This is a genomic window from Arthrobacter sp. P1_H7 (genome assembly GCF_056405215.1).
Map to the genome: position 1 here is coordinate 222,323 of NZ_JBFUCO010000006.1, position 55,785 is coordinate 278,107.

The window sequence follows — 55,785 nt, forward strand, 5'->3', positions numbered from 1 at the left end:
GCGCACCTGGTACTTGAGCGAGGACGAGCCGGAGTTGATGACGAGCACGAGCATGGGGCCTCCTAAGCCTTGGCTTCGACGCTACCCTGGGGTGCGCCGTAACTGGCATCACGCCGGAGCCTGGCCGAGCGCTCCGTGGGATCCACTATAAATTGCCGGACGGAATTGCCGGACCAAATTGCCGGAACGCCAGGGCGGCAATCCGTTGCGAAAGCCGGGCCGGGCGCCTAGAGTCGGCGGACCATCTGGACAACTCACGAAGGGGATTTCCATGACTGACGACGCGACCCAGCCGGACAGCACCGGACCGGACAGCACCGGACCGGACAGCACCCAGCCGGAGGGCACCGGACCGGCCAGCGGTTCCGGTAAACCGGATCCCACCGGCGTCGTAGGCGCGAACCCGGCCCTGGACGACACAGGAAAGCTCAAGGCCGCCGAGGTCGGGGAAGCACCCGAGGCCCCCGAGAATCTGGAGGACCTGGATCTCACGCCGGCGGGCCTGGCCGATGAGCCTGCCAAGGAGGAAGACCCCGACAGTCCGGCTGAGCCGGAAAACAGCTGAGCCGGAAAACAGCCGACCGGGAAACAGCTGGCTATGCGCTGGCAGCCGCGGGTGCCGGCTCGGCAGCGGGCTCCACGGACTGGGCCTGGATGGCCGTGATGGCCACGGTGTTGACGATGTCCTCCACCGTGCAGCCGCGCGAGAGGTCGTTGACCGGCTTGCGCAGGCCCTGCAGGACCGGCCCGACGGCGACCGCACCCGAGGACTGCTGCACAGCCTTGTAGGTGTTGTTGCCGGTGTTCAGGTCCGGGAAGATGAACACGGTTGCCTGCCCGGCCACGGACGAGCCCGGCATCTTGGACGCAGCGATGGCGGCGTCCACGGCGGCGTCGTACTGGATGGGCCCCTCCACCGCGAGGTCCGGGCGCCGGCGGCGCACCAGTTCGGTGGCCTCCCGGACCAGGTCCACGGCCCCGCCCGAGCCGGAGCCGCCCGTGGAATAGGAGAGCATCGCGACCCGCGGCTCGACGCCGAACTGCACCGCCGTTTCCGCTGACGCCAGCGCAATGTCCGCGAGCTGCTCCACGTTGGGTTCAGGATTCACGGCACAGTCGCCGTAAACCAGGACCCGGTCCGGCATGAGCATGAGGAACACGGAGGAGATGATCTTGACGCCGGGCCGGGTCTTCACGAATTCCAGTGCCGGGCGGATGGTGTGCGCCGTGGTGTGGGCGGCTCCGGAGACCATCCCGTCCACCACGCCGAGCTGGACCATCATGGTGCCGAAGTAGCTTTCGTCCTGCATGACCTCCAGGGCCTTGGCCAAGTCCACGCCCTTGTGCGCGCGCAGTTCCGCGTACTTGCGGGCGAAATCGCCCCGGAGTTCGGACGAGGCCGGATCCACGATGTTGATGCCGGTGAGATCGACGCCATGGGTGGCTGCGACCTCGCGGACGTCGGCCTCGCGTCCGAGCACGGTGAGTTCGCAGACGTCGCGGCGGTGCAGGATCTCGGCGGCGCGCAGGATCCGCAGTTCCTTGCCCTCCGGCAGGACGATGTGGCGGCGCTGGGATCGGGCCCGCCCGATGAGCTCATGCAGGAACCGCAGCGGGGTCATCCGTTCCGGCCGGGGCAGGTGCAGGCGCTCCAGGAGCTCGGTCTCGTCCACCCGCCGGGCCCAGAGCCCCAGGGCGGAGGCGATCTTGCGGCGGTGCCCGGACCAGATTTCGCTCCGGACCTCGGAGACGCGTTTGGCGGTGACATAGGTGTCGTCGGGAGCAGCGAAGATCGGGAAGGGCGCCTGCGCCAGGAGTGAGTAGATGGTCGGGTCCGGGGCCAGGCCGCCGGTGAGGATCAGGGCCGACGGCACAGGGAACTCCGGCGAGAACGAGGACGCCAGGCAGGCCACGAGCACGTCCGCCCGGTCGCCGGGGACGATCACCAGCGCGCCGTCGTTGAGCACGTGCAGGAAGTTGGCGACGTTCATCGCCGCGACCTTGATCGAACGGACATCGCGTTCCAGGTCCGGAAGGCCGGCCACCTGGCCGAGGCCCAGGGCCGAGGCGACCTCTCCGGTGGTGGGCCGGGCGATGTCATCCAATTCCGGGAAGACGTAGACAGGCCGGCCGGACGCGCCAGGCCTCACGGCGGCGGCAATCGCTTCGAGGTCTTCCGGGTCGGCACGGTTGACCATGATAGCCAGGAGCTCGCAGCGTTCCGCGAGGAGTTCCTTGCGCGCCACCTCGACGGCGTCCGCGGCCTCCGGTGCGGTGAGGCCGCGTGCGCCCACCACCGCCACCACGGGGGCGGCGAGGTTGTTGGCCAGCCGGGCGTTGAGGTCGAACTCGACGGCGGCGTCCTGGCCGGTCAGGTCGGTTCCCTCGACGATCACGACGTCGCAGTGCTGGGACAAGTCGGCGAAGATTTCGACGCACCGGGAGTTGATTTCCTCGCGCTTTCCTTCGGCCAGGAGGCTGCGGACCTCGGCGAAGGTCAGGCCGCCGCGGCAGCGGTCGTCGTCCAGGCCGAAGCGGGACTTCATGACGGCCACCATGGGGTCCGAGGCGGCGTCGGGGCCGTTGACCACGGGCTTGAAGAAGCCGATCCGGTCCGCGTGCCGGTGGAGGGTGTCCGCCAGGCCCAGCGCTACGAGGGACTTGCCGGAGCCCGGGGTGGTCGCGCTGACATAGATTCCTTTGGCCATGCGTCCCAGCATACTTACACCCCTTGACAGCGGGCACCCACATGGGATTACCTAATGAACATTCGGTAAATAAAGCTGGAGGCAACGAAGCATGGCTGAACTGACGATTTCCGGTGACACCCACCCAATCCTGAAGGACGACTATGCCTCCGAATGGATGGGCATCGAAGTTCTCGCACTGGACGACGGACATGCCACGATCCGGATGAGGCTCCGGCAGGAAATGCTCAATGGCTTCGGCATGGCCCACGGCGGAATGATCTTCGCCTTCGGCGATACAGCCTTTGCGCTGGCCTGCAACCCGGCCAGCGCGAAACCCGGCGAAGCCGGGATCGACAGCGGCACCATCACCGTGGCCTCCGGCGTCGACATCAACTTCCTCAAGCCGGCCTTCCGCGGCCAGGTCCTGACCGCCGTCGCCAACCGCCGCGCCAGCACCGGGCGCAGCGGCCTCTACGACGTCCAGATCTACGCCGCCGATCCCGGCGCCGGCGCGGGCACTCCGCAGCAGGCACCCGCCGGATCGGTTCCCACCGCCACGGTCCCGGGCGAACTCCCCGCGGACCCCGCCACCCCTGCGGGCGAACTCATCGCCGAGTTCCGCGGCCGCAGCCGCACCATCTCCAAGAAATAGAAACAGGGACCCACAGATGACCCAAGAAACTGCCGCCGCCACAACTGACGCTGTCCTGGACCGCGAGGAGACCATCTCCCGTGACGAGCTCGAGACGCTTCAGCTCAGCCGCCTGCAGCACACGGTGGCCTACGCCTATGACCGCGTCCCCCTGTACAAGCGCAAGTTCGACGAGGCCGGTGTCCACCCAACGGACTTGCGTGAGCTCTCCGACCTCGCCAAGTTCCCCTTCACCACCAAGGAGGACCTCCGCCTCGAGTACCCCTTCGGCATGTTCGCCGTGCCGCAGCACGAGGTCGCGCGGATCCACGCCAGCTCCGGCACCACGGGCCGCGCCACCGTGGTGGGCTACACAAAGAAGGACCTCGCCGACTGGGCCAAGCTTGTGGCCCGCTCGCTGCGCGCCTCCGGCGTCCGGCCCGGCATGAAGGTCCATAACGCCTACGGTTACGGCCTGTTCACCGGCGGCATGGGCGCCCACGCCGGCGCCGAGGCCCTCGGCTGCACCGTCATCCCGATCTCCGGCGGCCAGACCGAGCGCCAGATCACCCTCATCCAGGATTTCAAGCCCGACGCCATCCTGGCCACCCCCACGTACCTGCTGACGATTGCCGACGCCATGATCAAGCAGGGCATCGACCCGGCCTCCACCTCCCTGAAGTACGCGGTCCTGGGCGCCGAGCCGTGGACCGAGGAAATGCGGCACGAGCTCGAGGTGACCATGAACCTCAAGGCCTGCGACATCTACGGCCTCTCCGAGGTCATGGGCCCGGGCGTCGCCGGCGAAGCCGTGGAAACGCAGGACGGCAGCCACATCTGGGAGGACCACTTCCGGCCCGAGATCATCGACGCCTTCGACCCCACGGTAGTGCTGGGCGACGGCGAGCCGGGCGAGCTCGTTTTCACCTCGCTCACCAAGGAAGCGCTGCCGATCATCCGGTACCGCACCAAGGACCTCACCCGGCTGCTGCCGGGCACCGCTCGTCCGGCACACCGCCGCATGGGCCGCATCACCGGCCGCAGCGACGACATGATCATCCTGCGCGGGGTGAACCTGTTCCCGTCCCAGATCGAGGAGATCGCCCTGCGCATCCCCGAGCTCAGCCCGCACTTCCAGCTGGAGCTGACCCGGCCCGAGGGACAGCGCATGGACCAGCTGACCGTGAAGATCGAGCGCCGCGACGCCGTCACGGTTAAGGGCGCCACGGACGCCGCCAAGGTCCTGCAGCAGCAGATCAAGATCCACGTCGGCTCCTCCTGCACAGTCGACGTCGTCGAGCCCGGCTCCTTGGAGCGGTCCAACGGCAAGCTGCGGCGGATCTACGACATGCGCCCCAAGGGCTGAATGAGCACCCGATCGTGAGAAACTAGCCACTATGCCCAGCACAGCAACCACCACCAAGCGCGGCCGCCCCGGCTATGACCAGCAGTCCGTGCTGGTCATCGCCGTCGACGTCTTCAACCGCCACGGCTACGATGCCACCTCGATGGGTATCCTCGCCGAGAACCTGGGCATTTCCAAGTCCGCGATCTATCACCACGTACCGTCCAAGGGCGACCTGCTGAAGCTCGCCCTGGACCACGCCCTGGGCGGGCTCGAGGCGATCCTGGACCAGCCCGGGGCAACTTCCGGGTCGGCAGATGCCCGGCTGGAGTTCGTGGTCCGCCAGACCATCTCGGTGCTGGTGGAGCGGCTGCCCTTCGTGACGCTGCTGCTGCGCCTGCGCGGGAACACGGAGATCGAGCGGGATGCGCTGGAACGGCGCCGCACCTTCGACCACAAGGTCGCCGCACTGATTTCCGAGGCCCGGGATGAGGGCTCGCTCCGCCAGGACATTGACCCCCGTACCGTCACCCGGCTGCTGTTCGGCACTATCAACTCGATCGTCGAGTGGTACAAGCCGGGCGGCTCGCTGTCCCCGGAGAAGCTGGCCGACGACGTCATCACCATGGCGTTCCACGGCCTTCACGTCCCCCGCTGACCGCCCGCCGGCCGGCAGGTGGCCGGGCCAGTCGTTGACGGCAGGATAACGGACGCCCACCCTGTAGTCATGGCCACGAAGATCTCTGATGTCCTCTTCAGCACGTTCCCTGATTTGCGTTATCAGCCCACCGCAAAAAGGGTCCGTGCCATGTCGGGCGGGCGGGCCGTCGTCGACACCCTGGGCGCGCTCCTGGTGTGGGAGCCGAAACGCGTCACCCCCATCTACGCCGTTTCCGAAGGTGACCTCCGGGCCTTACTCGCGCCGCCGGGGCGGCAGGCGGGCGACGTCCCGGAACACGGCTTCAGGATGGGCCGGGAGGGGCCGCCGGCACTGGATCCGCGCACGGCGTTCGGCAGGCACACGGCGGCCGGTGAGGAGCTCGACGTCGTCACCTCCCATGCGAGGCTGCCGCGCGCTGCCTTCCGGCCGGCGGACCCCGACCTCGCCGGCTATGTGGTGCTGGATTTCACCGCTTTCGACTGGCTCGAGGACGACGAGGAGATCATCGGCCATCCACGTGATCCGTTCCACCGCGTGGACATCCGGGCGTCCTCGCTCACCGTTGAGGTTGGGATCGACGGCGTAACGCTCGCCACGACGAACGGCGCGCAGCTGCTCTACGAAACCATGCTGCCGGCGCGCTACTACATTCCGCCGTCGGATGTGCGGCTGGATCTGATGGAGGAGAGCCCCAAGCGGACCGTCTGCCCGTACAAAGGCCAGGCGAGCTACTGGAGCTACCCGGGTTCCGCGCGGGGCAGGAACGTCGCGTGGAGCTACGACCGGCGGTTCCTCGACGCCGCCCAGATCCACGGACTTGTCAGTTTCTTCAATGAAAGAGTGGACATCACGGTGGACGGCGTCCGGCAGGAGCGCCCCGTCACGCCATGGTCCCGCCCGGACGGACCCGGGGCACCGGCGGTGTGAACCGCAGCGCTTTTGTTCTCTTTCACCCGCATTGGGTGACGACTGCCCCCGGCTGGAAGCGCTAGCTTGGAGAACATCTGAAGGACCACCTCTATCGCTTGTGAGACCTCACTAAAGGCTCCCCGCCGTCTGGCGGAAGGAGGAGGGATGATGTTCTGCCCGTTGATCACCGGTGACCCGCGGTGTTGCCGGCCGGGCACGCCGCCCCGAGCTGGAAGAAGGACATTCGGGGTCACCCGAATCGTCACAGTCGCGCCGGGTTGCCGAAAATGAGCGAGCCTGCAGCATCGCCGCCCAGTTTCGATCCGGCCGTCGTAATTCGTTCCAGGGCGTACATCTCTGCGCTCGTGCTGGCAGCGGTCCTGGGCGTTCCCATCTCGGTCATTGCGTACGGCTTTCTCGCTTTGGTCGCGGCGGTCCAGCAGTACATCTTCGTCGGGTTGCCGGAACAAGTCCTCGGGGGTCCCGCTCCTGCCTGGTGGCCTGTTCCGTGGTTGGTGCTGTGTGGGCTGTTGACGGCGTTGACCATCCGGTATCTGCCGGGAACCGGGGGCCACTCACCGGCTTTCGGCTTCAAGACGGGCGGCGGTCCGCCCAGCGGCCGGGAGCTCGTGGGCATCATTCTCGCGGCGCTGACCACGCTCAGCCTCGGTGCAGTGCTCGGGCCGGAGGGGCCGCTGATCGCGATCGGTGGCGGCCTCGGGGCGCTGGCGGTGCACCTGGCGAAGAAGGACGCCCCGCCGATGGCCCTGACGATCATGGCGTCGGCCGGCAGCTTCGCAGCGATCAGTACCCTCCTCGGATCCCCCGTGCTCGGTGCATTCCTGATCATGGAGGCCGCCGGAATCGGGGGAATGACGCTGAGCCTGATGGCCCTGCCCGGACTGCTCGCATCCGGCGTCGGGGCGCTGGTATTCGTCGGCCTGGACGGCTGGACCGGGCTGGGCAGCTTCTCGCTGGCGCTGCCCGTCGTGCCGCCTGCGGTGCCGCCAACCCTGGCGACGCTGGGCTGGGCAGTCGTCATGGGCGCGGTCGGCGCGCTGTTGGGATGGTTGATCCGCTGGGTCGGGCTCTCGCTTCGTCCGCTCGTGCACCTGAACCGGGTGTTGGTGACCTCTGGGCTCGGCCTGCTGATCGGTCTTGCCGCGATGGCCTACCAGTTGATCTCTGGGAACAGCTTCACGCAGGTCTTGTTCTCGGGGCAGGACGCCCTTCCGGATCTGGTCGAACACGCCACGGACTACTCGCTTGCTGTGCTCCTGCTGCTGATTGCTTGTAAGGCCTTGGCCTACGGGATCTCGCTGAGCGCCTTTCGTGGTGGGCCGGTGTTCCCGTCGATGTTCATCGGTGCTGCGCTCGGTATTGCCGCGAGTGGGTTGCCCGGAATGAATCTCGCGGCAGGACTCGGCATGGGCATGGGAGCCATGTGCGCAGCCATGCTGCGGCTGCCGTTGACGTCGACGCTGCTGGCCACGCTGCTGCTGGGAGTGGACGGTGTGGCGGTAACACCGCAGGTGGTGGTGGCTGTGGCGGTGGCCTTCGTGATCACCAACGTGCTCCCGGTCCCGGGCCCGAAAGCACCCGTGGCGCCTGGCGACGCCGGCAGGGTCCACCATCGGGCTCCCTCAAGGGCCGACCATGACTGAGATCTCGAGCGCGGTCCGTTCGACCGTACGGGACCGCTGGATCGCCTGGTTGTTCATCATCGGTTCGAGCCTGTTCGCCCTGGGGGCGGTGCCGTCATACGCCGAGGCCGTGGGATTGCGCTTGTGTGCGCTCACCTTCTTCGTCGGTTCGCTGTTCTTCACCTCTGCGTCGTTCCTGCAGTACCGCGAAGCCGTTGACGCGCTCCCGGCCCTGGGGGCCACGCGGCGCCATTCGTTTTGGGTATGGGCGCCGCGGAATCTCGGCTGGCTCGCCTGCGCGGTTCAACTTGCCGGCACGCTGTGGTTCAACTGGAGTACGGGAAACGCAGTGCGGGACAATCTCAGCGCGGCGCTGACCGAGCAGCGGGTGTGGCGACCCGATGCCCTGGGGTCAGTCGCCTTCCTCGTTGCCAGCGGTGTGGCATTGCGGGATGCCGGTCGCGGCGTCATTGCCGGCCGGCCCCGGCCTCGGGGGTGGAAGATCGGTGTGATCAACCTGGCCGGCTCTGTTGCGTTCGGCATCTCGGCCGTCGCGGCCTTCGTCATACCGTCGAGCGGCGATGTCTGGAACGCCGAGCTGTCCAATCTCGGCACCCTCGTGGGAGCCCTGTGCTTCCTCACCGGCGCGATTCTGATGCTGAGTCCGGAATCCACCGACGCCTCGTCTCCTGCAAGCCGTGGAGCTCATCCGTAACCCCCTTTCAACAGTCTCTTTAGGAGAAGTGATGTCAATAAATTCCCAGCCGGCGGACGCCGACGTGGCACTGTTCGGCAACCGATTTGTCACCCAGGAGGTTCCGAGCCGGGAGTTCCCGGAGACCGGCATTCCTGCTGAGGACGCTTTGCGGCTGGTGTCGGAGGACCTGGCGCTGGAGGGTGATCCGGCCCGCAACCTGGCGACCTTCGTAACGACATGGATGGAGCCGCAGGCCCAGCAGATCATCGCAGCGAACCTGCACCGCAATTTCATCGACCACGCCGAATATCCCCGCACGGCCGAAATCGAGCAGCGCTGCATTCGGATGCTCGCAGACCTTTTCCACGCTCCCGGCGAGACGACGGGCGCCCGGACCCAGGGATCGTCCGAGGCGATCATGCTCGGCGGCCTGTCCCTGAAGTGGAACTGGCGCAAACGCCGCGAGGCCGCCGGCGCATCGACCTCGAGCCCTAACCTGGTGTTCGGCGGCGACGTGCATGTTGTGTGGGAGAAGTTCTGCCGCTACTTCGACGTCGAGCCGCGGATCGTGCCCCTGCAGCCGGGGAAGTACACGATCGGCCCGGAGGACGTGCAGGCCCATATCGATGAGAACACCATCGGCGTCGCAGCCGTGCTGGGCACGACGTTCACCGGGCACAAAGACGACATCGTCGGCATCAACGACCTGCTGGTCCGGCTCAAGGGTGAGCGGGGCCTTGATGTGCCGCTGCACGTGGACGGGGCCAGTGGGGGGTTTGTCTGGCCCTTCCTGTACCCGGACTCCGAGTGGGACTTCCGGCTCGAGCAGGTCCGCTCGATCAATGTCTCCGGGCACAAGTTCGGACTGGTCTATCCCGGCATCGGCTGGCTGATCTTCCGGGAGAAGGCCGACCTGGCCAAGGACCTTGTTTTTGAGGAGAACTACCTCGGCAAGACCGACTCGACGTTCACCCTGAACTTCTCCACCGGCTCGTCGATGGTTCTCGCCCAGTACTACAACTTCGTGCGCTATGGCCGCGCCGGCTACACCTACATCATGCAGAACATGCAGACCAACGCCCGCGCCCTCGCCGAGAAGTTGGAGGCCATGGGCCGGTTCGAGATCATCGGCCCCGACGAGGAGCAGCTTCCCCTGGTTGCGTTCCGGCTCGCCGGCGACCCCGGTTACGACGAGTTCGACATTGCCTGGCAGCTCTCGGCCGAACGCGGCTGGATGGTGCCGGCCTACACCCTGCCGCCGAACGCCCAGGACGTGACGATCATGCGTGCGCTTGTCAAGGAAACGATGAGCCGCGAGCACGTCGACACGCTCGCCCGGGATATCGAGGAGGCGTGCTCAACACTGGCAAAGAAGGGCGGAGCGCACGAATCCGAACGCAAGAAGATCGTCACCGGACCCGGGCATTGACCGGGTGGCGCCAACAATGAGCACGGTGGAGGAACGGCCGGTCATTTCTTCTCCCTGACTGCGGCCGCTGCCGTTTCGCGCTGGGTGGCGGCCCAGCTGGCGAGGACTTTCAGGGCGTCCTCGGAGGGTGTCCCGGGATCTGCCGTGTAGACGTTGATGCGCAGTCCTGGGTCCGCGGGCAGTTCCAGTGCTTCGAAGCTCAGGTCCAGGTCCCCCACGATCGGGTGGTGGAGCCGTTTGCGGCCGGTGCGGTGGTACTTCACGTCGTGCCTCGCCCACCGGGTGCGGAACTCCTCGCTGCGGGTCGAAAGCTCTCCGATCAGGTCCGTGAGGTCCCTGTCGTAGGGGTTTTTCCCGGCGGTGGACCTCAGGACCGCGACGATGTCGTCCGCGCTGCGTTCCCAATCGGCGAAGAACTCCCGCGCTTTCGGGTTCAGGAAGGTGAACCGTGCACTGTTCGGCGGAGTCACCTGCTCAGCCATCATGTCCAGGTAGAGCGCACGGCCGAGTTCGTTGGCGGCAAGGACATCCCCGCGGTCGTTGCGGACCCAGGCCGGCGCCGTCGTGATCGCATCAATGACGCGTTGCACGCTCGGCCGCACCGTCTGTGGGCTGCGCTTTCGCCGCACCCGGGGAGCGGCCGTGGCCGCGCGGGCCAGGTCAAAAAGGTGGGCCGTCTCGGCGTCGTCAAGCTTCAGTGCACGGCAGAGGGCTTCAAGGACGCTGTCCGAGGCGCCGGAGAGGTTTCCGCGCTCAAGGCGTATGTAGTAATCGATGCTCATCCCGGCGAGCATCGCGACTTCCTCGCGGCGCAGCCCGGTAACGCGGCGGTTTCCGCCGTAGACAGGGAGGCCGGCCTCCTCCGGCGTGATCCTGGCACGGCGGGAGGTCAGGAACTTCCGCACGTCGTCGCTGTGTGTCATGGCCCCCACGCTACCCGCGGCCAATGCGACGAGGGAGGCACTGGCATTACCCGGAACGACCGTGACTCCCCGCCATTGGGAAATCACGGTTCCATGGAAAACATGAATCCTGCACCCGCAACTACTGCCCACCCGGCGGCGATCCTGGCGATCATCCTCGCCAGCTACTTCATGATCCTGCTGGACAACTCGGTCATCTTCACGGCCCTGCCGAGCCTGCAGGCCGATCTCCAGCTGGGCACCGGGGAGCTTTCCTGGGTCCAGGACGCGTACACGCTGGTCTTCGGCGGCCTGCTGCTTCTCGGCGCCCGGGCCGGCGACCTCCTGGCCGAGGCCGCCCGCTGACCTGTCTACATCCGAAAAGGGGGTACTCACGTGCCCTCCCACAATCCCGCACACCTGAATACCGTGAAAGGCATGCACATGGAACTTACTCTCAATAACGGCGTCACGATGCCCGCCCTCGGACTGGGCGTCTTCCAAAGCGCGCCGGAGCAAACGACGGCGGCCGTCGAAGCGGCGCTGGCGGCCGGCTACCGGCACATCGACACTGCCGCGGCGTACGGCAACGAGCGGGAGGTCGGTGAGGGCATCCGCAACTCGGGCCTGGACCGTTCCGACGTGTTCATCGAGACCAAAGTCTGGGTCAGCGACTACGGCTACGACCAGACGTTGCACGCCTGGGAAAAGGCGACAGGCAAGCTCGGCGTCGACTACCTGGACCTGTTCATCCTGCATCAGCCCGCCCCCGACCGCTTCGAAAGAACCGTCGGCGCGTACAAGGCCCTGGAGACCCTGCTTGCTGACGGGCGCGTCCGGGCGATCGGTGTCAGCAACTTCATGCCGCACCACCTGGAGCTGCTGCTGGCGGCCACAGACGTCGTCCCGGCGGTGAACCAGATTGAGCTGCACCCGCACTTCGCCCAGCCGGCCGTCCAGGCAACGGACACCGAACACGGCATCCTTACCCAGGCGTGGTCACCGATCGGCGGCATCACTTTTTACCCCGGATGGGGCGAGAAGCGCAGGAACGTGATGGAAGACCCGACGATCGCCGGCATCGGACAAACACACGGAAAGAGCCCCGCCCAGGTCATGATCCGCTGGCACCTGCAGCAGGGCCGCTCAGCCATCCCGAAGTCGACCAACCCTGCACGCATCGCCGAGAACTTCGACGTCTTCGACTTCGAACTCGGCGCCGACGAACTCGCCGCCATCGACGCCCTCGACACCGGCGTTCGCAACGGACCGGACCCCGACGAGGCCCGCGAAGAGCGTTTCGCCATGGTCATCCCCGAAGCCTGAGACAGAGAGAAGCCACCCATGAAATATCGCCCCCTTGGCCGCACAGGCGTGCAGGTCAGTCCCCTATGCCTCGGCGCGATGATGTTCGGCCCCTGGGGCAACAACGACACCGCGGACTCCATTCGAATCATCCACCGCGCCCTCGACGCGGGCATTAACTTCATCGACACCGCCGATGTCTACTCCGGCGGGGCATCCGAGGAAATCGTCGGGCAGGCACTGGAGGGCCGGCGTGAGGACGTGTTCCTCGCCACGAAGTTCTTCATGCCCATGAGCGAAGACGATCCCAACCAGCGGGGTGGATCCCGCCGCTGGATCATGCGGGCGGTGCAAGACTCCCTACGCCGCTTGAACACCGACTACATCGACCTCTACCAGGTGCACCGGCCCAGCCCGGATACCGACGTCGAGGAGACTCTCGGCGCCCTCACTGATCTGGTCCGCCAGGGGAAGGTGCGGTACATCGGCTCCTCGTCGTATTCCGGGTCGCAGATCGTGGAAGCCCAGTGGGCATCCCGGGAACGCAACCTGGAGCGGTTTGTCACCGAGCAGCCGCCGTACTCGATCCTGGTCCGCGGCATCGAGGAGGACATCCTTCCCACGGTGCAACGCCACGGCATGGGAACCCTCACCTACAGCCCGCTCAGCGGCGGCTGGCTCTCCGGGCGCTGGCGTAAAAATGCAGCCTCCGCGCCCACCTCAACCGCGCGCCCGAACGCCCGGTTCGACATGACGAGCCCGGCCAACCAGAGCAAGCTCGACATCGTCGAAGAACTCGCCCGCCTCGCTGAACAAGCCGGGCTGACGCTCATCGAACTGGCCATCGGGTTCGTGATCAACCACCCCGCCGTCACGGCCGCCATCGTGGGACCGCGCACCATGGAACAGCTCGAGTCCTACCTGCCAGCCGCCGACATCACTCTGTCTGCCGACGTGCTGGACCGCATCGACCAGCTCGTCGCACCCGGCGTTACCGTCAACCCCGAGGACAACAGCTACGGAGCCCACGCACTCACGGCGCAGTCACGGCGTCGGACGACCCCGTGACCGCCGCGGCAGTAGAGGCCCTGCATGAAGCCCTGTGCGATGCGATGGTCGCCGGGGACCTGGCGGAGCTGGACAGCATCCTCGCCGACGACTTCACGCTGACGCACATGACCGGATATGTGCAGTCGAAGGCGGAATGGTTGGACGCCCTCGAATCCGGCCAGATGCAGTACCACCGGATGGAAACAGTCGAGGCCACCCTCAACGCGGAGGGGACCACTCCCGGTTTGACTGCCCGCACACTCTCCGACGCCACGATCTGGGGATCCCGGTCCACGTGGCGCCTGACGCTGCGTTCCTGGTTCGAGCCCCGCGGCGACGGCTGGGTCATAGCACGCACGGTCGCATCAACCTGGTAACTGCTGGACACCGCCAGCCCGTCCTACGGGCGGGTGCATCAGAAAACAAACATCGAGCAGATCGAGCTTCCACTGAAAGAAGGAACATTATGACTGACCAACCCAAGCAGGTCGGCGGAGGCCGGAACATGTTCGGAGACTTCGCCCCGAAGCTCGCCGGGCTCACCGACGACGTCCTCTTCGCGGACGTCTGGAACCGCCCGGAGCTTCCTGCCCGGGACCGCAGCCTTATCACCGTCGCCGTACTCACGGCCGGCGGCAACACCCAACAGCTCGGCTTCCACCTTGGCCGCGCCGTCGAGAACGCCGTCACCCGGGAAGAACTCATCGAAGCCATCACCCACGTCACGCTCTACGCAGGCTGGCCCAAGGGCATGGCCGCCATGGGCGTCGCCAAGCAACTCTTCACCGAGAGCAAGTAAGGATCACCATGAACATCGAACCTACTGTCCCCACGTCGAAGAACCCGCCGGCCCGGTTCGCCGGTGACGTCTGGCTCGATCCGATCGCGCTCCCGCACGAGCCGGATCAGACGATGGTGGTCGCGACCGTCCGATTCGCGCCCGGAGCCCGCACCGCCTGGCACTCCCACGAACACGGCCAGTACCTCCGCGTCACCCAGGGCGTGGGCCGCTTCGGCACCCGGGACGGCAAGATCATCGAGGTCCACCCCGGCCAGACGCTCTACACGCCGCCCGGCGAGGAGCACTGGCACTCGGCTGCCCCTGGCTGCTTCATGGAACATATCGCCATGCTCCAGAACGGCGAGGACCCCGCGGCGACCACCACCTGGGGCGAGCACATCACCGACGACGAGTACAACGGAAGCTGACCAGCCCGCAGGCCACTGGCGACGCACCCTGGATGACCACAGGCAACAGAAAGGGCGCCCCGCTGAGCCGGAGCGCCCGAAAACTCGCCGTTGCCCGCCGTTTAGAGCTGGTAATCAGCTGCCGTGGTGATGTTCTCGTGGACGCACAGAATATTGTGCTCGGAGTCCATGAACCAGGCGCACTTCTCTGAATCTGTTGTACAAATGTGGTTCTCGGTCTTGAGATCCGGGCGATCGTAGTCCTGGAACATGACGCCCTTGGCTTCCATTTCCTGGACGGTGCGTTCGATCTCGCTAACTTCGAAGCTCAGGGTGGTGTGCTCTGAGTGCTTTCCATCCTTGACTGGCATCAGCTGCAGCATTGGGCCGCCTTCTGAGCCGAACAATTCGCTTCCGTCATCTGCCACGCCACGGTGCGGGAGCCCCAAAGTGTCCGCGTAGAAATGCCGGGCACGCGCTGCATCATCAACTGGCAGGACTGTTGTGGCTTTATTGAGTACTAGGGTCATTTCGCCACCTCCTACGAGCAAGATTTTACGCCGGAGCGGGATGGAAAGAGCCCTCCAATTGCTCCCTGCACGGGCGAAGCCTGCCCCTGCCCCTCCCCGGTTGCACTATCACTTGGGGCGGCCATCTCGACCTTTTGGCGGCCACAAGCGATAGCGCTACGGGAGGTAAGGCGGGAGTGAGCGGGACGGGCTACTTCTCGACGAGGGTCAGGACGTCGTAGGTCGCCACGATTTCATCGTTCTGGTTGGTCAGAACGGCGTCCCAGGCCACCTCGCCGTATTCGTCCGTCTCGCGCGGGGTGATCTTCTTGGCCGTCAGAGTCACCCGGATGGAATCGCCCGCGGCCACCGGGGTGATGAACCGCAGGTTCTCCAGGCCGTAGTTCGCCAGCACGGGGCCCGGAGCGGGCTCCACGAACAGCCCGGCGCCCCAGGCCAGCAGCAGGTAGCCGTGCGCGACGATGCCCGGGAAGAACGGGTTCGCCTCGGCGGCCTCCTGGTTGGTGTGGGCATAGAAGGTGTCGCCGGTGGAGTTGGCGAACTTGGTGATCTCGTCCAGGGTCACTTCGCGCAGCTCCGAGCGGATGGCGTCGCCGATGTGCAGCGTGGCCAGGGATTTCCGGAACGGGTGCTGGCCCTCGGTCTCGAGCGTGAAGTTGCGGTCCGCGCCGGTGTGCCACACGCCGGTGACGGCGGTGAGCATGTTCGGCGAACCCTGGATGGCGGTGCGCTGCATGTGGTGCATGACCGAGCGGATGCCGCCGAGCTCTTCGCCGCCGCCGGCGCGGCCGGGACCGCCGTGGACCAGGTGCGGGACCGGGGAGCCGTGGCCGGTGGAGCTGCGGGCGTCCTCGCGGTTGAGCATGAGCACACGGCCGTGGTGGGCCGCGATGCCGGTGACCAGCTGCTGGGCCACGGCGGGATCGTTCGTGCAGACCGAGGCGACCAGCGAGCCGCCGCCGCGGGCGGCGAGGCGGACGGCGTCGGCCAGGTCCGTGTAGCCGATCACCGAGGACACCGGGCCGAAGGCCTCGAGCGAGTGGACCTCCTCGGCCTCCGGGTTGGCCCAGCTCAGCAGGACCGGGGACATGAAGGCGCCGCCGTCGACGACGCCGATGCTGCCGTCCGCGCTGGTGACCTTGGGCGCATCGAGCGTGCCGTAGGCGAGCTCCCCGCCGGCGTCGAGCATGGACTGGACCGCGGCGCGCACGTCGGCGAGCTGCTCGAGGGAGGCCAGGGCGCCCATGGTGACGCCCTCGGCGCGGGGGTCGCCGAGCACCACGCGTTCGCGGATGCGGTCCCCCACGGCTGCGGTGACGTCGGCAACGAGTTCCTGCGGCACAATCGCGCGGCGGATTGAGGTGCATTTCTGGCCGGCCTTGGCGGTCATCTCGGTGACGAGGGACTTGATGAAGGCGTCGAATTCAGGTGTGCCCTTGACGGCGTCCGGACCCAGGATCGCGGCGTTGAGCGAGTCGGTCTCGGAGGTGAAGCGGACCCCGCCCTTGACCACATTGGGGTGGGACTTGAGCGTGTTGGCGGTCGAGGCGGAGCCGGTGAAAGCCACGAGGTCGCGGTAGTCCAGGTGGTCCAGCAGGGTGCGGACGGAGCCGGAAATCAGCTGCAGCGAGCCGGTGGGCAGGATGCCGGATTCGTCGATCGCTTTGACCACGGCCGCGGCCACGTACCCGGTGGGGGTGGCGGGCTTGACGATGGTGGGGACGCCGGCGAGGAAGGCCGGCGCAAGCTTCTCCAGCATGCCCCAGACCGGGAAGTTGAAGGCGTTGATCTGCACGGCGACGCCGGGGATGCGGGTGTAGATGTGCTCGCCGGCGAACGAGCCGTCGCGGGACAGCACCTCCATGGGGCCATCCACCACCACCTGGGAGTTGGGCAGCTCCCGGCGGCCCTTGGACCCGAAGGTGAACAGGACGCCGATGCCGCCGTCGATGTCGATCATGGAGTCGATCTTGGTGGCGCCGGTCTGCGCCGAAAGCGCGTAGAACTCCTCGCGGCGGCCATTGAGGTACTGCGCCAGCTCCTTGAGCTTGAGCGCGCGCTGGTGGAAGGTCAGCGTGCCAAGTTCCGCCTGGCCGGTGGTGCGGCCATAATCCACGACGGCGGCGAGGTCAAGCCCCTCGGTGCTCACCTTCGCCAGGAGCTCGCCGGTGCTGGCGTCCAGTACCGGCGCCGCGCCGGCGGCGGAGGTGGCGTCGGGAGTCCACCAGGAACCCCGGATGAAACTGGGAACGATCTCGACAGTGTCTACTGTGGGTGCGGCTGTGGTGGTCATCGTTGACGGGTCCTTCCAACGGGGGAGCAAGATCAACACGGCCGGAACATTACTGACCGTCCGTTCGGTAATATGATCTACAGTACATGAATGAGGCCTGCCGCACACTAGCCGCGGCGGCACCGACCGTCCGGGCCCCGGCCGGGCGGCAACAAAGGAGACGCTATGACGCCCGAGACCGGCAGCACCGACTTGTGGAAGATCACCCTTGGGGAACTCGACGAGAAGATGGGCGTGAAGATCGTCGAGGAGTCCGTGGACCGCGTGGTGGCGACCATGCCGGTGGAGGGCAACCGGCAATCGTTCGGGCTCCTGCACGGCGGCGCCTCACTGGCCGTGGGCGAGGCCGTGGGATCCTGGGCCGCCGTCATCCACGCCAGCACCTTGGGCAAGACGGCGGTGGGCGTCGACGTCTCGGCCACGCACCACAAGTCGGCCCGCGAGGGGCTGATCACGATCACGGCAACCCCCATCCATCTGGGCGGCACCCTGACCACCCACGAGGTGCTGATCACTAACGAGGCCGGCCAGCGGATCTGCACGCTGCGGATCACCAACCTGCTGCTGGACCGCAAGGCCTGAGTACCGAGTTCGCAGCTCGCGGCCTGGGCCCCGCCCCTCGAGGTCGCCGGAACCGTGCGGGTTCGCCGTATCTTTCCGGCGACCCCGCAGCGTTCCGGCGAGCTGGGGCCTTAGCGGCTGAGCAGCCGGGCCTGAGCACCCGCCTACACCGGACTCCGCCGGCGATGTAGGGCCGATGGACCCGGAAGGCCCGCTGCCCCGGCTGTTAGCGTGGAAGTGCTGAGTCGCCCGGCACCGCTGGGTATCACCGGTCTCACCGGAAGGGATCCACCATGCTCTCAGACACCTCACTTCCCGTCATCCAGGCAACGCTTCCCGTGGTTGGCGAGCACATCGAGGAGATCGCCAAGCGCTTCTACAAACATATGTTCGAGGCGCAGCCGGATCTCCTGGACGGGCTGTTCAACCGGGGAAACCAGGCGGACGGCCGCCAGCAGCAGGCACTCGCCGGATCCATCGCGGCATTCGCTGGCATGCTCGTGGAGAAACCGGACCAGGTGCCGGACCATCTGCTCTCCCGGGTGGCCCACAAACACGTCTCGCTGGGACTGAGCCCGGACCAGTACCAGATTGTCCACGACCACCTCATGTGGGCGATCGTGGATGTTCTGGGGGATGCCGTCACGCCCGAGGTCGCCGCCGCCTGGGACGAGGTCTACTGGCTCATGGCGAACCTGCTCATCAACAAGGAGCGCGGGCTGTACAACGCAGTGCACCTCTCCCCCGAGACCATTTGGCGGACGTGGCGGGTGGTGCAGCGGATCCAGGAGACCGCCGACGTCGTCTCGTTCGTCGTCGAACGGACCGATGAGCGGGACGTCAAACCGTCCCTGCCCGGGCAGTACGTGACTCTTAAGATGACCATGCCCGACGGCGTACAGCAGCCCCGGCAATACAGCCTGACCAAGGCCGACGACGGGCAGCACCGGCAGTTCGCCGTCAAGAGGGTCCACGGACTTCCGACTCCCGACGGCGAGATGTCCACGCTGCTCCACAACGACGTCCAGGTAGGCGACGAGGTGGTGCTCTCAGCACCTTTCGGCGACGTAGTGCTGGAGTACACGGACCGACCCCTGGTCATGGCCAGCGCCGGAATCGGCATCACGCCCATGGCCGGAATGCTCTCCCACCTCGTGCAGTCCGGGTCGCGACGCCAGGTGATGCTCCTGCATGCCGATGACAGCGAGGCAACCTTCCCGCTCCGCGCGCAGGTCACGGAGGATCTCGCGAAACTCGCGGACGGGACCCTGAAGACGTGGTTCCTGACTCCCGCGGAGGCAGCGGAGACCGGCGGGACGGGCGAGGCGTCCGGGGCCGTGTTCAGCGGTTTCATGGACGTCAGCGACGTCGAACTCCCCGACGACGCCGAGTACTACCTCTGCGGTCCCCTGCCGTTCCTGAAGTCGGTCCGGAGCGCCTTGATTGCCGGCGGCGTCCCTGCCAAGGACATTCAATACGAGGTTTTCGGCCCGGATCTCTGGCTGGCAGACTTTCAGTAACCGCGGCGGGCTGTTCTGTCCCGACCGCGCGGATTCGCCCAAAACTCGCGGGGTCGCCGTAGCCGTACGGCGACCCCGCAGGTTTCCGGCGAGCCCGGGCTTGGAGCCCCTGCTACCGCACCGCCCGGCGCCGGCCGAACGCCACGAAGGCCGCGCCGAGCAGCAGGGCCCCGGCACCGAGACCGGCGACGGGCAGAAGCCCGCCGGCGCCCGTGCTCGCCAACTGGTCTGCGGTGCCCGGCGTGTTGCCAGGTGCTGTGTTGTCCGGCGCTGTGCCGCCCACGCTGACGGTTGTGTCCGACGGCGGGGCGGAAGCCTGCACCGGTTTGGCCGGTACGGCGGGAGCCCCGGCGGGGTTGGCCGGCTGCTGCGGGACTGCCGGCTGGCGGGGCGTTGCCGGCGTCCCTCCTCCCGGTTTCCCGGATCCCGGCGTGCCGGCCGGGGTGCCCTCGGAAGCAGGCGCGGCATCGACAACGAATGCTACGGCTCCCGGCAGCGATGTAACCCCGTCAATGGCTTGCGTCACGGTCAAAGTGTGCGCTCCGGCGGCAAGTTCCGCGGGGAACGGGACACTCCACCGGGCACTGCCGCCCGAGGTCTGCGTGATCCCGGGCTCAAGCGCAGCCTGCGCCGCTGTGGAGCCGGGACCGGCCTGCACGGAGTCAACAGCAACCCCGTCCACCGCCACGGCCACGTCGGCACCATCAATCGCCATGCCGGAGATGGTCGCTGGGAGGGCGTCCTGGCGCAGGTGTTTGCCGTCCCTGAGGTTCGACACCGCCGGCGCCGGCGGAATGACGGAGTAGGTGCGGGTCACCGCGGGGCTGTCCACTTCTCCGGGGGCCGTGAGCACGGCCGTGACCGAAATTATTCCGAAGACCGGCTGATCGGCCACGTTGATGCTCCAGCGGCCGTCTGCGTCGACGAGCCCGGTCCCGGTGAGGTCGCCGGAGAGCCGCACCGTGCCACCGGCTTCTCCGGTGCCCTTAATGGTTTCGATGGCGGTGAGTCCGGGGCCGTCCGGCTGGCCGTCCACTGGTGAGGTGATGGCCGGGGCCGCGAGGCTGGAGACGTCGACGGACAAGGCGACTGCGCCGGAGCCGCTGAAGCCGTTCACGGTTTCAGCCGAGAACTTGAAGGGCCCGGCCGACGACGGTGCGGGGAACTGCCAGTTTCCCGACGCGTCGACCGGCACTTCCAAGGGCTGGACGTCCTTCTGGCCGGGGGTCTTGCCTGGCGTCTGGCCCGGTTTCTGGTTCAGGACGGTGATGCGGACCTTGGAATTCGGAGCCACCACAGAGGCCGGACCGGCATCGATGTGCCCGGTAATCGGCTCACCGGCTGTGACAGTTGCGTTGGAGGCCGCCGCGAGCGTTGGCTTGGCCAGGAACAGTTGCAGCTGGACACCGCCGGGGACCTGGCCCATGGCGTCCTCGAGAGTGGTCGCGATGGCCCGTGTCTGGACGCCCTCGTCGGTACTTTCCGCCCCTGTGTGCAGCCCGACAGCGAAGTTCCCGCTGATCCACGGCCCGCCTGAGTCCCCGCCGCCGGAGGTGACGGACGTCGAGTCGAAGCCCCGGACCGCCCGGAGATCGTTGTCATAGTCCGGCGGCAGTGAATTTGGCCCAGGGATGGCCCAGATGCCGACCGAGTCCACTGCGCCGCACCTCCACCCGGTGGTCCGGCCGGAACGGCACACGGGCTGGCCTTGGAATGGCGCCACAGTTCCCACGATCTTCACGGACGTCGGCCCCGGATCGGCCGGATTGTCCCATCGGGTGACGGCGGGCTGGAGGTCCAGGCCACTCCTGACGCCCTGGAGGACGGTGATGTCCGTGCCGACGTTGGTGCCGTCCGACGCAACCTTGGAATTGCCGGAGCCGCCGAACTGGCTGAACCCGAATGTGCCCAGGATCCCGGCGGCCGGGCCCGAACCGGCGCCCCCGGCCGCTGGCGCACCCGCCGGATTTTCGATCTCGGCCTGTTTCGCGGCGCCGTCACCGGCGCAGTGCCCGGCGGTCAGGACCAGAGGCTCGCCCGCGGGGCTGAAGGCCCCGAACCCGGCCGAACAGAGCGTGCGTCCGTCAACGATGTAGCCCTGGCCGCCAAAGAAGTCCTCTTCGGTGGTGACCCGCGATCCTTGTTCCAGCGTCACGTTGGCGTAGCGGGCCACGAACTCGGCCGCGGACATCTTCGTGCCCGGCTCTCCCGCCGGCTGCAGATTCAATCCGGCGGCGGGAACGGCGCCGGAGGCGGGAACGGACTGCGCCGTGTTGGTGCCGCCGGCGCGGATGACGAAGTGGCCGTCGGTGTAGGTGACGGCCTGCAGCCCGGCGGTCCCGACCTCGCGGACGTAGGCCTCGAACAGTTGCTGAGTGCTGGAGGCCAGCAGCTCCGCGGCCGAGGGGACAACCGCGGCGGCCGCAGGGGCGGCAAGCACGAAGTCGGCCGGACCGGGCTGGTTCAGTTCGGCCACGCGGGCACGGAGCTCGGGGCCGCTGCCTTCAACCGCGATCTTGCCGCCGGAGAGGCTGATCCCCACATAGCCCGGGAGCGCCCGCAGGGAGGGCGCGGCGTCGGCGGCTCGCCGGGCAAGGGCACCGGCGGCGTCGAATTCCGCAAGGGTCATGCCCAGATCCCGCCGCACGGCCTCGGCGAGCCCGGCATCGCTGATCGGTGTCGCCGACGGCACCGCAGAAGAACCGGCCAAAGGCGCGTCAGACGTCGCCGGCACCGGGACCGCCGTCGAGGCAGGGCTCGCCGTCGAGACCGTCGCCGGGTCCGCAGGGGCTGGGGCCGGGGCGTTGGCTTCGGCCATTGCCGGGACTGCGGTCAACGCAAAGGCAGGCAGGGTACCGGCAAGCGCAATCGCGAGGGCAGCGGCGGCCCGCCCCAGCGGTTGGAACTTCGGAGTCTTCACTGGCCTACCCTAACTGCGCGCACCCTATCTGCCGAGCTTTCCCAGGATGGCCGCGAGTTCCTCGGACGTCACTCCGTGGCGGACCAGGTAGTCCGCTGTGTTGAGGGACCGGACAAAGTGCAGCAGGCTCTTGCCCCGGGATTCCAGCAGGGGCACCAGCACGTTCTCGGACAGGAAACGCTCGTGGGGATGCGGTACGGCAGCGTGCCGGAGGTGCTCGTTGATGCCCCGCATGGAGCGCTGGTAGCCGTGCACAATGGCCTCGTCGCTGTCGCCGGCGAGGTCCTGGAGCATGGCGGCGATCATGCCGCTCCGGTCCCGCCCGGCGGAGCAATGGATAACCACGCCGGCCTCCGCGGCGGCCACCGCTTTGAAGACACGGGCCAGCAGGTGCGGGAACAGCCTGGCGTTGTCGGCATAACAGGCGGGGTCGTTCAGGTAAGGCACGCAGAGCTCGCGGAATTCGCGGTTATCCGGGTCTTCGGTGGGGGCCAGCACGACGTCGAAGCCGGCCAGGGCCGCCGCCTGCACCGGCGGATCGTTCTCCCGGCGCCGGATTTCGGCTTCGTTGCGGAGGTCGATGACGGTCCGGATGCCCCGGCGGTGCACCTGCCGCCAGCCGGCCTCGGTGAGCCACTCCCGGCGTCCCATGCGGAACACATCCCCGGCCACGTGCCACGCGTTGACGGCCCCATCCCACTCCATCGTTCCGGGCACCGCCTGCCCCTTGGCTTGGCCCAGGGGCGCTGCAGGAATCGTCATCCAGACAGCTAAGCACACGCACCGGCGCGATCCGCGGCAGGATTCACAAACGTTATACACAGTGGGACCATTGGCAGAGTCTGGGGTTCACGCCTCCGCAAAGGGGGGCGTGAACCCAGTGGCCGCCGGGCTACTGTTCAACGGCACGCGCGCGGAAACCAGCGTGCCACTGAGGGGAAACACCATGGGAACTCTGAAACTTCGACGCCGGCGAACGGCCCTGGCGGCCGGTCTCGCCTCCTTGGCCATGGCGGCCGGTGTGGCGGCGGTGCCGGCGCAGGCTGTGGACAAGACCAGGTACGTTGCACTTGGAGACTCCTACGCCGCCGGGCTGGGGGCTGGGCCGTACTTGGATGATTGCTACCGCAGCGAGAACAGCTATTCCGAACTCGCTACCCACACGAAAACCATCAAGCTGGTCGCCAACGCCGCCTGCAGCGGCAAGACGACCCAGGACGTCGTCGACACCCAGCTCAAGCGGCTGAACAGGACCACCGGGCTCGTCACCATCACTGCTGGCGGCAACAATCTCCGGTTTGCGGAAATCCTCGCCTCCTGCGGCGCTGCCATCGTCAATCCCGCCGCGGACCCACTGTGCGAAGCCGCCAGCGCCTACGCGGAGGACGAGATCTCCAGCCACAAACTGGCCGGCGACGTGACCGCGATGATCCAGCGCGTGAAGGCTGCCGCGCCCAACGCCAACGTTGTGGTGACGGGCTACCCCTACCTCTACGATCCGGTCGCCCCCGGCCAGACTGATTCGATGTCCCGGTTCATCTACAAGGCCACGCACTTGGCTGACGGCCTGAACGGCTCCATCGCCGCCGCTGCCCGGGCCACCGGCGCGGAGTACGTCGATGTCCGGGCCGCCTTCGCCGGTCACGGCGTCAACTCTGCGGCCCCGTGGATCAATCTCCACCGTTGGGCCCCGGCCAGTCCGGAAAACTTCCACCCGAACGCCAAGGGCTACGAGGCGTACTTCGCATCCCTTAGTGAGGCCAAGGCCTACTCGGCACCCTAGCGCCGCTTGGCCAGCCTGGATTCAAGGGCGTTCCGGACCATCGGCCACTCGTGTTCCAGGATGGAATACACGACCGTGTCGCGCAGCGCCCCGTCAGTGCTGCGCGTGTGGCTGCGGAGCACGCCGTCCTGTTTGGCCCCCAGCCGGGCGATTGCCTCGCGGGACTGGTGGTTGAGCCAGTGCGTCCGGAACTCGACGGCGGGGCAGCCCAGCGTCTCGAAGGCGTGCCGCAGCAGCAGCAACTTGGAGTCCGGGTTGCTGCCGCTGCCATGTGCGGACGCCGCGTTCCAGGTCGAGCCGATCTCCACCCGCGGCGTGGCGCCGTCGATGTTCATGTAGGTGGTCATGCCGATCACCCGGCCCGGCCCGCCCGTGGCGGGATCGAGCAGCCGCGTGGTGAAGGGGAGCATGGCGCCGCTGTCCTGCAGGGCCAGGCGCCGCTCAATCTCGGCGGCCATCTGCTGCGGGGCGGGCACGCTGGTATACCAGAGGTGCCACAGCTCGCCGTCGCGGGCCGCCTCGACGAGGCCGTCATGGTGGTCCTGGCTCAGCGGCTCAAGGACGACGTATTTGCCGGTCAGGGTGATGGGGGCGATCACGGGGCGGTCCAGGGAGGTCACCGCACCATCCTAGGGGCACGAACGAACGCCGGTCACTTGGTCCAGTCGAAGAAGCCCTTGCCGGACTTGCGTCCCAGTTCGCCGCGGGCAACCTTGTCGCGGAGGATCTGCGGCGGAGCGAAACGCTCGCCCAGCGTGGACTGCAGGTACTCCGCGATGCCGAGGCGCACGTCCAGGCCCACAATGTCGGTGGTCCGCAGCGGGCCCGTGGGGTGCTTGTAGCCCAGGACCATGGCGTTGTCGATGTCTTCGGCGGTGGCCACGCCCTCTTCCACCATGCGCATCGCTTCGAGGGCGATCGCGACGCCCAGCCGGGAGGAGGCGAAGCCAGGTGCGTCGTTGACCACGACGGCGGTCTTGCCGAGCGCTTCGACCCAGCCTCGGGCGGCCTGGGCCAGGGCGTCGGAAGTGTGCTCGCCGAGAACCACCTCGATGAGCGTCGACGCCGGCACCGGGTTGAAGAAGTGCAGGCCCAGGAAGTTCTGCGGCCGCTTCAGTTCACGGGCCAGCCCGTTGACGGACAGCGACGACGTGTTGGAGGCAAGGTAGGCACTGTCGGCGAGCCGTTCCTCGATGCCGCGCAGAGCCGTGACCTTCAGGTCCCAGTCCTCCGGAACGGCCTCGACCACCAACTGCCGGCCGGCGAAGTCGTCATAGTCCACCGTGACCGCGAGCCGGGAAACGATCTCGTCCAGGTTGCCGTCCACGGCGCCGCGCTCGATGCTCTTGGCGGCGGCGGACTCAACCCGCTCCCGGGCTGCCTCGGCCGACGCCTCATCGCGCTCGACCACCACCACGTTGGCTCCGTTGATCAGGAAGGCGTGGGCGATGCCGGCGCCCATGCGGCCGCCGCCGAGAACCCCGACGAAGTGGGGAAAATTGTTATCGGGGAGTACGGAGTTGCCCATGTTTATTTCTGCTTCCCTGATTCTTTGGCTGATTTCTTATCCAGAAAAGCCTGCATACGGTCGAACTTGGCCTGGGACTCGAAGAGGATCCCCTGTGCCAGCTGGTCAATGAGGGGATGCGCCTCGGCCGGGGCGTGGAACACGGATTTGGTAATCCGGACGGCCAGCGGATCCTGGGTGGCGATCCGGTCGGCGAGGACGTGGGCCGCGGCCATCAGCCCGGCAGGTTCATGGATTTCGGTGATGAGATTGACGGCGAGGGCACGTTCTGCGCGCAGCACGGAACCGGCGAGCAGCATTTCCTTGGCGACGGGCTCCCCCACGAGTTCCTTGAGGCGCCAGCTGGCACCGGCGGCGGCCAGGATGCCGAGTCCGGTTTCGGGATTGCCGATCCGGACGGACGGTGTGCCGATCCGGAAGTCCGCGGCGTACGCCAGCTCGGCGCCGCCGCCGAGGCAGAAGCCATCCAGGGCCGCGATGACGGGCATCGGCAGCTTGGCGATCCGGACGAAAATGGTGGAATTGATGCCCTGCAGGGCATCGTCGCGGCGCCGCTCGCGCAGCTGGCCGATGTCGGCACCGGAGGCGAAAACCCCCTTGGTGCCGGCGATGATGAGGGTCTTGGGGCGCCGCTCGAGATGGGCGCAGACGGTGTGGAGTTCGTCGACCATCTGCTGGTCGATCGCGTTGCGGACCTCCGGTCGGTTGAGCACCACCACCACACGGTCCTCGCGCTCTTCGACCAGGAGCGTGCTGAAGGTAGCGGTCTCGAGCGCCGCTGCCTTGGCCGCCACTAGACGCGCTCCAGCAGCATTGCCGTGCCCTGGCCGACGCCGATGCACATGGTGGCGAGGCCGATCTTCGCGTTTTCGCGTTCCATCCGGCCCAGCAGCGTGATGGCGATCCGGGAACCGGACGACCCCAGCGGGTGGCCCAGGGAAATCGCGCCGCCGTCGCGGTTCACGATCTCCGGGTCCAGGCCAAGCCGGCGCATGCTGGCCAGGGACTGGGTCGCGAACGCCTCGTTGAGTTCGACGGCGCCGAGGTCCTCGACGCTGAACCCGGAACGGGCGAGCACCTTCTGGGTGGCCGGGACCGGGCCGATGCCCATGATTTCGGGCTCGCAGCCGGCGGAGGCGCCGTCGATGATGCGGGCGCGGGCCGTGAGGCCAAGCTTCTGGATCGCGGCCTCCGAGGCAACGATGATGGCGGACGCGCCGTCGTTGAGGGTGGAGGAGTTGCCCGCGGTGACGATCGAGCCGCCCTTGACTACCGGCCGGAGCCCGGCAAGGACGTCCATGGTGGTGCCGGCGCGGGGACCCTCATCGGTGTCCACCACGGTCTCGCCCTTGCGGGTCTTGACGGTCACGGGGACGATTTCCTCGGCGAAGCGGCCGGCGGCGATGGCGGCCAGGGCGCGTTCGTGGGAGCGGACGGCGAAGGCGTCGGCGTCCTCCCGCGAGATGCCGTCAACCCGCCCCACCTCTTCCGCCGTCTCCGGCATGGAGTAGGTCATCTTGCCGTCCCGGGACAGCTCGCCCTTGGTGAACTGGGGGTTGACGAAACGCCAGCCGATGGAAGTGTCAAAGATTTCGCCCGGTTTGGCGAAGGCGGTCCGGGGTTTTTCCTGGACCCAGGGAGCGCGGCTCATGGATTCGACGCCGCCGGCGATCACGATGTCCGCGGCGCCGGACTTGATCATATGGCTGGCCATGATGATGGCGCTGAGCCCGGAGGCGCAGAGCCGGTTCACGGTGATGCCGGAGATGTGGAGGGGCAGCCCGGCAAGGAGGGTGGCCATGCGGGCCACGTTGCGGTTCTCTTCGCCGGCCCCGTTGGCGTTGCCGAGGATGACCTCCTCGATGGTGTCCGGATCGACGCCGGCGCGGGCCACAGCCTCGCGGACCACCAGTGCGGCCAGGTCATCGGGGCGGACCGCGGAGAGGGCGCCGCCGTACCGGCCCACCGGGGTGCGGGCGCCGCCAACAAGAAAAGCCTCGACCATGAGAACATCCTTCACCAAGAAAGCGGGGCCGGCAGCAGAGTAATTTACCGACCGTTCGTTCTATAAAGATTACACGGCGGTGCAAGGGGGTCAACCGGATGCCGCCGGATTACGCGACGACGACGCCCAGATGGGCCGCGAGCAACGGAGCGAGCAGGGTGAGCTGGTAATCGTCGACGACGAGGCCGGCCAGGCTGCCCAGGCCGCTGACTGTGCGGAAGTCGGTGCCGCGGAGGTCGAAGTCCTTGAGCCTGGCTCCGGTGAAATCAAGAGTGCCGATAGTGCAGTTCTTCAAGGCGACCCGGGTGGCGGTGCAGGAGCCCAGATCCAGCTCGCTGATGATGCAGTCGCTGATCTGCACGTCCGTGAGCTTGGATCCGCGAAGGTTCACGTAGTCGAGTTTGCCGCCGTCGATCCGCACGGACTGCCAGCCACTTTCATAGAGCTCCGCCGATCCCCAGCGGGGGTTGCCGATCTCGACATCCCGCAGGCTGGTCCGGGCCGCCATCAGCACCGGGGCGTAAGCCTCGGTCAGGATGCAGTCACGAAAAGTCGCACCCCGCAACTGCGTCTCATTGAACGACACCCCGTTGAATTCGCACTCGGCAAAGTCCGTACCGCCCAGGTCCAGACCGTCTGCCGACGCGCGGCTGTACCGGACGCCGTCGTTCCGAACACCTCGCCGGAATTCCGGGGCAGGGTCATCCCGCAGATCCCCGGTCCGGACCGGCGCGAGCCGGGGGGCGGTGACCTTCGGGGTTTTGTCCGCCGCAGTCCGCCGGACCATCACAGGGACTCGGCCTTGGCCGCGATGTCCGCCAGGTCTTTTGCCAGGGCCTTGCGGGTGATGCGCATCCCGAGCGGACCGAACACGGTGAGCATGATCCTGCTGAACCGGGTCGGTTTGATGACTTCGGCGCCGAAGGTCAGCGTGAGGTCGGTTCCGCCGCCGCGCTCCGCCAGGGCGAACCTGGTGGTGTAGTCGGCGCCGCCCTGGAGGGCCTTCACCGTGGTGCTGCCGCCCCGGCCGTTCGACGGCGCCTCGGACTGGGACACCCACATCTCCACCGTTTCCGAGCGCCCCATCATGGTGCGGGTTTCCTTCCAGCGGGTGCCCACGGCATAGGGTCCGTCGGTGAGCATCTGGATCGAATCGACGCCGGACAGGGTTGCGGCAGATCCGGGAATGTCCGACACCACCGCCCAGACCGAGTCCGCCGGAGCCTTGATGTGCTGCGTGAGAGTGGTCTTGTGGTCCATGACCTCGAGCCTAGCCCGCGGACCCGGGGAAATTCACCCTTTCACAAACCACCCCGCAACTGCCGCAGACAACGCTCCGCAGGATTACCCCGCGAAACCCCTTGAATTAGTAAGCATGCTTTGTGTTAGGCTGATCGGACAGTATTTTCAACCGGAACGAAAGGTGGCCTACACCATGGGTGTCGGAGACAAGATTCAGAACGAAGCAGAGCACCTCGGCGGCAAGGCCAAGGAAGCTGCTGGCAACGCCACTGACAACGACCAGCTTCGAGCCGAGGGCCAGCGGGACCAGGTTGTAGCCGACGCGAAGAAGGTCGGCGAAAACGTCAAGGACGCCTTCAAGAAGGACTAGTCCTTAGGGCGATCGCGGCGCCGGATTTTCCTTTGGGGGATCTCCGGCGCCGCTTTTTTGTGCCCTTTTTGTCGTGCTGCGGTTTTGTGGCCATGCAAGAATGGCCCCACAGCCGACGGAGGGGCCAGCATGGACCGGACACACGCAGAACGCGGCAACCCCCCACCCGGGGTCTCAGCAATACTGACCTCAGCCAGGCCAGCGGCGCCGCGGCCGGCGGTTCGCCGGCGCTGCGCGGCTACCTGGCGACGCCGACGGGCGAAGGGCCTTTCCCGGCCGTCCTGATGGTCCATGAAGCCTTCGGCCTGGACGACATCACTGTCCGCCACGCCGACCGGATGGCAGCGGCCGGTTACCTGACACTGGCCGTTGACCTGTACAGCGACGGCGGGGCGCGCCGCTGCCTCGTCGCCACCATGCGCGCGCTGTCCGCGGGCGAGGGCCGGGCCTTCACCGATCTGGCCACCGCCCGGGACTGGCTGCTTGCGTCCGGCCGGACCACGGGCAAGATCGGCGTGATCGGCTTCTGCATGGGCGGCGGCTTCGCCCTGCTGCTGGCCAATGACGGCTTCGACGCCGCCGCCGTCAACTATGGACGCCGCCCGAAAGACCCCGCGGCGGCCCTCGCCGGCGCCTGCCCGATCGTGGCCAACTTCGGCGGCCGGGACCGCACCCTGCCCGGCGAAGCGGCAAAACTCGCGTCCGTGCTCGACGGGCTGGGCGTGGAGAACGACGTGAAGGAATTCCCGCACGCCGGGCACGCCTTCCTCAACGATGTGGAGACCGGGCCGAGAGTGCTGCGGCCGCTCATGCGGGTCATGGGCATCGGCCCGGATCCGGAATCGGCCCCGGAAGCCTGGCAGCGGATCGAGGACCACTTCGCCAAGCATCTGAACCCCAACTGAGTCGCCGCAGGCCGTTTTGAGTCCCTAAGACGGCGCCAGCCGCGACTTACTTAGGCAGGCGGGCGCTGGGCGTGAAACCATACGGACCATGGTCCAGAAGATTGCGTACCAAGGTGAGCCCGGCGCCAATTCAAATATTGCCTGCGCGCAGATGTTTCCCGGGCTGGAGAGCGTCCCCTGCGCCAGCTTCGAGGACGCTTTAGAGCTGGTATCCAGCGGCGAGGCCGACCTGGCCATGATTCCGATCGAGAACTCGATCGCCGGCCGGGTGGCTGACATCCACATCCTGCTGCCCCAATCCCGGCTGCAGATAGTGGGCGAATACTTTCTTCCGATCCATTTCGACCTGATGGGCATCCCCGGCAGCACCATCGAGGGGGCCACCGAGGTCCACAGCCACATCCACGCCCTGGGTCAGTGCCGCAAGTTGATCCGTAGTGCCGGCCTGAAGCCTGTTATTGCCGGGGATACCGCGGGTTCCGCCCGTGAAGTGAGGGAGTGGAACGATCCAGCCAAGCTGTCCCTCGCTCCCCCGCTCGCGGCCCGGATCTACGGCTTGGAGGTGCTGGCTTCGCGGGTGGAGGATAACCCGTCCAACACCACGCGGTTCGTGGTCCTGGCGCCGGAAAAGGACCTGCCGTCCCGGGAGGCGCTGCCGGGACCGGCTGTGACCAGCTTCCTGTTCCGAGTCCGGAACGTCCCCTCCGCACTCTTCAAGGCGCTGGGCGGGTTTGCCACGAATGGCGTGAACATGACAAGGCTGGAGAGCTACATGGTGGGCAACGAATTTGCGGCAACCATGTTCATGGCCGACGTCGAAGGGCACCCCGAGGATTTGCCGCTCAGCCTGGCGCTGGAGGAACTGGAGTTCTTCACCACCGAGGTACGCATCCTTGGCGTGTATGCCGCCGCCGAATACCGGACCGGGCAGGCAGCCGGCCTCTGACCGCCAGCCCGGACCAACCTTGCGAAGAAGGCCACCCCACGCGGTCACACCGCCGCAGCCCGCCCTGCCTGCAGGAGGGGCGCGAAGAACGCGGCAAGCTCCGCCGTCGCCGTCAGCGGCAGGATGTTGGCCACGTACTGGTCCGGGCGCACCACCACGATGACGCCGCCGCGGTCGATGCCGCGCAACTCAAAGATGTCCGCCGCCGGGTCGGTGCCGTAGACCTTCTCGAGGTAGGGGAGCTTGAACGGCCCCACCTCCGGCGTGAAGACGGCCGGGACGTTGCCGATGTCGATTCCCGTGTGGTCCTGCTGGTAGATCACCTTCACGTCGAACCACGCATCACGGTCGGCCCCTGCGGGGGKGGCGGCGAGGGGCGAGTCCGGCGCGCCGGCCAGCCACGCGGCGAGGTCCGCGGCGGGCGACGGGGCCCCCGCCTGTTGTCCTGGCGCTGCCGGGTCCGCGAAGACGTAGATGCGCCAGCGGCCGTCCGCCGTGGCCTGGTGGCCGAGCTGGACCGGGTTGGTGTCGCAGACCCGCACGACGGGCGCGGACTTGAAGCGCTTGCCGACGGGAAAGCCGGTGGCCAGCTGCTGGTGCGTCGCCTCGGCGACGACCATCGACGGCGAGTACTCGGTCATGAAGCCGGCAGGGAACTCGGCGGTGCGCACGTAGAAGTCCTCGAGCTCGGAGGGGTTTTCAAACTCCTCGGGCTTCTTCGCCATGAGCGTCGACCACACCTTGTCGAAGTCAATGAGGTTCTTCGCGACGACCTGCCGCTCGGCCGAGTATGTGGACAGCAGGCTCTCCGGGCTGCGGCCCTCCAGCACGTGGCCGAGCTTCCAGCCGAGGTTGAAGCCGTCCTGCATGGAGACGTTCATGCCCTGGCCGGCCTTGGCGCTGTGCGTGTGGCACGCATCCCCGGTGATGAACACGCGCGGCGTGCGGGTGCCCAGCTCCTCCGGCAAGACGTCGTCGAACCTGTCGGTGAGGCGGTGGCCCACCTCGTAGACGCTGTGCCAGGCCACGTTGCGCACGTCGAGCGTGTAGGGGTGGATGATCGCGTTGGCCTTGGCGATGATCTGCTCGATGGTGGTCTTGCGGACGGCCCCGCGGTCGTCCGCGGCGACCTCGCCGAGATCTACATACATGCGGAAGAGATGCCCGCCCTCGCGCGGAATCAGCAGGATGCTGCCGCCGTCGTGGGACTGGATGGCACATTTGAGCCGGATGTCGGGGAAGTCCGTGGAGGCGAGCACGTCCATGACGCCCCATGCGTGGTTGGCCTGGTCGCCGGCCATGGTGCAGCCGATCGACTCGCGCACCCTGCTGCGGGCGCCGTCCGCGCCCACGACGTACTTGGCCCGGACGATGCGTTCCCGGCCCTCGTCGGGACCGGCGGTGTGCGCCAGCGTCACCGTGACCGGATATTCACCCTCGCCGGTGACCTCCAGGCCACGGAACTCCAGACCGTAGTCCGGGGACATCCGGGCCGGGGACATGGCCATGAACTCGGAGAAGTAGTCGAGCACGCGGGCCTGGTTGACGATCAGGTGCGGGAACTCGCTGATCCCGCCCGGGTCATCGAGGGTGCGGGCGCTGCGGACGATGTTCGAGGGGTCCGCGGGATCCGGCTTCCAGAACGCCATTTCGGTGATGCGGTACGCCTCGGCGATGATCCGCTCGGCGAAACCGAAGGCCTGGAAAGTCTCTACGCTGCGGGCCTGGATGCCGTCGGCCTGGCCGATCGCGAGCCGGCCCGGCCGGCGTTCCACGATCCGGGTGGTGACGCCCGGGAACTGGGACAGCTGGGCGGCGGCGAGCATGCCTGCGGGGCCGGAGCCCACGATCAGCACATCAACCTCGTCGGGAAGCTGCGTGGGCCGATCGATGCCGACGCCGGCGGCCGGCTGGACTCGCGGGTCACCGGATACGTAACCGTGGTGGTGAAAATGCACGGGCTTTCCTCACTTCGTTGTGTGGCGGCCTGTCAACGGCCTAGCATGTTCGATATTAGAACGTGACGTTCGATAATAGAATTTCTGTCCCTGATCCAGAACTGTACGGCAGATATGACGCAGGTTACAAGTGCGCCAGATGGTCCCGGCAAATGCCCAGGCAAACGTCCCGGCGCAAGGGGTTGACGCTCCGCCATTCCCGGGCCATAGTGTTTCGTATACGATTTCGTACTCGATGAGGAGTAACACTTGGAACAGGTCACCGACCACATCCTGGCCGCGGCCCGCAAGGTCATCGCGGTGCATATCAACTACCCCAGCCGGGCAGCCCAGCGCGGCCGCACACCCGAGCAGCCCTCCTACTTCCTGAAGCCGTCGTCGTCCCTGGCTCTCGGTTCGGCAGCAGCCCCTTCAACCGTGGAGCGCCCGGCCGGCTGCGAACTCCTCGGCTACGAGGGCGAGATCGCCCTGATCATCGGCAAGCCCGCCCGCCGCGTGGGCATCGAGGATGCGTGGAGCCATGTCGAGTGGGTCACCGCCAGCAACGACCTCGGCGTCTACGACCTCCGCTACGCGGACAAGGGCTCCAACCTCCGTTCCAAAGGTGGCGACGGCTTCACGCCCGTGGGCCCGGGCCTGATCGCGGCAGACGCCGTCGATCCCGCAAAACTGCGGATCCGCACGTGGCACAACGGTGAGCTGGTCCAGGACGACACCACCGGGGACCTCCTCTTCCCGTTCGCCCGGCTCGTGGCCGACCTGTCCCAGTTGCTGACCCTCGAAGAGGGCGACATCATCCTCACCGGCACCCCCGCCGGGGCGTCGGTGGCCAGACCGGGCGACGTCGTCGAAGTGGAAGTAGACAACGACGGCGGCGGGCTCACCACCGGCCGGCTGGTCACCCGGGTGGAGGAAGGCACGACGCCGTTCGCGGACTTCGGCGCCCGTCCCAAGACCGATGATCTCCAGCGGGAGGAAGCCTACGGTTCCCGTGAAGCGGCCGGCCTCGCCGTCGCCCAGCCGTCAGGAACGCCGGGCCTGTCCCCGGAGCTGAAGACCAAACTGGAGTCCGTCTGTACGGCCACCTTGTCCTCCCAGCTGCGCAAGCGCGGCCTGAACAACGTCAGCATCGACGGCCTGACCTCCACCCGCCCGGAGCGGCGGATCGTGGGACTGGCCCGGACCCTGCGCTACGTGCCCAACCGCGAGGACCTGTTCAAGACCCACGGCGGCGGCTTCAATGCCCAGAAGAAAGCCATCGATTCCGTCAACGAGGGCGAGATCCTGGTGATGGAGGCCCGCGGCGAAAAGGGCACCGGCACGATCGGCGACATCCTGGCCCTGCGCGCCCAGGTCCGCGGCGCCGCCGCCATCATCACCGACGGCGGCGTCCGCGACTTCTCCGCCGTGGCCGCCATGGACATGCCGACCTACTATGCCAACCCGCACCCGGCCGTCCTGGGTCGCCGACACATCCCCTGGGACACGGACATCACCATCGCCTGCGGCGGCACCACCGTGCAGCCCGGGGACATCATCGTCGCGGACGCGGACGGCATCCTGGTGATCCCGCCGGCCCTCGCCGAAGAGCTCGCGGACGACTCGATCGCGCAGGAACGCGAGGAAACCTTCATCGCCGAGATGGTGCAGCAGGGCCACAGCGTCGACGGCCTCTACCCGCTCAACGCCGCATGGCGTCTCAGGTACTTGGAATGGGAAGCGATGGGAAGCAGGCAAGACCAATGACTGAGACAGCCAGGGCCGCAGCCACGCCGGCCGCGACCTCCGGCAGTAAATCCGAGCAGGCCTACGCGGCCGTCAAGGCCCGGATCGTGGACGGGACCTACTCCCCGGGCTACCGGCTGGTGCTGGCCAAGATCGCAGAGGACCTGGGCGTCAGCGTGGTGCCGGTCCGCGAAGCGATCCGCCGGCTTGAGGCCGAGGGCCTGGTCAAATTCGAGCGGAACGTCGGCGCCACCGTGTCCGGGATCGACCCCACCGAATACCTTTACACGATGCAGACCCTCAGCATCGTCGAGGGCGCCGCCACGGCACTCTCGGCCCCGCTGATCGGGGCGGCGGACGTGGCCCGCGCCCGGGCCGTCAACGCCGAGATGCGCGAGTGCCTGCAGCATTTCGACCCCGTCCGGTTCACCCGGCTGAACCAGGACTTCCACAGCGTCCTGTTCGAGCACTGCCCCAATCCGCACATCCTGGACCTCGTCCACCGGGGCTGGAACCGGCTGGCGTCGCTGCGGTCCTCCACGTTCCGCTTCGTCCCGGGCCGTGCCCACGAATCCGTCGATGAGCACGAGGCGCTGCTGCAGCTCATCGAGTCCGGCGCCAGCCCGGATGACATCGAAAAGGCCGCCCGCCGCCACCGCAGCGCCACCCTCGACGCGTACCTCGCCCAAACCAGCACGGGGTCACTTAGCGCCCATTAGGGCGCCCGGCATGGGCCGTAAGTGACCCCGCGTTGCACTACCAGTAAGGAAAAACAATGACGTTTACTGCCGCAGAAACCACAGCCCACTACGTTCCGCAGGGCCTTCCCACCCACATCCAGCACTACATCAACGGCGAATTCGTTGATTCGGTGGGCGGGGCAACTTTCAATGTCCTGGACCCGGTGTCCAACACCAACTACGCCACCGCCGCCGCCGGCCAGAAGGAAGACATCGACCTCGCCGTCGCCGCGGCCCGCGAGGCGTTCGTCAACGGCCCGTGGCCGAAGATGAAGCCGCGCGAGCGGGCCCGGGTCCTGAACCGGATCGCCGACGCCGTCGAGGCCCAGGAGGCACGCCTGGCCGAGCTCGAAACGTTCGATACCGGCCTGCCGATCACCCAGGCCAAGGGCCAGGCGCTGCGCGCGGCGGAGAACTTCCGCTTCTTCGCGGACCTGATCGTGGCCCAGTTCGACGACGCCATGAAGGTCCCCGGCGCCCAGATCAACTACGTCAACCGCAAGCCGATCGGCGTCGCCGGGCTCATCACGCCGTGGAACACCCCGTTCATGCTCGAGTCCTGGAAGCTCGCCCCGGCCCTGGCCACCGGCAACACCGTGGTGCTCAAGCCGGCCGAATTCACCCCGCTCTCGGCCTCGCTGTGGGCGCAGATCTTCAAGGACGCCGGGCTCCCCGACGGCGTGTTCAACCTGGTCAACGGCCTCGGCGAGGAAGCCGGCGATGCCCTCGTGAAGCACCCGGATGTGCCGCTGATCTCCTTCACCGGCGAGACCACCACGGGCCAGACGATCTTCCGCAACGCCGCAGCGAACCTCAAGGGCCTCTCCATGGAGCTCGGCGGCAAGTCACCGTGCGTCGTGTTCGCCGACGCGGACCTCGACGCCGCGATCGACTCCGCCCTTTTCGGTGTCTTCTCGCTCAACGGCGAGCGCTGCACCGCCGGCTCCCGGATCCTGGTGGAGCGCGCCGTCTACGAGGAATTCTGCGACAAGTACGCCGCGCGGGCCAAGAACATCGTGGTCGGTGACCCGCACGATCCCAAGACCGAGGTCGGCGCCCTGGTCCACCCCGAGCACTACGCCAAGGTGGCCTCCTACGTGGAGATCGGCAAGACCGAGGGCCGGCTGCTGGCCGGCGGCGGCCGCCCCGACCACCTGCCGGAGGGCAACTACATCGCACCCACGGTGTTTGCCGACGTTGCCCCGGACGCGCGGATCTTCCAGGAGGAGATCTTCGGCCCCGTGGTCGCCATCACCCCGTTCGACAGCGACGCCGAAGCCCTCGCCCTGGCGAACAACACCCGGTACGGGCTCGCGGCGTATATCTGGACCCAGAACCTGACCCGCGCGCACAACTTCTCACAGAACGTCGAGGCCGGCATGGTCTGGCTCAACAGCCACAACGTCCGCGACCTCCGCACCCCGTTCGGCGGCGTCAAGGCCTCCGGCCTGGGCCACGAGGGCGGGTACCGCTCCATCGACTTCTACACCGACCAGCAGGCCGTCCACATCACCCTGGGCACCGTCCACACTCCTAAATTCGGCGCCTAAGTTTCCCGCCGGCCCCGCCCAGACCCCTTTCAAAGAAGAGAGAGCACCATGACCAACTTCGTCCCCACCCCCACTGTCCCGGCTCCGGACATCGTCCGCTGCGCCTACCTGGAACTCGTGGTCACGGACCTCGCCAAGTCCCGCGAGTTCTATGTGGACCTGCTGGGCCTGCACGTCACCGAGGAAGACGAGAACACCATCTATCTGCGCTCCCTCGAGGAGTTCATCCACCACAACCTGGTGCTGCGCAAGGGTCCCGTGGCCGCTGCGGCCGCCTTCGCCTACCGGGTGAAGTCCCCGGCCGAGGTGGACGCCGCCGAGGCCTATTACAAGGAACTCGGCTGCCGCACTGAGCGCCGCAAGGATGGCTTCACCAAGGGCATCGGCGACGCCGTCCGCGTCGAGGACCCGCTCGGCTTCCCCTACGAATTCTTCTATGAGACCGAACACGTCGAGCGCCTCACCCAGCGCTATGACCTCTACTCCGCCGGCGAACTGGTCCGGCTGGACCACTTCAACCAGGTCACCCCGGATGTCCCGCGCGGCCGGGCGTACCTCGAGGACCTGGGCTTCCGCGTCTCCGAGGACATCAAGGATTCCGACGGCGTCACGTACGCCGCGTGGATGCACCGCAAGCAGACCGTGCACGACACCGCCCTGACCGGCGGCAACGGCCCGCGGCTGCACCACATTGCCTTCGCCACGCACGAGAAGCACAACATCATCCAGATCTGCGACAAGATGGGCGCCCTGCGCATCTCGGACCGGATCGAACGCGGCCCCGGCCGGCACGGTGTCTCCAACGCGTTTTACCTCTACATCCTGGACCCGGACGGCCACCGCATCGAGATCTACACGCAGGACTACTACACCGGCGACCCGGACAACCCCACCATCACCTGGGACGTCCACGACAACCAGCGCCGCGACTGGTGGGGCAACCCCGTGGTCCCCTCCTGGTACACCGAGGCCTCCCTGGTCCTGGACCTCGACGGCAACCCGCAGCCCGTAATCGTCCGTGAGGAAAAAAGCGAGATGGCCGTGACCGTGGGCGCCGACGGCTTCTCCTACACCCGCAAGGAAGAGGACGGCTCCGCCGGAGAAGCGACGGGCTTCAAGCTCGGGGCGCAGGTCTAGCGTGCTGGATCCCGCAACGATCGAGGCCATCGCAGACGAACTGCTGGAAGCCGGCCGCAACCGCACACCGGTCCCCCGCCTGACCACCCGCTACCCGGAGATGACGGTGGAGGACTCCTACGCCGTCCAGCAGCTGTGGCGGCGGCGCAACGAGGACGCCGGACGCCGGCTGGTGGGCCGCAAGATCGGCCTCACGTCCAAGGCGATGCAGGCCGCCACCGGCATCACCGAGCCGGACTACGGCGCCATCTTCGATGACATGGTGCTGGAAACCGGCTGCTCGGTGCAGTGGGACCGGCACACGCATCCCCGGGTCGAGGTGGAGCTCGCGTTCGTGTTGAAGCAGGACCTCGCCGGCCCCGGCTGCACCATCTTCGACGTCCTGAATGCCACCGACTACGTGGTCCCGGCCCTGGAGATCCTGGACTCCCGGATCGAGATGGAGGGCCGGACCATCGTGGATACCATCGCCGACAACGCGGCCATGGGCGCCATGGTGATCGGCGGCAACCCCGTCCGTCCCGACGCCGTGGACCTGCGCTGGGTCTCCGCTATCCTCTACAAAAACCAGACAGTGGAAGAAACCGGCGTCGCGGCAGGGGTCCTGGACCACCCGGCCAACGGCGTGCACTGGCTGGCCAACAAGATCGCCGCCCACGGCGACGGGATGAAGGCCGGCGACATCATCCTCGCCGGCTCCTTCACCCGGCCCCTCTGGGTCTACAAAGGCGACACCGTGCACGCCGACTACGGACCGCTGGGGAGCATCACATGCCGCTTCGAGTAGAACCCGACGCAACGTTCAGGCACGCCCTGCGCAAGCAAACCGGCGCTGCCGGCCGGCCGCTGGCCGGGATGTGGGTGTGCTCGGGCAGCCCGCTGGTGGCCGAGCTCTGCGCCGGGTCCGGCCTGGACTGGCTCCTGATCGACGCCGAACACAGCCCCAACGGGCTCGAATCCGTCCTGGCCCAGCTGCAGGCCGTGCACGGCTACCCGGTCCAGGCCGTGGTCCGGCCGCCGGTGAACGACACGGTGCTCATCAAGCAGTACCTGGACCTGGGCGTCCAGAACCTGCTGATCCCCATGGTGAACTCGGCAGCCGAGGCGGAGGCCGCCGTGGCCGCCACCCGCTACCCGCCGCACGGGGTCCGCGGCGTCGGCTCCGCCCTGGCCCGGGCCGCGCGCTGGAACCGGATCCCGGACTACCTCGCCCGCGCCTCCGACACCGTCAGCGTCACCGTCCAGATTGAATCCGAAGCCGCGGTTGCGGCCGTGGAGAACATCCTGGCGGTGGACGGCGTGGACGCGATCTTCCTCGGGCCTTCCGACCTCGCCGCCTCCATGGGGCTGCTGGGCCAGCAGGAACACCCCCGGGTGCGCGCCGCCGTCGAACACTGCCTCGCCGCCGCCACCGCAACGGGCAAACCCGCCGGCGTGAACGCCTTCAACCCGGCGACGGCCCGCGCCTACCTGGCCGCCGGGGCAGCGTTTGTGCTGGTCGGGGCCGATGTGTCCATCCTGGCCCGCGGCTCCGAGGCCCTTGCCGCCGAGTACATCCCACCGGACCCGGTGGCTGAGCCTGGCGGCACCCCCGCCAGCTACTGAAGCTTCGGGGCGTTAAACGCGACGGCGGCAGCCACCTCTCCAGGTCGTTGTTCTTGACCTTCTGCCAGCCCAGCCACAGCACCAGGGCGAAGAACGGAACGGTCGCCAGGGTCCACAGGCCCAGGTGGAAGACCTCGCCGGTCTTGCTGGTCATGGTGTCGAAGCCGATCAGCACGGTGATGGCCAGCAGCGCGACCAGTCCGGCCCAGCTGGTCCACGGCGAGCCCGGCATGGGCAGGCTGGAGACGCGGCCCTTCTGGTGGCGCAGCGCGATCTGGCTGGCGAAGATGGCGCCCCACGTGAAGATCACGCCGATCGAGGCGGTGTTCAGTGCGAGGTCGAAGGCGTGCGAGCCGCCGAGCCAGATGTTCAGCAGGATGCCCACGAGGTAGAAGGCGGCGATCGCCAGGATGGCCGCGTACGGCACGTGGCGCTTGGACATCTTGGTAAGCCACTGCGGGGCATGCCCATTGTTGGCCATGGTGCGGAAGACACGGCCAATCGAATACAGGCCCGAGTTGCAGGAGGACAGGGCGGCGGTGATGACGATCATGTTCATGACGTCGCCCACCCAGCCGAGGCCCATCTGGCCGAACACGGTGACGAACGGGGACACGCCGGCCTTGTACTGGTCCGAGGGCAGCAGCATGGCCAGCAGCAGCACGGAACCGACGTAGAACACCACAATGCGCAGTACGACGGCGCGGATCGCCTTGGGCACTTCGCGCTTGGCATTCTCCATCTCACCGGCGGTGATGCCGACGAGTTCGATGCCGTTGTAGGCGAAGATCACGGCGTTGAGCACGAGGACCATCACCAGGGCGCCCTTGGGGAACATCCCGCCGTCGTCGGCAAAGAGGTTGGCCACCGAGGCGTGGCCCGTGCCCACCTTGGCGTTGGTGACCACCATGAAGGTGCCGACGGCCAGGAAGATCAGGATGGCGCCGACCTTGAGGCAGGACGCCCAGAATTCAAACTCGCCGAACGCCTTGACGCTGAGCAGGTTGACGGCCACGAGCAGCGCGAGCGCGGCAATCGCGGAGGCTTCCACCGGCACGTTGGGGAAGAAGAACTGGAAGTACAGGCCGATCGCGATCAGTTCGGCGATGCCGGTCATGCCCCAGTTGATGAAGTACATCCAGCCGGAGAGGAAGGCGCCCTTCTTGCCGAACATTTCGCCGGCATAGCTGACGAAGGAGCCCGAGGTCTGGCGGTACATGATGAGCTCGCCCAGAGCCCGCATGAGCAGGTAGGCGATCACGCCGGCGATGGCGTAGGAGAAGATCAGCGCCGGGCCCGTGGAGGCCAGGCGTCCGCCGGCTCCCATGAACAGGCCGACGCCGATTGCGCCGCCCATCGAGATCATCGTCACGTGACGGCCGCTCAGGGTCTTCTTGTAGCCCTCGGCGCTGAGGGTCGAGTCGACGGCGGATTCCGCTGGCGCGCTCTTGAGTTCTGTGGGGGTAAGTGATGGCACAACGGTTCCTTGTAGGTCGAATTATGGCCGGGACGGGACCGGGATTCGGTTACACAGCATGCGGGTTCTGCCCGGTGGGGCAGCCTCGTGTACCGAACCTCACAAAGTCAAAGCTTCGCGCGGCTCATCCATCGTACTAGAATTCCGGGCTTGACCGTGACGCGGGCAACACCAGATGGGTACTATTCCTAATTAATGGCGCATAATTTGCCAAATCACCGAATAATGTTCCATTTAGGCTCCGCAAAGTCCGCCTCATCCTGCTGTTACGCCAGCGCGCCGTCCCGCATCGCGTACCGGAGCCAGTTTCCGGCGCTGTTCCCGTGCCCTGTTTCTCGGCTCGTTCCTCGCCGGGAGCAGGTGCTGAACCACTCCCCCAGCGCGCGGTCGTGGCTGACCATGACCAGTGTCCCTGCGAACTCGGACAGGGCCGCTTCGAGCTGTTCCACCAGCACGGGCGCCAGGTGGTTGGTGGGCTCGTCCACCAGCATCGTCCCGAACCCGCCGAGCAGGAGCCGGGCCAGCGCCAGCCGGCGTTGCTGCCCCGCGGAAAGGCTGCCCACCGGCACGTGGAATTCGCTGGTCCGGAAGAGCCCCAGGCGCAGCAGGGCCTCGGCGTGCTCATCGATGTTGCCGCCCAGGCCCGCGGCAAAAGCGGGCAACAGGCGCAGCGCCGGCCGCTGCGGGAGTTCCAACTCCTGCTGCAGGTAGCCGATCCGGCCGTGCCTCACCACTTTGCCCTGGGCCGGTTCCAGCGTGCCGGCGAGGACGGAGAGCAGCGTGGACTTCCCGGCACCGTTGGGGCCCGTAATGAGGATTTTCTGGCCGGCTTCCACCCGGAAGTCCGTGGGTTCCAGGCGGCCGGGCACGGCGACCCCCTTCGCCTCCAGAGCCGGGCCTTCGGCCACGTCCGCCCGCAGATCCGTCGCCAGCTTCAGGGGCACCGGGGGACGGTCAATGGGGTTTGCCTCCAGCCGGCGCAGCCGCTCCTGGGCGTTGCGGACCTTGCTGGTGGCGGCCTTTTGCCACGTGCCGGCCTTGAAGTCGAAGCCCATTTTGTCGCCGTCGCGCTGGCGGGCGTAGCCCATCTTCCCGGAAACAGTGTCCGCCTGGAGCCGTTCGGCGGCCATCGCGTCCAGCCATCCGTGGTATTGCTGGGCCCAGCGCTGGCGTTCGGCAGCCTTCTCCCGCAGATAGCCTTCATAGCCGTTGCCATACCGGTTGACCGACCGGCGTTCGGCGTCGACCTCAATCACGGTTGAGGCCACTTTGCGCAGCAGGACGCGGTCGTGGGAGACCACCACCACGGTGCCGCGGTGCGCGGCCAGCCGTGCCTCCAGCCAGGCCGTGCCGCTGGCGTCAAGGTGGTTGGTGGGTTCGTCCAGGAGCAGGATATCCGCGGGATCGGCGAGAACGCAGGCCAGTGCCACCCGTTCCTGTTCCCCGCCGGAGAGCGAGCCCAGTGTCCGCATCCGGTCCAGCCCGCCCAGGCCGAGCCGGTCCAGCGCCGCCTCCACCCGGGATTCCGCGGCGTAGCCCTCCCTGAGCTGGTACTGCGTCTGCAGGTTTCCGTAGCGCTCCAGTTCGTCCGCTTCCGCGCCGGCCAGGCCGTCCTCCAGACGGTCCAGCTCGGCCTCCAGCGCGCGCAGCGATTCGAGTGCGGCGTCGATCGCGTCGCTGACGGTGAACTGCTCCGGCAGGCCGTGGGTCTGGGCCAGGTAGCCCACGCGGCCGTGGCTGACGGCCGTGCCCTCGTCCGGGGCCTCGAAGCCGGCCAGGATCCGCAGCAGCGTGGATTTGCCCGCGCCGTTTTCGCCAACGATCGCCACATGTTCTCCGGCCGTGATGGCAATGTCGACGCCGGCAAAGAGCTGGCGGTCCCCATAGCCGTGGGATACGCCCGAAAGGCGGAGATGTTCGCTCAAGGAGTCCTCGCAAGTAGGTGCCAGCCTGCCCGACGGCGGCCTGCAGCCTCAGTATGGCACCGCCGGCCGTCACTGGGGCACTGGGCGCCGGGGCGGGTGCCGCCGTCGGGCGCCGTTGGCCGCTCAGGCGGCGAGCGCCACCGCCTTCTTGCGCCGGGCCTTCGCCAGGCGCGTCCCGATCAGGCCCTGCCGGGGGCTGAACAGATAGACGGCGGCGAAGGCGGCCCCCTGCGTCAGGACCACCATGGCGCCGGACGCGGTGTCCAGGTAGTAGCTGATGTAGATGCCGGCGATGGAACACACTGCGGAAATGACGGGCGCGATCACGAGCATGCGGGAGAACCGGTCCGTCAGCAGATAGGCCGTGGCGCCGGGGATGATCAGCATGGCCACTACCAGCACCACGCCCACGGTCTGCAGCGCCACGACGGAGGTCAGCGCCAGGAGGCCCATCAACAGGGCTCCGAGGCGTTTCGGGGACAGGCCGATTGCGTGGGCGTGTGTGGGGTCGAAGGCGTAGAGGGTCAGGTCACGCCGCTTGAGGATCAGGATGGTGAAGGCGACCACACCCAGCACGAGAACCTGGATGAGGTCAGGGATGCTGACGCCGAGCAGGTTGCCGAAGATGATGTGGTTCAGGTCCGTCTGGCTCGGCGTGACGGAGATGAGCACCAGTCCCAGGGCGAACAGTGAGGTGAACACGATCCCGATCGCCGCGTCCTCCTTCACCCGGCTCGTGTTGCGGACCACACCGATGAGGGTCACGGCAATGAGCGCGAACACCAGCGCCCCCAGGGCGAAGGGCGCCCCAACGATGTAGGCGAGCACGACGCCCGGCAGAACGGCGTGGGAGACGGCGTCGCCCATCAGCGACCAGCCAATCAGCACCAGCCAACAGCTGAGCACGGCGCACACAATCGCAGCCAGCGCCGTGGTGATGATCGCGCGGACCATGAAGTCATAGCTCAGCGGTTCCAGCAGAATGTTGACGAGGTCCATGGTTCAGCTCCTGCCCTGGGGGTTCGATGCGGCGCGGCCAGCGAGGTCAGGGCCAGTGAGGTCAGGGGCAGCAGCCTCCGGGGCGGGCAGATCCCGGTTGAGAACGTCGAGGCCGAAGGCCATGGCCAGGTGCTCGGGTTGCAGGACCACTTCGGGCGGGCCGTGCATCAGGACTTTGCGCATCAGGAGCACGGCTTCGTCGCAGAGATGCGGCAGGGCGTGCAGGTCATGGGTCGAGATCAGGATGGTGCAGCCGTCCGAGGCCAACTCCTTCAGCAGGCGCGTAATGGTTGCCTCGGAGCGCTTGTCCACACCGGCGAACGGCTCATCCAGGAGCATCATCGTGGCGCCCTGGGCGATCCCGCGGGCAACGAACGCGCGCTTCTTCTGCCCGCCCGAGAGCTGACCGATCTGCCGGCCGGCGAACTCGGAGAGTTCCACCCGGTCCAGGGCGAGGTCGACGGCGGCGCGGTCCGCCTTGGACGCCCGGCGGGTGAACCCCTGGTGCCCGTAGCGGCCCATCATCACCACGTCGCGGACGGACAGCGGGAACTGCCAGTCCACGTCCTCGCTCTGCGGGACGTAGCCGATTCCGCCTTCCTTGCGTGCCTTCGCAGGCGGTTCACCGTTGATGAGGACGCGGCCGGCGTCGGGCTTGATCATTCCCATGATCGCCTTGAACAGTGTGGATTTACCGGAGCCGTTCATGCCCACCAGGCCGCAGATCCGGGCAGCCTCAAGCGACAGCGACGCGGCGTCGAGCGCCAGGACGTCGCCGTAATGGACGGTGACGTTTTCCACCAGAATCGCCGGATGGCTCATGATGCCGCTCCTGTCAGGCCTTCGGTGATGATCTTGGAGTCGTGCCGGATGAGGTCAAGATACGTGGGGACGGGCCCGTCAGACTCGGAGAGCGAATCCACGTACAGCACCCCGCCGAATGTCGAACCCGTGGCTCCCACCACCTGGCGCATCGGGGCATCCGACACCGTGGACTCGCAGAAGACGGCAGGGACCTTGTTGGCCTTCACGAATTCGATGGCCTTGGTGATTTGTTGCGGGGTGGCCTGCTGTTCGGCGTTGACGGCCCAGATGTAGACCTCGCGGAGGCCGGCGTCGCGCGCCAGGTAGGAGAATGCGCCCTCGCACGTCACGAGGGCCCGCTGCGCCTCGGGGACGGTGGCGAGCTTCTGGACCATTTCATCCTTCACGGTCTGCAGCTGGGCCTTGTAGGCGGCGCCGTTCGCCTCGAAGACCGCCGCGTTGTCCGGATCAAGCTTGGAGAACGCCTTGACCATGTTGTCCACATAGATTTGAACGTTGACCGGCGACATCCACGCGTGCGGGTTCGGTTTGCCCTGGTAGGCGTCTTCGCCGATGGACATCACCTCCACGCCTTCGCTGACCACGGCGTGCGGAACGTCCAGGCCTTCAACGAACTGGGCAAACCACACCTCCAGGTTCAGGCCGTTGTCCAGGATCAGGTCCGCCTTGGCCGCCTTGCGGATATCGCCGGGCGTGGGCTCGTAGCCGTGGATCTCGGCGCCGGCCTTCGTGATCGATTCGACCTGCAGCTTGTCCCCCGCCACGTTCCGCGCCACGTCGGCTAGGACTGTGAAGGTGGTCAAGACGACGGGCTTCCCGCCCCCGGGCCCCTGGCCCGGCGCGGCACCCCCGCACGCGGTCAGGGACAGGCAGAGAACAATGGCAGCGACGGCGGCTCCGACGGCGCGAACCGGTCGGGATCGGCGGACGACTTTGGCGCACCGAAAAGAAAACTTAGGCATACCGAATATTGTACGGGACCACGCCACCTTGCCTCGGCGCTAGGCTGGGGACATGGGCACAGCTCTCCGCACACCACCCGCGCCGCAGCCGGAGCTTTACCGGTTCTCCCGGCTCGATTTCATCACTGTTGGACTCTATGTTGCCGTGGCCGGTTTATTCGCCGTGGCGGGCAGCCTGCTGGAGCCGCTGCTGCTGCAGCTGTCGCCCAATCCTGCGGTGGCGTCCTACGCGGTGAACCTGATCTTCTACGCAACCGTCGGCGTCCTGGCCCTGACCGCCGCCCGGCGTGTTGCGGTCCGCGATCTCCGCGTCCTGGCCACGAGGCCCTGGTTCACGGCCCTGATGGTGCCGCTGACCGTCGTGGCGATGCTCATCCTCACCGCGGTGCTCGTGGCCCTTAGCGGGCCGGTGCAGACCTCCGCCAACCAGGCCGGCCTCCAGGCGCTCATGCAGCAGGTCCCGGTCTGGCTCATGGTGCCCCTGCTGGTGCTGGTCGGCCCGTTCGTCGAGGAATACATCTTCCGCCATCTGCTGATCGGCAAACTGAGCCGCCGGGTCAACCTCTGGGTCTGCTGCACCATGTCCGTGATTCTCTTCGCGGCCCTGCACATCGTAGGCCAGGAGCAAATGACCCTGCAGGTGCTGATGCCGTACCTCGCCATGGGCGCCGTCCTGGTGTTCGTGTACGTCTGGACCGGGAAGAACGTGATGTTCTCCTACTTCGTCCACGCCTCCAAGAACCTCCTGGCGGTCATCTTCATCTACGCGATTCCGCCGGAGGTGCTCGAACAGCTTCAGCAGGTCCAGGGCTGACCGAAGGAACGCGGCGTCGGAGAGGGCCTGAACCCTACCGCCGCACGCGGCGACGTCGTAGGTTCTTTCCATGACACTGAAAATCCAGATCGTCGTCGACTGTAAGAACCCGCACGAGCTCGCCGACTGGTGGGCCGAAACCCTGGACTGGGCTGTGGAGCCGCAGGATGAGGTGTTCATCCACTCCATGATTGAGCAGGGCTTCGCGACGGAGGCAGAGACCACCACACACCAGGGCAGGCTTGTGTGGCGCGAGGGGGCCGCCATCCGCCCGCCCGAGGAAATCGATGCCAAAGCGCCCGCCCACCGCGTTTTGTTCCAGATTGTCCCGGAAGAAAAATCGGTCAAGAATCGGGTCCACTGGGACGTGCGGCTCGCGGGAGGGGACAAGGACGCCGTGCGGGCCGCCCTTGTTGCCCGCGGCGCGACGTTCCTCTGGTCCGCCAATCAGGGGCCGCATTCCTGGCATACCATGGCGGACCCGGAAGGCAACGAGTTCTGCATCAGCTGACGCGATTACTAGACTCGGACTGTGAGCAACGAAATCCCCGCCAAGGTATCCGACGTCTTTGACCCCTCCCGGTGGCGCACCGTGGCCGGTTTTGACGACTTCCAGGACATGACCTACCACCGGCAGGTGGAGCGCTCCGCCGAGGGAGAAGTGATCCGGGACCTGCCCACCGTCCGCATCGCCTTCGACCGCCCCGAGGTCCGCAATGCCTTCAGGCCCGGCACCGTGGACGAGCTCTACCGTGCCATGGACCACGCCCGGATGACCCCGGACGTGGCCACCGTCCTGCTCACCGGCAACGGCCCCTCCGCCAAGGACGGCGGGCACTCGTTCTGCTCGGGCGGGGACCAGAGGATCCGCGGGCGTGACGGGTACCGCTATGCTGACGGCGAGACCAAGGAATCCATCGACCCCGCCCGCGCCGGCCGGCTGCACATCCTGGAAGTCCAGCGGCTCATGCGCACCATGCCCAAGGTGGTCATCGCCGTCGTCAACGGCTGGGCGGCCGGCGGCGGGCACTCCCTCCACGTGGTCTCGGACCTCACGATCGCCTCCCGCGAGCACGGCAAGTTCAAGCAGACCGACGCCACCGTGGGCAGTTTCGACGCCGGCTACGGCTCGGCCCTCTTGGCCCGCCAGATCGGCCAGAAGTCCGCCCGGGAGATCTTCTTCCTGGCCCGCGAATATTCCGCCGAGGACATGGTCCGGCTGGGCGCCGTCAACGAGGCCGTGGACCACGCCCGCCTCGAGGAGGTCGCCCTGGAATACGCCGCCGACATTGCCCGGCAGTCCCCGCAGGCCATCCGCATGCTCAAGTTCGCCTTCAACCTGGCCGACGACGGCCTGGCCGGCCAGCAGGTCTTCGCCGGCGAGGCGACCCGCCTGGCGTACATGACCGACGAGGCTGTGGAGGGCAAGGAAGCCTTCCTCGAGAAGCGCGATCCCGACTGGTCCGCCTTCCCGTACTACTTCTAAGGCGCGCTGTGACTTCCGGAGCCATAAACATCGAGCCTGCGCTCAAGGCGCTGGCTGCTGCCCTCCACGGCGAGGGCCCCGCCGTCGAACTCTCCGCCGGGCCGGACGGCTCGCCGGTGCTGGGATTCCCTGACACGGCCGGCATCGGGGACGCGGCCGTCGTGGTGCGGACCTCCGGGTCCACCGGCACACCGAAGGCGACCGTCCTGACCGTCGATGCCCTGGCGGCCTCGTCCGTGGCGACCGCCTTTGCGCTCAAGGGCGAGGGGCAGTGGCTGCTGGCGCTTCCCGTCCAGTATGTGGCCGGCGTCCAGGTGCTGGTCCGCTCGCTCTTTGCGGGGACCCGCCCGTGGGTCATGGACCTCTCCGGCGGTTTTACGCCGGAGGCCTTCACCGCGGCGGCGCTGGAGCTCACGGACAAGCTCCGTTTCACCTCGCTGGTGCCCACCCAGCTCCAGCGGCTTCTGGACGCGCCCTCCGCCGAGACGCTGGCGGTGCTGCGGCGTTTCAACGCCATCCTGCTCGGCGGCGGTCCCGCGTCCGCGGAGCTGCTCGCCGCAGCCAGGGACGCCGGAGTGCGGGTGGTGACCACCTACGGCTCGTCCGAGACCTGCGGCGGGTGCGTGTACGACGGCTTCCCGCTCGAGGACGTCCTGGTCCGCGTGCAGGACGACGGCCGCATCCTGCTGGGCGGGGCAACCATTGCCGCCGGCTATCTTCAGGCCCCCGAGCTCTCGGCAGCGGCGTTCATCGAAGCGGACGGCGTCCGCTGGTACCGGACCAATGACCTCGGTGAGCTGGACGCCGACGGCCGGCTCACCGTGCTCGGCCGCGCCGACGACGTCGTCATCACCGGCGGCGTCAAAGTTTCGGCCGCGCATGTCCAGGCTGAGCTGGAAAAGCTCGACGGCGTCCGGGCGGCTTTTGTCGCCGGTGTGCCGTCCGCCGAGTGGGGCCATGCCCTGGCCGCGTACGTCGCCGTGGCCGACAGTTCGCCGGAAGGGCTGGCGGCGTTCGCCGACCGCCGGAACGAGACCTGGGCACCGTCGCTGGGCGCGCTGGCCCCGAAAACGGTGCTGCCCGCCGCGGAACTGCTCATGCTGCCCAACGGCAAACCGGACCGGCTCGGCATGACGGTCCTGCTGGACGCCCTCCATCAGGGAAAATAGACAAGCGCGTCCGGCTTCCGGCCGCGTGTTTCAACCAACGAGCATTCAACCTACCAACGAGGTACTGACCGTGGCCACAGCCGCACAATGGATCCAAGGCGCCCGACTGCGCACCCTGCCGGCCGCGATCGCACCGGTGCTGATCGGCAGCGCAGCCGCCTATGAGATGGATTCGTTCATCCTGCTGAACGCCGTGCTGGCCGCCCTGGTCGCCCTGCTCCTGCAGATCGGCGTCAACTACGCCAATGACTACTCGGACGGGATCCGGGGCACGGATGAGGACCGGGTGGGTCCGCTCCGGCTGGTGGGCTCGGGTGCCGCCAGCCCGGAGCACGTCAAACGGGCCGCGTTCGCGGCCTTCGGGCTCGCGATGCTGTTCGGCCTGATCCTCGTGATCATCACACAGGCCTGGTGGCTGATCCTGGTCGGCGTCGGCTGCGTGCTGGCCGCCTGGGGCTATACCGGCGGCAAGAACCCGTACGGCTATCTCGGCCTGGGCGACGTCTTCGTGTTTGTGTTCTTCGGCCTCGTCGCAACGCTTGGCACCACGTACACCCAGGCGGGGCAACTGAGCCTCGCCGCAATCATCGGGGCGATCGGCACCGGACTGATTGCGTGCGCCCTGCTGATGGCCAACAACGTCCGCGACATCCCGACCGACAGGAAGGCGGGGAAGAAAACCCTGGCCGTGCGGCTCGGGGACAAGCACGCGCGCGAAAGCTACGTGCTGATGCTGGCCGTAGCGATCCTGCTGGTCATCGTCCTGGCCCCCGCCCGGCCCTGGATGCTGATTGTGCTCCTGCTGATCCCCGCCAGCCTCATGCCGTCCTGGCTGATGATCTCCGGGCGGCGCCGCAAAAGCCTGATCCCGGTCCTGAAGCAGACCGGACTGATCAACCTCGGCTTCGCCGCGCTGTTTTCACTCGGGCTCGTCCTCAGCCACGGCTTCTAGGCCGGGGGCTCAGGCCCCGGTTGCCCAGGACTGCATGGGACCGGCGCGGGGGCTCAGGCCCCGGGCTGCCGGGAATCTTTGGGGCCGTTGTCCGTGCGGACGGCAATGTCGGGGTTCTCGTCCACGAGGCGGTCTTCGGCCTCGGCGTCGGCCACCTCACCGGCGCTGCGCATCGGCTTGGCCTTGCCCGAGAACCGGTGGTGGAGCGTCGCGGTGGCCGCGTCGCGCTGCTTCTGGAAGAACAGGAAGCTGACGGCGAAAGACATCATCCCGGCGCAAAGTGCGGCCAGGAGCACCCCCAGCTGAAGGTAGAGGAAGAGCGCGAACAAGGGCGCAAACAGCGCCAGCCGAATCAGGGTGTATTTGAGGAAAGCCACGCCTCAAGTTTAGCCGCCAGGACGGCGCGTTGCTTCGGCCATCCCGTTCCCCGCGGCCGCGGTGCCGGTGGCCTGCACCCGGGCATAGTGACCTGCGCCGTCGAGGCGCCCGACGGCTAGACTGAAGGTATGCTCCGTGTAGTGGTTCCGATCGTCATACTGGCCGTGTTTGTCTATGGACTGGTCGACCTCATCCGCACTGACGCGCGGCTGACCAGGGGCATCTCCAAGACCGCCTGGATCTTCGTGCAGGTCCTCCTCCCGGTGGTCGGCGCCACCCTGTGGTTTCTCATTGGACGCCCCCGCGCCACGGACACCGCACCGGTTGCCTACAGCCACCCGGTAGCGCCCGATGACGACCCCGAGTTCCTGCGCAACCTTGAGATCCGCCGCCGCAACCAGGCCGAGGCCGACAGGCTCAAGAAGCTCAAGGAAGAATTCGACGCCAAGGGCCGCAAGCACGACGCCGGCAACGCGGAAGCCGGCGGCACCGAAGGCGCCGGCGATGCCCACGAACCCGGCGACGCCGGAACTCCCGGCACTGACGAAGTCAAGTAGGGGTCAAGTAGCACCATTCCGGGCCTCCAGTTGCGGCCGTTCGCCCCAAATGGCCGGAATCCCACGCCCTAAGCGGCCGTCTCCGTCAAATGGCGCCATTCATCCGCGCCCCCGTCTGCTGCCCACACCGCCCACTCCTCCCCCACACTGTGGCCGCTCTGTGGATAACCTCCGAGCCTTCTCGGCGCGGGCGCAGAATGCCCGGATGCGCCAGCCCAGTGAGCTTCCCCCGCATCTTCGAAACCAGCCCTTCACCGTGGCCGCGGCCCGCACTGCCGGGGTGGGGCGACGACGGACCCGGGCCAGGGATCTCGTCAGCCCCTGTTACGGGGTGCGCGCCACGGCCGCCACCCCAGACAGTTTGCTGAAACGTGTGCATGCCCTGACTGCCGTGACGGGCGCAATCGTGAGCCACCTGTCCGCGGCTGTGCTGTGGGGATTTCCCCTGCCGCGGGCCCTGGAGAACCTGGCGGTCATCCATCTGACGAGTCGGCCGGGCCAGCGGGCGGTGCGGCATAAGAATGTGGTGGGCCATCAGCAGGCACTCGAACCGGAGGAAATCGTGACCGGGGTCAAGGTGAACTGCACCTCACCGCTGCGGACGTGGTTCGATCTCGCCGGCATACTAAGCCTCGATGACTTGGTGATTGCCGGGGACTTCCTGCTGCGGCGGAGAAATCCATTGACCACTCCATGAGCTGGACGCGTTCCTCGCCGGGAAGCAAGGCAGGGCGGGCTACCGGCGCGCCATGCAAGCCTGCTCCCTGATACGCGCCGGCACGGACTCCCCCAAGGAGACCGAACTCCGGCTCATCCTGATTCGGCATGGCCTGCCCGAACCCGGAATCAACGTCCCCATGTTCGATGAAACCGGCGGTTGGATTCAGGACCCGGATCTCTCCTATGAGCAAGAAAGGATCGCGATCCAGTACGACGGCGGTCACCACGCCGGTCCGGCCCAGCGTCGCAGCGACATCTTCCGGGATGAGAACGCAAGGGATGCCGGGTGGCGCGTCGTCGTATTGACCCAATGGCACTTGACCCCGCCCGGCCCTGGGATGGAGCCGGCCGCGGTTACCCGCGTGCGTGCGGCGCTGACGGAGCGCGGCTGGACCCCGGACCCGGGCCAAAAGCCGGGGCGGCGTAAGCGTGCCCGCCTCCAGCCGCACCCACCTGACACGAATGGCCGCTAAGAACATCGGCTTAGCGGCCATCTGTGGCGAATCGATGGAGCCCGGTCCCGGAAGGATCCGGCTGCGGTGCGGCTTACAGTCCCGAGTAGGAGTGCAGGCCGTTGAAGAACTGGTTCACGATCGTGAAGTTGAAGACCACGCACAGGTAGCCGACGATCGACAGCCAGGCGGCACGGGTTCCGGTCCAGCCGCGGGTGGCACGGGCGTGCAGGTAGCCGGCGTAGACCACCCAGATGACGAACGTCCAGACTTCCTTCGTGTCCCAGCCCCAGAACCGGCCCCAGGCCTTCTCCGCCCAGATGGCGCCGAACATGAGCGTAAAGGTCCAGCCGACGAACGCGATCGCGTTGATGCGGTAGGACAGGTTCTCCAGGCTCAGGGCGTTCGGGACCAGGCGCATGAACCCGAGCTTGTCGGCGCCGCCGGCGGCGATGGTCTTCTGCCGGTGCGACTGCACGAGCTGAAGCGCGGACATGGCGAAGGTCAGGGTGAACAGGGCCGAGGACATCACCGCGATGGACACGTGGATGATCAGCCAGTAGCTCTGCAGCGCCGGCACGAGGTGGCCCACGGGGGTCCAGAAGGCGATGGAGGCCGCGACCAGCATAATGATGGCCAGCCCGATCACAAACGTGCCCAGGAAGCGCAGGTCGCGGCGGATCAGCACCAGCAGGAAGACGGCCACAGCCACGAACGCGCCCGTCGTGAGGAATTCGTACATGTTGCCCCACGGCACCCGGCCGGCACCCAGCGCGCGGGTGATCACGCCGGCCGCATGAATCGCGGCGCCGAGGACGGTCAGCGCGACGGCCACCCGGGCGGGGGCGCGCCGCTCGCCGGCGTAGCGCATGCTGCCGTCGGCGGTCTGGCCCGCGCCCGCCGCGGTGCCGCGGCGGGAGGTGGCCGACGTCGGACGCTCGGCACGGCCTGCCGGTCCGCTGACGTCCGCATCGGAGCGGGCGACGTCGGCTCCGGCGGCCGCCGCACCGACGCCGACGGGAACCCGCGCGGCATCGGCTTCGGCCGCCCCGGAGAGCTCTGCGGCCTTGAGGTCCACCGCGCGCAGCGTCTTGCTGCTCTTGGCCAGATCCCAGGCGAAGGCGATGAACGCCACCGTGTACGTGCCGGCGGCCAGCAGCATGAACAGCTCGCTGTACTGGCCCATGGTTTCGTTGATCGAGAACGGCATTACTGGTCCTTCTTCGACTCGGAAGAGCCGGCTGTTGACTGGATGAAGTCTTCTGCGGGTTGTTCAGGAGAGGCGTCCGTGCCGCTGGCACCGTTCGCGGCGGTATCCGCCCGGTCATTATCCGCTGTTGCGCTGGGAGCGGGCTGGGAGCCGGTTGGGGCGTCATCGCCCAGCAGCCAATCGTCGGAAAGGAGTTTGCGGATGGCCGCGGCCTCCCCGGCCAGGCGGTGGTCTTCACCGCGGGCCAGCAGACCGTACTCCACCATGGTCCGTCCGTCCTCGTGGGTGCCCGTGCGGACCCAGACGCGGCGGCGGTTCACGTAGAGCGAGGTCACCAGACCGGCGACGGCCAGGAGCGCGAAGATCAGGGCGTAGAGCTGGCCGGGGTTGTGGTGGATGTCCACGCCGATGTAGCGCTTGACGCCGTCGAAGCTGATGGAACCCTTGCCGTTCGGCAGCGTGTAGCTGCTTCCGGGCGCCAGGACGATGCCCTTCGTGTCCAGGTTGCGGGCGTTGAGCGGCGTGAGTTTCTTGACGTCGAGCTCGAAGACGTTCTGCGGGGAGCCCGCGTCGAGGCCGAGGTCGCCGAAGTAGGAGTTGAGCGTCAGCTGCGGGTTGATGAGTTCCGGATCCCCGCTGAAGGACACCCCTTGGTCGGTGACGAACGCCGTCGGCAGGAAGAACCCGGCGAAGGCGAGCTGTTCCGGTTTGGCGTCCGGGACCTTGATGACCACGGAGGAGTAGTAGTTCTCGCCCTGGAGCTTGGCGACCACGGGACCTTGCATGGCAACATTGCCGGCGCCGTCGCGGATGGTGACCACGGGAGCGTAGCCGTTGCCCGTGAGGTACACGCTGGTGCCGCCGAGGCTGAGGGGGTCGTTGACCTTGAGCACCTCTTTCTTGGCGGGTGCGTCCGGATTTTCCTTCGTGGTCACGGCGGCGGTGAAGTCGATGGGCTGACCGAACTTGCCCTTCGATTCGCGGTCGAAGGTGATGTCGAACTTGTCCAGCTGGACCGAATAGGGCTGCAGCTGGCTGCTCTGGAAATTGGTGCCGGGGGTGAACTGGTCGTAGCCGACGAGGGTGTTGACGAATGTGTCCCCCTCCACCAGGATCCGCTGCCCGCTGTAGCCGAAGAGGCCGCCGGCCGCCACCGAGACCAGCACCCCGATCAGTGCGGTGTGGAAGACGAGGTTGCCGACTTCCTTCAGGAAGCCGCGCTCGGCACCCAAAGACGGGCGGCCGCCGTCGCGGTCCCGAACGTCGACGCGGTATCCGCGCTTTTTCAGCAGCTCGGCGGCGTCGGTGATGGCGGCCGACGCCGGGATCCCGGCGTCGGCCGGAATCACCAGGGTGCCGTATTCGGGAAGCCTGGACAGGCGGGCGGGGGTGCGCGGGGGCTGGGAGCGCATCGCCTTGTAGTGCGCGATGGCGCGCGGGATCACGCAGCCGATCAGCGAGACGAACAGCAGGATGTAGATCGCCGAAAACCAGGCCGAGGAGTAGACGTCGTAGAGCTGCACCGAGTCCAGGATTGCGCCGTAGTCCGGGTGGTCCTTGATGTACTGCGTGACAATCGCCGGGTTGGCCGGGCGCTGCGGGAACAGCGAGCCGGGCACGGCGGCGACGGCCAGCAGCAAGAGCAGGAACAGGGCTGTGCGCATGCTGGTCAGCTGCGTCCACGCCCACCGGAGCATGCCCAACGGACCCAGGGTGGGCAGGACGGCCTCGGGCTTCGGGGACTTCTTCTTTTCGTTCACGCGCTCGCTCATCAGATTGGCAATTTCACATCGGTTTGGAACCAGTACTGCAACCCGGAGACCCAGGTGCCCCACACGCCGCTCGCCATCAGGATCCCGAGCAGGATCAGGATGCCGCCTCCGGTGCGCTGGATGGCGAGCCGGTGGTTGCGGAAGAAGGACATCACGCCGATGCCGCGGCGCACGGCCAGGGCGATCAGCAGGAACGGGATTCCCAGCCCAAGGCTATAGACGAACGCCAGGAACGCCCCCTTGGCCGCCGAGGAGCCGCCGGAGAGGCTAAGCAGCTGGACGGCCGAATACGTCGGACCGATGCACGGTGCCCAGCCCA

The 55,785-nt window shown here is 67.3% G+C and carries 56 protein-coding genes and 1 pseudogene (2 of these 57 only partly in view); 34 read left to right on the forward strand and 23 right to left on the reverse strand.

What is annotated here, in order from left to right; all coding sequences use genetic code 11:
• Window positions 1–54 carry the start of an acetate kinase gene (locus AC1DXI_RS08935; RefSeq protein WP_476938282.1) on the reverse strand. Its footprint begins 1,116 nt before the window's first position, so 54 of the gene's 1,170 nt are visible here — the first part of the coding sequence; it begins with the start codon at window positions 52–54; its stop codon lies off the left edge, out of view.
• A 217-nt stretch (window positions 55–271) separates the two neighbouring features.
• On the opposite strand from AC1DXI_RS08935, the gene AC1DXI_RS08940 reads away from it, so the two are divergent.
• Window positions 272–565 (forward strand): hypothetical protein, encoded by a 294-nt coding sequence (locus AC1DXI_RS08940; RefSeq protein WP_476938283.1) that lies wholly within the window; start codon window positions 272–274, stop codon window positions 563–565.
• A gap of 31 nt (window positions 566–596) precedes the next feature.
• Here the strand turns inward: AC1DXI_RS08940 and pta are convergent, their stop codons facing one another.
• The gene (pta, locus tag AC1DXI_RS08945; RefSeq protein WP_476938284.1) at window positions 597–2,708 is read right to left on the reverse strand and encodes a phosphate acetyltransferase; all 2,112 of its coding nucleotides are present in this window, start codon (window positions 2,706–2,708) and stop codon (window positions 597–599) included.
• A gap of 91 nt (window positions 2,709–2,799) precedes the next feature.
• Between pta and AC1DXI_RS08950 the strand changes: the two genes are divergently transcribed.
• The 7 genes from AC1DXI_RS08950 to gad all read left to right on the forward strand — a co-directional run bounded on the left by AC1DXI_RS08950 (window position 2,800) and on the right by gad (window position 10,005).
• Window positions 2,800–3,342, forward strand: a complete 543-nt coding sequence (locus AC1DXI_RS08950; protein WP_476938285.1) for a hotdog fold thioesterase — start codon at window positions 2,800–2,802, stop codon at window positions 3,340–3,342.
• Between the two features lie 16 nt (window positions 3,343–3,358).
• A complete protein-coding gene (gene paaK / locus AC1DXI_RS08955) occupies window positions 3,359–4,687 on the forward strand; it encodes a phenylacetate--CoA ligase PaaK (protein ID WP_476938286.1) in 1,329 nt (442 codons plus the stop codon).
• Window positions 4,688–4,718: 31 nt separating this feature from the next.
• Window positions 4,719–5,324: a TetR/AcrR family transcriptional regulator gene (locus AC1DXI_RS08960; protein ID WP_028276376.1), complete on the forward strand. Its 606-nt coding sequence runs from the start codon at window positions 4,719–4,721 to the stop codon at window positions 5,322–5,324.
• Between the two features lie 69 nt (window positions 5,325–5,393).
• Window positions 5,394–6,254, forward strand: a complete 861-nt coding sequence (locus AC1DXI_RS08965; RefSeq protein WP_476938287.1) for a DUF427 domain-containing protein — start codon at window positions 5,394–5,396, stop codon at window positions 6,252–6,254.
• Window positions 6,255–6,523: 269 nt separating this feature from the next.
• A complete protein-coding gene (locus AC1DXI_RS08970) occupies window positions 6,524–7,900 on the forward strand; it encodes a chloride channel protein (protein WP_476938288.1) in 1,377 nt (458 codons plus the stop codon).
• A complete protein-coding gene (locus AC1DXI_RS08975; RefSeq protein WP_476938289.1) occupies window positions 7,893–8,594 on the forward strand; it encodes a hypothetical protein in 702 nt (233 codons plus the stop codon). Before AC1DXI_RS08970 ends, AC1DXI_RS08975 begins: the two co-directional genes overlap by 8 nt.
• A 31-nt stretch (window positions 8,595–8,625) precedes the next feature.
• On the forward strand, window positions 8,626–10,005 hold the full coding sequence (gene gad, locus AC1DXI_RS08980) for a glutamate decarboxylase (protein WP_476938290.1): 1,380 nt from the start codon (window positions 8,626–8,628) through the stop codon (window positions 10,003–10,005).
• A gap of 41 nt (window positions 10,006–10,046) precedes the next feature.
• Here the strand turns inward: gad and AC1DXI_RS08985 are convergent, their stop codons facing one another.
• Window positions 10,047–10,928 (reverse strand): helix-turn-helix transcriptional regulator, encoded by an 882-nt coding sequence (locus AC1DXI_RS08985; protein WP_476859300.1) that lies wholly within the window; start codon window positions 10,926–10,928, stop codon window positions 10,047–10,049.
• Between the two features lie 102 nt (window positions 10,929–11,030).
• On the opposite strand from AC1DXI_RS08985, the gene AC1DXI_RS08990 reads away from it, so the two are divergent.
• From AC1DXI_RS08990 to AC1DXI_RS09015, 6 genes are all read left to right on the forward strand, one after another.
• Complete coding sequence (locus AC1DXI_RS08990) at window positions 11,031–11,273, forward strand: hypothetical protein (RefSeq protein ID WP_476938291.1); 243 nt, start codon at window positions 11,031–11,033, stop codon at window positions 11,271–11,273.
• Between the two features lie 78 nt (window positions 11,274–11,351).
• The gene (locus AC1DXI_RS08995) at window positions 11,352–12,233 is read left to right on the forward strand and encodes an aldo/keto reductase (RefSeq protein WP_476938292.1); all 882 of its coding nucleotides are present in this window, start codon (window positions 11,352–11,354) and stop codon (window positions 12,231–12,233) included.
• A gap of 18 nt (window positions 12,234–12,251) precedes the next feature.
• Complete coding sequence (locus AC1DXI_RS09000) at window positions 12,252–13,280, forward strand: aldo/keto reductase (RefSeq protein WP_476938293.1); 1,029 nt, start codon at window positions 12,252–12,254, stop codon at window positions 13,278–13,280.
• Window positions 13,277–13,639, forward strand: a complete 363-nt coding sequence (locus tag AC1DXI_RS09005) for a nuclear transport factor 2 family protein (protein WP_476938294.1) — start codon at window positions 13,277–13,279, stop codon at window positions 13,637–13,639. Before AC1DXI_RS09000 ends, AC1DXI_RS09005 begins: the two co-directional genes overlap by 4 nt.
• A gap of 89 nt (window positions 13,640–13,728) precedes the next feature.
• Complete coding sequence (locus tag AC1DXI_RS09010; protein WP_476938295.1) at window positions 13,729–14,061, forward strand: carboxymuconolactone decarboxylase family protein; 333 nt, start codon at window positions 13,729–13,731, stop codon at window positions 14,059–14,061.
• 8 nt (window positions 14,062–14,069) lie between these two features.
• Window positions 14,070–14,471: a (R)-mandelonitrile lyase gene (locus AC1DXI_RS09015; RefSeq protein WP_476938296.1), complete on the forward strand. Its 402-nt coding sequence runs from the start codon at window positions 14,070–14,072 to the stop codon at window positions 14,469–14,471.
• A 101-nt stretch (window positions 14,472–14,572) separates the two neighbouring features.
• Here AC1DXI_RS09015 and AC1DXI_RS09020 read toward each other — a convergent pair whose 3' ends face one another.
• Both AC1DXI_RS09020 and paaZ read right to left on the reverse strand, forming a co-directional pair.
• A complete protein-coding gene (locus AC1DXI_RS09020) occupies window positions 14,573–14,980 on the reverse strand; it encodes a VOC family protein (RefSeq protein WP_079554881.1) in 408 nt (135 codons plus the stop codon).
• Window positions 14,981–15,170: 190 nt separating this feature from the next.
• Window positions 15,171–17,273: a phenylacetic acid degradation bifunctional protein PaaZ gene (gene paaZ, locus AC1DXI_RS09025; protein ID WP_476938297.1), complete on the reverse strand. Its 2,103-nt coding sequence runs from the start codon at window positions 17,271–17,273 to the stop codon at window positions 15,171–15,173.
• A gap of 165 nt (window positions 17,274–17,438) precedes the next feature.
• On the opposite strand from paaZ, the gene AC1DXI_RS09030 reads away from it, so the two are divergent.
• Window positions 17,439–17,855, forward strand: a complete 417-nt coding sequence (locus AC1DXI_RS09030) for a PaaI family thioesterase (protein ID WP_026537422.1) — start codon at window positions 17,439–17,441, stop codon at window positions 17,853–17,855.
• Window positions 17,856–18,127: 272 nt separating this feature from the next.
• On the forward strand, window positions 18,128–19,354 hold the full coding sequence (locus AC1DXI_RS09035) for a globin domain-containing protein (RefSeq protein WP_476938298.1): 1,227 nt from the start codon (window positions 18,128–18,130) through the stop codon (window positions 19,352–19,354).
• Window positions 19,355–19,466: 112 nt separating this feature from the next.
• Here AC1DXI_RS09035 and AC1DXI_RS09040 read toward each other — a convergent pair whose 3' ends face one another.
• Both AC1DXI_RS09040 and AC1DXI_RS09045 read right to left on the reverse strand, forming a co-directional pair.
• Window positions 19,467–22,274 (reverse strand): S1 family peptidase, encoded by a 2,808-nt coding sequence (locus tag AC1DXI_RS09040; protein ID WP_476938299.1) that lies wholly within the window; start codon window positions 22,272–22,274, stop codon window positions 19,467–19,469.
• Window positions 22,275–22,298: 24 nt separating this feature from the next.
• Window positions 22,299–22,979: a tyrosine-protein phosphatase gene (locus tag AC1DXI_RS09045; protein WP_476938333.1), complete on the reverse strand. Its 681-nt coding sequence runs from the start codon at window positions 22,977–22,979 to the stop codon at window positions 22,299–22,301.
• Window positions 22,980–23,220: 241 nt separating this feature from the next.
• Here AC1DXI_RS09045 and AC1DXI_RS09050 point away from each other — a divergent pair, with 241 nt between their 5' ends.
• The gene (locus tag AC1DXI_RS09050) at window positions 23,221–24,057 is read left to right on the forward strand and encodes an SGNH/GDSL hydrolase family protein (RefSeq protein WP_476938300.1); all 837 of its coding nucleotides are present in this window, start codon (window positions 23,221–23,223) and stop codon (window positions 24,055–24,057) included.
• Here AC1DXI_RS09050 and AC1DXI_RS09055 read toward each other — a convergent pair.
• From AC1DXI_RS09055 to AC1DXI_RS09080, 6 genes are all read right to left on the reverse strand, one after another.
• Window positions 24,054–24,677 carry a GNAT family N-acetyltransferase gene (locus tag AC1DXI_RS09055; RefSeq protein ID WP_476938301.1) on the reverse strand — a complete coding sequence of 208 codons (624 nt, stop codon included), beginning with the start codon at window positions 24,675–24,677 and terminating at the stop codon, window positions 24,054–24,056. The genes AC1DXI_RS09050 and AC1DXI_RS09055 overlap by 4 nt on opposite strands.
• A gap of 32 nt (window positions 24,678–24,709) precedes the next feature.
• Window positions 24,710–25,585, reverse strand: coding sequence for a 3-hydroxyacyl-CoA dehydrogenase family protein (locus AC1DXI_RS09060; protein ID WP_476938302.1), 876 nt, complete (start codon window positions 25,583–25,585; stop codon window positions 24,710–24,712).
• 2 nt (window positions 25,586–25,587) lie between these two features.
• Window positions 25,588–26,379, reverse strand: a complete 792-nt coding sequence (locus tag AC1DXI_RS09065; RefSeq protein WP_476938303.1) for an enoyl-CoA hydratase/isomerase family protein — start codon at window positions 26,377–26,379, stop codon at window positions 25,588–25,590.
• Window positions 26,379–27,590 (reverse strand): thiolase family protein, encoded by a 1,212-nt coding sequence (locus AC1DXI_RS09070; RefSeq protein WP_476938304.1) that lies wholly within the window; start codon window positions 27,588–27,590, stop codon window positions 26,379–26,381. The genes AC1DXI_RS09065 and AC1DXI_RS09070 overlap by 1 nt, the downstream gene beginning before the upstream one ends.
• A 109-nt stretch (window positions 27,591–27,699) precedes the next feature.
• On the reverse strand, window positions 27,700–28,377 hold the full coding sequence (locus tag AC1DXI_RS09075) for a pentapeptide repeat-containing protein (RefSeq protein ID WP_476938305.1): 678 nt from the start codon (window positions 28,375–28,377) through the stop codon (window positions 27,700–27,702).
• Entirely contained in the window at window positions 28,377–28,850 is a 474-nt protein-coding gene (locus AC1DXI_RS09080; protein WP_476938306.1) for an SRPBCC family protein, read from the reverse strand. The genes AC1DXI_RS09075 and AC1DXI_RS09080 overlap by 1 nt, the downstream gene beginning before the upstream one ends.
• A 175-nt stretch (window positions 28,851–29,025) precedes the next feature.
• On the opposite strand from AC1DXI_RS09080, the gene AC1DXI_RS09085 reads away from it, so the two are divergent.
• The 3 genes from AC1DXI_RS09085 to AC1DXI_RS09095 all read left to right on the forward strand — a co-directional run bounded on the left by AC1DXI_RS09085 (window position 29,026) and on the right by AC1DXI_RS09095 (window position 31,053).
• Complete coding sequence (locus AC1DXI_RS09085; protein ID WP_043422699.1) at window positions 29,026–29,202, forward strand: CsbD family protein; 177 nt, start codon at window positions 29,026–29,028, stop codon at window positions 29,200–29,202.
• 92 nt (window positions 29,203–29,294) lie between these two features.
• Window positions 29,295–30,107, forward strand: coding sequence for a dienelactone hydrolase family protein (locus AC1DXI_RS09090; protein WP_476938307.1), 813 nt, complete (start codon window positions 29,295–29,297; stop codon window positions 30,105–30,107).
• Between the two features lie 88 nt (window positions 30,108–30,195).
• The gene (locus AC1DXI_RS09095) at window positions 30,196–31,053 is read left to right on the forward strand and encodes a prephenate dehydratase (RefSeq protein ID WP_476938308.1); all 858 of its coding nucleotides are present in this window, start codon (window positions 30,196–30,198) and stop codon (window positions 31,051–31,053) included.
• A gap of 44 nt (window positions 31,054–31,097) precedes the next feature.
• Here the strand turns inward: AC1DXI_RS09095 and AC1DXI_RS09100 are convergent, their stop codons facing one another.
• Window positions 31,098–33,011, reverse strand: a complete 1,914-nt coding sequence (locus AC1DXI_RS09100) for an FAD-binding monooxygenase (RefSeq protein ID WP_476938309.1) — start codon at window positions 33,009–33,011, stop codon at window positions 31,098–31,100.
• 249 nt (window positions 33,012–33,260) lie between these two features.
• On the opposite strand from AC1DXI_RS09100, the gene AC1DXI_RS09105 reads away from it, so the two are divergent.
• The 6 genes from AC1DXI_RS09105 to AC1DXI_RS09130 are packed head-to-tail and all read left to right on the forward strand — an operon-like array spanning window position 33,261 to window position 39,768.
• Entirely contained in the window at window positions 33,261–34,757 is a 1,497-nt protein-coding gene (locus AC1DXI_RS09105) for a fumarylacetoacetate hydrolase family protein (protein ID WP_476938310.1), read from the forward strand.
• A complete protein-coding gene (locus AC1DXI_RS09110; protein ID WP_476938311.1) occupies window positions 34,754–35,455 on the forward strand; it encodes a GntR family transcriptional regulator in 702 nt (233 codons plus the stop codon). The genes AC1DXI_RS09105 and AC1DXI_RS09110 overlap by 4 nt, the downstream gene beginning before the upstream one ends.
• A gap of 56 nt (window positions 35,456–35,511) precedes the next feature.
• Complete coding sequence (gene hpaE / locus AC1DXI_RS09115; RefSeq protein ID WP_476938312.1) at window positions 35,512–37,026, forward strand: 5-carboxymethyl-2-hydroxymuconate semialdehyde dehydrogenase; 1,515 nt, start codon at window positions 35,512–35,514, stop codon at window positions 37,024–37,026.
• A gap of 48 nt (window positions 37,027–37,074) precedes the next feature.
• Window positions 37,075–38,163 (forward strand): 3,4-dihydroxyphenylacetate 2,3-dioxygenase, encoded by a 1,089-nt coding sequence (gene hpaD, locus AC1DXI_RS09120; RefSeq protein WP_018775073.1) that lies wholly within the window; start codon window positions 37,075–37,077, stop codon window positions 38,161–38,163.
• Between the two features lies 1 nt (window position 38,164).
• On the forward strand, window positions 38,165–38,950 hold the full coding sequence (gene hpaH / locus AC1DXI_RS09125) for a 2-oxo-hept-4-ene-1,7-dioate hydratase (RefSeq protein WP_476938313.1): 786 nt from the start codon (window positions 38,165–38,167) through the stop codon (window positions 38,948–38,950).
• Window positions 38,935–39,768 (forward strand): HpcH/HpaI aldolase family protein, encoded by an 834-nt coding sequence (locus tag AC1DXI_RS09130; RefSeq protein WP_476938314.1) that lies wholly within the window; start codon window positions 38,935–38,937, stop codon window positions 39,766–39,768. Before hpaH ends, AC1DXI_RS09130 begins: the two co-directional genes overlap by 16 nt.
• A gap of 46 nt (window positions 39,769–39,814) precedes the next feature.
• Here AC1DXI_RS09130 and AC1DXI_RS09135 read toward each other — a convergent pair.
• The 5 genes and pseudogenes from AC1DXI_RS09135 to AC1DXI_RS09155 all read right to left on the reverse strand — a co-directional run.
• Window positions 39,815–41,245, reverse strand: a pseudogene (locus AC1DXI_RS09135) (amino acid permease); the annotation flags it as partial.
• Window positions 41,246–41,511: 266 nt separating this feature from the next.
• Complete coding sequence (locus AC1DXI_RS09140; RefSeq protein ID WP_476938315.1) at window positions 41,512–43,170, reverse strand: ABC-F family ATP-binding cassette domain-containing protein; 1,659 nt, start codon at window positions 43,168–43,170, stop codon at window positions 41,512–41,514.
• Between the two features lie 123 nt (window positions 43,171–43,293).
• On the reverse strand, window positions 43,294–44,169 hold the full coding sequence (locus AC1DXI_RS09145; protein ID WP_476938316.1) for a metal ABC transporter permease: 876 nt from the start codon (window positions 44,167–44,169) through the stop codon (window positions 43,294–43,296).
• A gap of 3 nt (window positions 44,170–44,172) precedes the next feature.
• Complete coding sequence (locus AC1DXI_RS09150) at window positions 44,173–44,991, reverse strand: metal ABC transporter ATP-binding protein (RefSeq protein WP_476938317.1); 819 nt, start codon at window positions 44,989–44,991, stop codon at window positions 44,173–44,175.
• Window positions 44,988–45,956, reverse strand: coding sequence for a metal ABC transporter substrate-binding protein (locus tag AC1DXI_RS09155; protein WP_476938318.1), 969 nt, complete (start codon window positions 45,954–45,956; stop codon window positions 44,988–44,990). Before AC1DXI_RS09155 ends, AC1DXI_RS09150 begins: the two co-directional genes overlap by 4 nt.
• Window positions 45,957–46,008: 52 nt before the next feature.
• Here AC1DXI_RS09155 and AC1DXI_RS09160 point away from each other — a divergent pair, with 52 nt between their 5' ends.
• The 5 genes from AC1DXI_RS09160 (at window position 46,009) to AC1DXI_RS09180 (ending at window position 50,377) form a co-directional block, all read left to right on the forward strand.
• Window positions 46,009–46,770, forward strand: a complete 762-nt coding sequence (locus tag AC1DXI_RS09160; RefSeq protein WP_476938319.1) for a lysostaphin resistance A-like protein — start codon at window positions 46,009–46,011, stop codon at window positions 46,768–46,770.
• 70 nt (window positions 46,771–46,840) lie between these two features.
• Window positions 46,841–47,281, forward strand: coding sequence for a VOC family protein (locus AC1DXI_RS09165; protein ID WP_476938320.1), 441 nt, complete (start codon window positions 46,841–46,843; stop codon window positions 47,279–47,281).
• A 21-nt stretch (window positions 47,282–47,302) separates the two neighbouring features.
• Window positions 47,303–48,256 carry a 1,4-dihydroxy-2-naphthoyl-CoA synthase gene (locus AC1DXI_RS09170; protein WP_476938321.1) on the forward strand — a complete coding sequence of 318 codons (954 nt, stop codon included), beginning with the start codon at window positions 47,303–47,305 and terminating at the stop codon, window positions 48,254–48,256.
• A gap of 8 nt (window positions 48,257–48,264) precedes the next feature.
• Window positions 48,265–49,425: an AMP-binding protein gene (locus tag AC1DXI_RS09175; protein WP_476938322.1), complete on the forward strand. Its 1,161-nt coding sequence runs from the start codon at window positions 48,265–48,267 to the stop codon at window positions 49,423–49,425.
• A gap of 70 nt (window positions 49,426–49,495) precedes the next feature.
• Complete coding sequence (locus AC1DXI_RS09180; protein ID WP_018775061.1) at window positions 49,496–50,377, forward strand: 1,4-dihydroxy-2-naphthoate polyprenyltransferase; 882 nt, start codon at window positions 49,496–49,498, stop codon at window positions 50,375–50,377.
• 53 nt (window positions 50,378–50,430) lie between these two features.
• Here AC1DXI_RS09180 and AC1DXI_RS09185 read toward each other — a convergent pair whose 3' ends face one another.
• A complete protein-coding gene (locus tag AC1DXI_RS09185) occupies window positions 50,431–50,754 on the reverse strand; it encodes a DUF4229 domain-containing protein (protein WP_476938323.1) in 324 nt (107 codons plus the stop codon).
• 129 nt (window positions 50,755–50,883) lie between these two features.
• On the opposite strand from AC1DXI_RS09185, the gene AC1DXI_RS09190 reads away from it, so the two are divergent.
• The 3 genes from AC1DXI_RS09190 (at window position 50,884) to AC1DXI_RS09200 (ending at window position 52,505) form a co-directional block, all read left to right on the forward strand.
• Window positions 50,884–51,312, forward strand: coding sequence for a PLD nuclease N-terminal domain-containing protein (locus AC1DXI_RS09190; RefSeq protein ID WP_018775059.1), 429 nt, complete (start codon window positions 50,884–50,886; stop codon window positions 51,310–51,312).
• A gap of 205 nt (window positions 51,313–51,517) precedes the next feature.
• The gene (locus AC1DXI_RS09195; protein WP_476938324.1) at window positions 51,518–52,009 is read left to right on the forward strand and encodes a hypothetical protein; all 492 of its coding nucleotides are present in this window, start codon (window positions 51,518–51,520) and stop codon (window positions 52,007–52,009) included.
• A 160-nt stretch (window positions 52,010–52,169) separates the two neighbouring features.
• Window positions 52,170–52,505: a hypothetical protein gene (locus AC1DXI_RS09200; RefSeq protein WP_476938325.1), complete on the forward strand. Its 336-nt coding sequence runs from the start codon at window positions 52,170–52,172 to the stop codon at window positions 52,503–52,505.
• A 73-nt stretch (window positions 52,506–52,578) separates the two neighbouring features.
• On the opposite strand, the gene ccsB is transcribed toward AC1DXI_RS09200, so the two are convergent.
• The 3 genes in view from ccsB to AC1DXI_RS09215 are tightly spaced (each overlapping or abutting the next) and all read right to left on the reverse strand, a layout consistent with a single transcriptional unit that may run on beyond the window.
• Window positions 52,579–53,694, reverse strand: a complete 1,116-nt coding sequence (ccsB, locus tag AC1DXI_RS09205) for a c-type cytochrome biogenesis protein CcsB (protein WP_018775057.1) — start codon at window positions 53,692–53,694, stop codon at window positions 52,579–52,581.
• A complete protein-coding gene (resB, locus tag AC1DXI_RS09210) occupies window positions 53,694–55,466 on the reverse strand; it encodes a cytochrome c biogenesis protein ResB (protein WP_476938326.1) in 1,773 nt (590 codons plus the stop codon). Before resB ends, ccsB begins: the two co-directional genes overlap by 1 nt.
• On the reverse strand, window positions 55,466–55,785 hold the 3' portion of the coding sequence (locus AC1DXI_RS09215) for a cytochrome c biogenesis CcdA family protein (protein WP_018775055.1). 436 nt of this gene lie beyond the right edge of the window; 320 of the gene's 756 nt are visible here — the last part of the coding sequence; the start codon falls outside the window, past its right edge; the stop codon is at window positions 55,466–55,468. Before AC1DXI_RS09215 ends, resB begins: the two co-directional genes overlap by 1 nt.

Coding starts and splice junctions, on each gene's coding strand:
- AC1DXI_RS08940 (WP_476938283.1), top strand. CDS start 272: ATGACTGACGACGCGACCCAGCCGGACAGCACCGGACCGGACAGCACC.
- pta (WP_476938284.1), bottom strand. CDS start 2,708: ATGGCCAAAGGAATCTATGTCAGCGCGACCACCCCGGGCTCCGGCAAG.
- AC1DXI_RS08950 (WP_476938285.1), top strand. CDS start 2,800: ATGGCTGAACTGACGATTTCCGGTGACACCCACCCAATCCTGAAGGAC.
- paaK (WP_476938286.1), top strand. CDS start 3,359: ATGACCCAAGAAACTGCCGCCGCCACAACTGACGCTGTCCTGGACCGC.
- AC1DXI_RS08960 (WP_028276376.1), top strand. CDS start 4,719: ATGCCCAGCACAGCAACCACCACCAAGCGCGGCCGCCCCGGCTATGAC.
- AC1DXI_RS08965 (WP_476938287.1), top strand. CDS start 5,394: ATGGCCACGAAGATCTCTGATGTCCTCTTCAGCACGTTCCCTGATTTG.
- AC1DXI_RS08970 (WP_476938288.1), top strand. CDS start 6,524: ATGAGCGAGCCTGCAGCATCGCCGCCCAGTTTCGATCCGGCCGTCGTA.
- AC1DXI_RS08975 (WP_476938289.1), top strand. CDS start 7,893: ATGACTGAGATCTCGAGCGCGGTCCGTTCGACCGTACGGGACCGCTGG.
- gad (WP_476938290.1), top strand. CDS start 8,626: ATGTCAATAAATTCCCAGCCGGCGGACGCCGACGTGGCACTGTTCGGC.
- AC1DXI_RS08985 (WP_476859300.1), bottom strand. CDS start 10,928: ATGACACACAGCGACGACGTGCGGAAGTTCCTGACCTCCCGCCGTGCC.
- AC1DXI_RS08990 (WP_476938291.1), top strand. CDS start 11,031: ATGAATCCTGCACCCGCAACTACTGCCCACCCGGCGGCGATCCTGGCG.
- AC1DXI_RS08995 (WP_476938292.1), top strand. CDS start 11,352: ATGGAACTTACTCTCAATAACGGCGTCACGATGCCCGCCCTCGGACTG.
- AC1DXI_RS09000 (WP_476938293.1), top strand. CDS start 12,252: ATGAAATATCGCCCCCTTGGCCGCACAGGCGTGCAGGTCAGTCCCCTA.
- AC1DXI_RS09010 (WP_476938295.1), top strand. CDS start 13,729: ATGACTGACCAACCCAAGCAGGTCGGCGGAGGCCGGAACATGTTCGGA.
- AC1DXI_RS09015 (WP_476938296.1), top strand. CDS start 14,070: ATGAACATCGAACCTACTGTCCCCACGTCGAAGAACCCGCCGGCCCGG.
- AC1DXI_RS09020 (WP_079554881.1), bottom strand. CDS start 14,980: ATGACCCTAGTACTCAATAAAGCCACAACAGTCCTGCCAGTTGATGAT.
- paaZ (WP_476938297.1), bottom strand. CDS start 17,273: ATGACCACCACAGCCGCACCCACAGTAGACACTGTCGAGATCGTTCCC.
- AC1DXI_RS09030 (WP_026537422.1), top strand. CDS start 17,439: ATGACGCCCGAGACCGGCAGCACCGACTTGTGGAAGATCACCCTTGGG.
- AC1DXI_RS09035 (WP_476938298.1), top strand. CDS start 18,128: ATGCTCTCAGACACCTCACTTCCCGTCATCCAGGCAACGCTTCCCGTG.
- AC1DXI_RS09045 (WP_476938333.1), bottom strand. CDS start 22,979: ATGGAGTGGGATGGGGCCGTCAACGCGTGGCACGTGGCCGGGGATGTG.
- AC1DXI_RS09050 (WP_476938300.1), top strand. CDS start 23,221: ATGGGAACTCTGAAACTTCGACGCCGGCGAACGGCCCTGGCGGCCGGT.
- AC1DXI_RS09060 (WP_476938302.1), bottom strand. CDS start 25,585: ATGGGCAACTCCGTACTCCCCGATAACAATTTTCCCCACTTCGTCGGG.
- AC1DXI_RS09070 (WP_476938304.1), bottom strand. CDS start 27,590: ATGGTCGAGGCTTTTCTTGTTGGCGGCGCCCGCACCCCGGTGGGCCGG.
- AC1DXI_RS09075 (WP_476938305.1), bottom strand. CDS start 28,377: ATGGTCCGGCGGACTGCGGCGGACAAAACCCCGAAGGTCACCGCCCCC.
- AC1DXI_RS09080 (WP_476938306.1), bottom strand. CDS start 28,850: ATGGACCACAAGACCACTCTCACGCAGCACATCAAGGCTCCGGCGGAC.
- AC1DXI_RS09085 (WP_043422699.1), top strand. CDS start 29,026: ATGGGTGTCGGAGACAAGATTCAGAACGAAGCAGAGCACCTCGGCGGC.
- AC1DXI_RS09090 (WP_476938307.1), top strand. CDS start 29,295: ATGCAAGAATGGCCCCACAGCCGACGGAGGGGCCAGCATGGACCGGAC.
- AC1DXI_RS09095 (WP_476938308.1), top strand. CDS start 30,196: ATGGTCCAGAAGATTGCGTACCAAGGTGAGCCCGGCGCCAATTCAAAT.
- AC1DXI_RS09110 (WP_476938311.1), top strand. CDS start 34,754: ATGACTGAGACAGCCAGGGCCGCAGCCACGCCGGCCGCGACCTCCGGC.
- hpaE (WP_476938312.1), top strand. CDS start 35,512: ATGACGTTTACTGCCGCAGAAACCACAGCCCACTACGTTCCGCAGGGC.
- hpaD (WP_018775073.1), top strand. CDS start 37,075: ATGACCAACTTCGTCCCCACCCCCACTGTCCCGGCTCCGGACATCGTC.
- AC1DXI_RS09130 (WP_476938314.1), top strand. CDS start 38,935: ATGCCGCTTCGAGTAGAACCCGACGCAACGTTCAGGCACGCCCTGCGC.
- AC1DXI_RS09145 (WP_476938316.1), bottom strand. CDS start 44,169: ATGGACCTCGTCAACATTCTGCTGGAACCGCTGAGCTATGACTTCATG.
- AC1DXI_RS09150 (WP_476938317.1), bottom strand. CDS start 44,991: ATGAGCCATCCGGCGATTCTGGTGGAAAACGTCACCGTCCATTACGGC.
- AC1DXI_RS09155 (WP_476938318.1), bottom strand. CDS start 45,956: ATGCCTAAGTTTTCTTTTCGGTGCGCCAAAGTCGTCCGCCGATCCCGA.
- AC1DXI_RS09160 (WP_476938319.1), top strand. CDS start 46,009: ATGGGCACAGCTCTCCGCACACCACCCGCGCCGCAGCCGGAGCTTTAC.
- AC1DXI_RS09165 (WP_476938320.1), top strand. CDS start 46,841: ATGACACTGAAAATCCAGATCGTCGTCGACTGTAAGAACCCGCACGAG.
- AC1DXI_RS09190 (WP_018775059.1), top strand. CDS start 50,884: ATGCTCCGTGTAGTGGTTCCGATCGTCATACTGGCCGTGTTTGTCTAT.
- AC1DXI_RS09195 (WP_476938324.1), top strand. CDS start 51,518: ATGCGCCAGCCCAGTGAGCTTCCCCCGCATCTTCGAAACCAGCCCTTC.
- AC1DXI_RS09200 (WP_476938325.1), top strand. CDS start 52,170: ATGTTCGATGAAACCGGCGGTTGGATTCAGGACCCGGATCTCTCCTAT.
- ccsB (WP_018775057.1), bottom strand. CDS start 53,694: ATGCCGTTCTCGATCAACGAAACCATGGGCCAGTACAGCGAGCTGTTC.
- resB (WP_476938326.1), bottom strand. CDS start 55,466: ATGAGCGAGCGCGTGAACGAAAAGAAGAAGTCCCCGAAGCCCGAGGCC.